Source organism: Microbacterium sp. KRD172 (assembly GCF_017168295.1).
Taxonomy (GTDB): Bacteria; Actinomycetota; Actinomycetes; order Actinomycetales; family Microbacteriaceae; genus Microbacterium; species Microbacterium profundi.
The window spans coordinates 1,962,789-2,020,459 of sequence record NZ_JABFAS010000002.1; the positions used below are offsets into that span (position 1 = coordinate 1,962,789).

51 protein-coding genes (1 of these 51 only partly in view) are annotated in these 57,671 nt (G+C 66.8%); 15 read left to right on the forward strand and 36 right to left on the reverse strand.

What is annotated here, in order from left to right:
• The 3 genes from J1M43_RS09905 to J1M43_RS09915 all read right to left on the reverse strand — a co-directional run.
• Window positions 1-1,005: the 5' portion of an aldo/keto reductase gene (locus J1M43_RS09905; protein ID WP_206476584.1), read on the reverse strand. It extends 24 nt beyond the left edge of the window; the window shows 1,005 of its 1,029 coding nt (coding positions 1-1,005); the start codon lies at window positions 1,003-1,005; its stop codon lies beyond the left edge, outside the window.
• 211 nt (window positions 1,006-1,216) lie between these two features.
• Window positions 1,217-3,505: a polyribonucleotide nucleotidyltransferase gene (locus J1M43_RS09910; protein WP_033104608.1), complete on the reverse strand. Its 2,289-nt coding sequence runs from the start codon at window positions 3,503-3,505 to the stop codon at window positions 1,217-1,219.
• 147 nt (window positions 3,506-3,652) lie between these two features.
• Window positions 3,653-5,578, reverse strand: coding sequence for a GDSL-type esterase/lipase family protein (locus J1M43_RS09915; RefSeq protein ID WP_234000164.1), 1,926 nt, complete (start codon window positions 5,576-5,578; stop codon window positions 3,653-3,655).
• Window positions 5,579-5,732: 154 nt separating this feature from the next.
• Between J1M43_RS09915 and J1M43_RS09920 the strand changes: the two genes are divergently transcribed.
• Together J1M43_RS09920 and J1M43_RS09925 are read left to right on the forward strand one after the other, a co-directional pair.
• Window positions 5,733-6,353, forward strand: coding sequence for a DedA family protein (locus J1M43_RS09920; RefSeq protein ID WP_052166645.1), 621 nt, complete (start codon window positions 5,733-5,735; stop codon window positions 6,351-6,353).
• A gap of 9 nt (window positions 6,354-6,362) precedes the next feature.
• Complete coding sequence (locus J1M43_RS09925; protein WP_033104610.1) at window positions 6,363-6,542, forward strand: DUF5302 domain-containing protein; 180 nt, start codon at window positions 6,363-6,365, stop codon at window positions 6,540-6,542.
• 58 nt (window positions 6,543-6,600) lie between these two features.
• Here the strand turns inward: J1M43_RS09925 and J1M43_RS09930 are convergent, their stop codons facing one another.
• On the reverse strand, window positions 6,601-8,037 hold the full coding sequence (locus J1M43_RS09930) for a cation:dicarboxylate symporter family transporter (protein ID WP_206476585.1): 1,437 nt from the start codon (window positions 8,035-8,037) through the stop codon (window positions 6,601-6,603).
• Between the two features lie 153 nt (window positions 8,038-8,190).
• On the opposite strand from J1M43_RS09930, the gene J1M43_RS09935 reads away from it, so the two are divergent.
• Both J1M43_RS09935 and J1M43_RS09940 read left to right on the forward strand, forming a co-directional pair.
• Complete coding sequence (locus tag J1M43_RS09935) at window positions 8,191-9,492, forward strand: ATP-binding protein (RefSeq protein ID WP_206476586.1); 1,302 nt, start codon at window positions 8,191-8,193, stop codon at window positions 9,490-9,492.
• Window positions 9,489-10,169, forward strand: coding sequence for a response regulator (locus tag J1M43_RS09940; RefSeq protein ID WP_206476587.1), 681 nt, complete (start codon window positions 9,489-9,491; stop codon window positions 10,167-10,169). The genes J1M43_RS09935 and J1M43_RS09940 overlap by 4 nt, the downstream gene beginning before the upstream one ends.
• A 5-nt stretch (window positions 10,170-10,174) precedes the next feature.
• On the opposite strand, the gene J1M43_RS09945 is transcribed toward J1M43_RS09940, so the two are convergent.
• Together J1M43_RS09945 and J1M43_RS09950 are read right to left on the reverse strand one after the other, a co-directional pair.
• On the reverse strand, window positions 10,175-10,819 hold the full coding sequence (locus tag J1M43_RS09945; protein ID WP_033106123.1) for an FMN reductase: 645 nt from the start codon (window positions 10,817-10,819) through the stop codon (window positions 10,175-10,177).
• 2 nt (window positions 10,820-10,821) lie between these two features.
• On the reverse strand, window positions 10,822-12,048 hold the full coding sequence (locus J1M43_RS09950; RefSeq protein WP_033104614.1) for an LLM class flavin-dependent oxidoreductase: 1,227 nt from the start codon (window positions 12,046-12,048) through the stop codon (window positions 10,822-10,824).
• Window positions 12,049-12,178: 130 nt separating this feature from the next.
• Between J1M43_RS09950 and J1M43_RS09955 the strand changes: the two genes are divergently transcribed.
• Window positions 12,179-13,318, forward strand: a complete 1,140-nt coding sequence (locus tag J1M43_RS09955) for an acyltransferase family protein (RefSeq protein ID WP_206476588.1) — start codon at window positions 12,179-12,181, stop codon at window positions 13,316-13,318.
• Between the two features lie 132 nt (window positions 13,319-13,450).
• A complete protein-coding gene (locus tag J1M43_RS09960; RefSeq protein ID WP_033104615.1) occupies window positions 13,451-14,455 on the forward strand; it encodes an isopenicillin N synthase family oxygenase in 1,005 nt (334 codons plus the stop codon).
• Window positions 14,456-14,517: 62 nt separating this feature from the next.
• On the opposite strand, the gene J1M43_RS09965 is transcribed toward J1M43_RS09960, so the two are convergent.
• The 3 genes from J1M43_RS09965 to rpsO form a co-directional block, all read right to left on the reverse strand.
• Complete coding sequence (locus tag J1M43_RS09965; protein ID WP_206476589.1) at window positions 14,518-14,874, reverse strand: transcriptional regulator; 357 nt, start codon at window positions 14,872-14,874, stop codon at window positions 14,518-14,520.
• Window positions 14,867-15,295, reverse strand: a complete 429-nt coding sequence (locus J1M43_RS09970; protein WP_206476590.1) for a hypothetical protein — start codon at window positions 15,293-15,295, stop codon at window positions 14,867-14,869. The genes J1M43_RS09965 and J1M43_RS09970 overlap by 8 nt, the downstream gene beginning before the upstream one ends.
• 165 nt (window positions 15,296-15,460) lie before the next feature.
• Window positions 15,461-15,730: a 30S ribosomal protein S15 gene (gene rpsO / locus J1M43_RS09975; RefSeq protein ID WP_033104617.1), complete on the reverse strand. Its 270-nt coding sequence runs from the start codon at window positions 15,728-15,730 to the stop codon at window positions 15,461-15,463.
• 228 nt (window positions 15,731-15,958) lie between these two features.
• On the opposite strand from rpsO, the gene J1M43_RS09980 reads away from it, so the two are divergent.
• Complete coding sequence (locus J1M43_RS09980) at window positions 15,959-17,254, forward strand: MFS transporter (protein ID WP_268746238.1); 1,296 nt, start codon at window positions 15,959-15,961, stop codon at window positions 17,252-17,254.
• A 26-nt stretch (window positions 17,255-17,280) separates the two neighbouring features.
• On the opposite strand, the gene J1M43_RS09985 is transcribed toward J1M43_RS09980, so the two are convergent.
• From J1M43_RS09985 to J1M43_RS09995, 3 genes are all read right to left on the reverse strand, one after another.
• Window positions 17,281-17,835 (reverse strand): YceI family protein, encoded by a 555-nt coding sequence (locus tag J1M43_RS09985; RefSeq protein WP_033104618.1) that lies wholly within the window; start codon window positions 17,833-17,835, stop codon window positions 17,281-17,283.
• Between the two features lie 147 nt (window positions 17,836-17,982).
• A complete protein-coding gene (locus J1M43_RS09990; RefSeq protein WP_033104619.1) occupies window positions 17,983-18,351 on the reverse strand; it encodes an FKBP-type peptidyl-prolyl cis-trans isomerase in 369 nt (122 codons plus the stop codon).
• A 193-nt stretch (window positions 18,352-18,544) separates the two neighbouring features.
• Window positions 18,545-19,837, reverse strand: coding sequence for a PrsW family intramembrane metalloprotease (locus J1M43_RS09995; RefSeq protein WP_241245214.1), 1,293 nt, complete (start codon window positions 19,835-19,837; stop codon window positions 18,545-18,547).
• A 61-nt stretch (window positions 19,838-19,898) separates the two neighbouring features.
• Here J1M43_RS09995 and J1M43_RS10000 point away from each other — a divergent pair, with 61 nt between their 5' ends.
• A complete protein-coding gene (locus tag J1M43_RS10000) occupies window positions 19,899-20,768 on the forward strand; it encodes a fumarylacetoacetate hydrolase family protein (RefSeq protein WP_033104620.1) in 870 nt (289 codons plus the stop codon).
• Window positions 20,769-20,840: 72 nt separating this feature from the next.
• On the opposite strand, the gene J1M43_RS10005 is transcribed toward J1M43_RS10000, so the two are convergent.
• From J1M43_RS10005 to J1M43_RS10015, 3 genes are all read right to left on the reverse strand, one after another.
• Complete coding sequence (locus tag J1M43_RS10005) at window positions 20,841-22,301, reverse strand: aspartate ammonia-lyase (protein WP_206476591.1); 1,461 nt, start codon at window positions 22,299-22,301, stop codon at window positions 20,841-20,843.
• A gap of 101 nt (window positions 22,302-22,402) precedes the next feature.
• On the reverse strand, window positions 22,403-22,738 hold the full coding sequence (locus J1M43_RS10010; protein WP_033104622.1) for a hypothetical protein: 336 nt from the start codon (window positions 22,736-22,738) through the stop codon (window positions 22,403-22,405).
• The gene (locus tag J1M43_RS10015; protein ID WP_206476592.1) at window positions 22,735-24,024 is read right to left on the reverse strand and encodes an inorganic phosphate transporter; all 1,290 of its coding nucleotides are present in this window, start codon (window positions 24,022-24,024) and stop codon (window positions 22,735-22,737) included. The genes J1M43_RS10010 and J1M43_RS10015 overlap by 4 nt, the downstream gene beginning before the upstream one ends.
• A gap of 156 nt (window positions 24,025-24,180) precedes the next feature.
• Here J1M43_RS10015 and J1M43_RS10020 point away from each other — a divergent pair, with 156 nt between their 5' ends.
• Window positions 24,181-26,292 carry a S9 family peptidase gene (locus J1M43_RS10020; protein WP_206476593.1) on the forward strand — a complete coding sequence of 704 codons (2,112 nt, stop codon included), beginning with the start codon at window positions 24,181-24,183 and terminating at the stop codon, window positions 26,290-26,292.
• A gap of 39 nt (window positions 26,293-26,331) precedes the next feature.
• A complete protein-coding gene (locus tag J1M43_RS10025) occupies window positions 26,332-27,444 on the forward strand; it encodes an acyltransferase (RefSeq protein WP_033104623.1) in 1,113 nt (370 codons plus the stop codon).
• Here J1M43_RS10025 and J1M43_RS10030 read toward each other — a convergent pair whose 3' ends face one another.
• The 7 genes from J1M43_RS10030 to truB all read right to left on the reverse strand — a co-directional run bounded on the left by J1M43_RS10030 (window position 27,445) and on the right by truB (window position 35,285).
• On the reverse strand, window positions 27,445-28,938 hold the full coding sequence (locus J1M43_RS10030) for a glycosyltransferase (RefSeq protein WP_206476594.1): 1,494 nt from the start codon (window positions 28,936-28,938) through the stop codon (window positions 27,445-27,447).
• Between the two features lie 74 nt (window positions 28,939-29,012).
• Complete coding sequence (locus J1M43_RS10035) at window positions 29,013-30,041, reverse strand: 6-phosphofructokinase (protein ID WP_033104625.1); 1,029 nt, start codon at window positions 30,039-30,041, stop codon at window positions 29,013-29,015.
• 222 nt (window positions 30,042-30,263) lie between these two features.
• Window positions 30,264-32,399, reverse strand: a complete 2,136-nt coding sequence (locus tag J1M43_RS10040; RefSeq protein WP_206476595.1) for a DEAD/DEAH box helicase — start codon at window positions 32,397-32,399, stop codon at window positions 30,264-30,266.
• A gap of 192 nt (window positions 32,400-32,591) precedes the next feature.
• Entirely contained in the window at window positions 32,592-33,548 is a 957-nt protein-coding gene (locus J1M43_RS10045) for a bifunctional riboflavin kinase/FAD synthetase (protein ID WP_206476596.1), read from the reverse strand.
• Entirely contained in the window at window positions 33,545-33,982 is a 438-nt protein-coding gene (locus tag J1M43_RS10050) for a hypothetical protein (protein WP_374058522.1), read from the reverse strand. Before J1M43_RS10050 ends, J1M43_RS10045 begins: the two co-directional genes overlap by 4 nt.
• Window positions 33,983-34,029: 47 nt before the next feature.
• Window positions 34,030-34,398 (reverse strand): hypothetical protein, encoded by a 369-nt coding sequence (locus J1M43_RS10055; protein ID WP_206476597.1) that lies wholly within the window; start codon window positions 34,396-34,398, stop codon window positions 34,030-34,032.
• Window positions 34,395-35,285, reverse strand: a complete 891-nt coding sequence (truB, locus tag J1M43_RS10060; RefSeq protein WP_033104630.1) for a tRNA pseudouridine(55) synthase TruB — start codon at window positions 35,283-35,285, stop codon at window positions 34,395-34,397. The genes J1M43_RS10055 and truB overlap by 4 nt, the downstream gene beginning before the upstream one ends.
• A gap of 98 nt (window positions 35,286-35,383) precedes the next feature.
• Here truB and J1M43_RS10065 point away from each other — a divergent pair, with 98 nt between their 5' ends.
• Window positions 35,384-36,283, forward strand: coding sequence for an A/G-specific adenine glycosylase (locus J1M43_RS10065; RefSeq protein ID WP_307823386.1), 900 nt, complete (start codon window positions 35,384-35,386; stop codon window positions 36,281-36,283).
• A gap of 12 nt (window positions 36,284-36,295) precedes the next feature.
• Here the strand turns inward: J1M43_RS10065 and rbfA are convergent, their stop codons facing one another.
• From rbfA to J1M43_RS10100, 7 genes are all read right to left on the reverse strand, one after another.
• Complete coding sequence (gene rbfA / locus J1M43_RS10070) at window positions 36,296-36,727, reverse strand: 30S ribosome-binding factor RbfA (protein WP_033104631.1); 432 nt, start codon at window positions 36,725-36,727, stop codon at window positions 36,296-36,298.
• A 62-nt stretch (window positions 36,728-36,789) separates the two neighbouring features.
• Window positions 36,790-39,582 (reverse strand): translation initiation factor IF-2, encoded by a 2,793-nt coding sequence (gene infB / locus J1M43_RS10075; RefSeq protein ID WP_206476598.1) that lies wholly within the window; start codon window positions 39,580-39,582, stop codon window positions 36,790-36,792.
• A gap of 59 nt (window positions 39,583-39,641) precedes the next feature.
• On the reverse strand, window positions 39,642-39,914 hold the full coding sequence (locus J1M43_RS10080) for a YlxR family protein (RefSeq protein ID WP_052166648.1): 273 nt from the start codon (window positions 39,912-39,914) through the stop codon (window positions 39,642-39,644).
• Between the two features lie 41 nt (window positions 39,915-39,955).
• Complete coding sequence (gene nusA / locus J1M43_RS10085) at window positions 39,956-40,939, reverse strand: transcription termination factor NusA (protein ID WP_033104633.1); 984 nt, start codon at window positions 40,937-40,939, stop codon at window positions 39,956-39,958.
• An 83-nt stretch (window positions 40,940-41,022) separates the two neighbouring features.
• On the reverse strand, window positions 41,023-42,063 hold the full coding sequence (locus J1M43_RS10090) for a TIGR00730 family Rossman fold protein (RefSeq protein WP_033104634.1): 1,041 nt from the start codon (window positions 42,061-42,063) through the stop codon (window positions 41,023-41,025).
• 1 nt (window position 42,064) lies between these two features.
• Complete coding sequence (locus tag J1M43_RS10095) at window positions 42,065-43,822, reverse strand: proline--tRNA ligase (protein ID WP_033104635.1); 1,758 nt, start codon at window positions 43,820-43,822, stop codon at window positions 42,065-42,067.
• Window positions 43,823-43,878: 56 nt separating this feature from the next.
• Window positions 43,879-44,649, reverse strand: coding sequence for an isocitrate lyase/phosphoenolpyruvate mutase family protein (locus tag J1M43_RS10100; protein ID WP_033104636.1), 771 nt, complete (start codon window positions 44,647-44,649; stop codon window positions 43,879-43,881).
• A 52-nt stretch (window positions 44,650-44,701) separates the two neighbouring features.
• Here J1M43_RS10100 and J1M43_RS10105 point away from each other — a divergent pair, with 52 nt between their 5' ends.
• Window positions 44,702-46,141 (forward strand): RNB domain-containing ribonuclease, encoded by a 1,440-nt coding sequence (locus J1M43_RS10105; protein WP_033104637.1) that lies wholly within the window; start codon window positions 44,702-44,704, stop codon window positions 46,139-46,141.
• A 60-nt stretch (window positions 46,142-46,201) separates the two neighbouring features.
• On the opposite strand, the gene J1M43_RS10110 is transcribed toward J1M43_RS10105, so the two are convergent.
• Both J1M43_RS10110 and ispG read right to left on the reverse strand, forming a co-directional pair.
• Entirely contained in the window at window positions 46,202-47,098 is an 897-nt protein-coding gene (locus tag J1M43_RS10110; protein WP_234000149.1) for a hypothetical protein, read from the reverse strand.
• Between the two features lie 25 nt (window positions 47,099-47,123).
• Entirely contained in the window at window positions 47,124-48,275 is a 1,152-nt protein-coding gene (gene ispG / locus J1M43_RS10115; RefSeq protein ID WP_188436842.1) for a flavodoxin-dependent (E)-4-hydroxy-3-methylbut-2-enyl-diphosphate synthase, read from the reverse strand.
• Window positions 48,276-48,510: 235 nt separating this feature from the next.
• Between ispG and J1M43_RS10120 the strand changes: the two genes are divergently transcribed.
• Window positions 48,511-50,421, forward strand: a complete 1,911-nt coding sequence (locus J1M43_RS10120) for an anthranilate synthase family protein (protein ID WP_206476599.1) — start codon at window positions 48,511-48,513, stop codon at window positions 50,419-50,421.
• 57 nt (window positions 50,422-50,478) lie between these two features.
• On the opposite strand, the gene J1M43_RS10125 is transcribed toward J1M43_RS10120, so the two are convergent.
• The gene (locus J1M43_RS10125) at window positions 50,479-50,709 is read right to left on the reverse strand and encodes a hypothetical protein (RefSeq protein WP_206475544.1); all 231 of its coding nucleotides are present in this window, start codon (window positions 50,707-50,709) and stop codon (window positions 50,479-50,481) included.
• Between the two features lie 110 nt (window positions 50,710-50,819).
• Window positions 50,820-52,130 carry an RIP metalloprotease gene (locus J1M43_RS10130; protein ID WP_206476600.1) on the reverse strand — a complete coding sequence of 437 codons (1,311 nt, stop codon included), beginning with the start codon at window positions 52,128-52,130 and terminating at the stop codon, window positions 50,820-50,822.
• 286 nt (window positions 52,131-52,416) lie between these two features.
• Here J1M43_RS10130 and J1M43_RS10135 point away from each other — a divergent pair, with 286 nt between their 5' ends.
• Window positions 52,417-54,033, forward strand: a complete 1,617-nt coding sequence (locus tag J1M43_RS10135; RefSeq protein WP_206476601.1) for a Mur ligase family protein — start codon at window positions 52,417-52,419, stop codon at window positions 54,031-54,033.
• A gap of 29 nt (window positions 54,034-54,062) precedes the next feature.
• Here the strand turns inward: J1M43_RS10135 and dxr are convergent, their stop codons facing one another.
• Both dxr and J1M43_RS10145 read right to left on the reverse strand, forming a co-directional pair.
• Entirely contained in the window at window positions 54,063-55,145 is a 1,083-nt protein-coding gene (dxr, locus tag J1M43_RS10140; protein ID WP_033104644.1) for a 1-deoxy-D-xylulose-5-phosphate reductoisomerase, read from the reverse strand.
• A gap of 80 nt (window positions 55,146-55,225) precedes the next feature.
• Window positions 55,226-56,173, reverse strand: a complete 948-nt coding sequence (locus J1M43_RS10145; RefSeq protein WP_033104645.1) for an FKBP-type peptidyl-prolyl cis-trans isomerase — start codon at window positions 56,171-56,173, stop codon at window positions 55,226-55,228.
• A gap of 145 nt (window positions 56,174-56,318) precedes the next feature.
• Here J1M43_RS10145 and J1M43_RS10150 point away from each other — a divergent pair, with 145 nt between their 5' ends.
• Window positions 56,319-57,122 carry a 1-acyl-sn-glycerol-3-phosphate acyltransferase gene (locus J1M43_RS10150; RefSeq protein WP_033104646.1) on the forward strand — a complete coding sequence of 268 codons (804 nt, stop codon included), beginning with the start codon at window positions 56,319-56,321 and terminating at the stop codon, window positions 57,120-57,122.
• 39 nt (window positions 57,123-57,161) lie between these two features.
• On the opposite strand, the gene J1M43_RS10155 is transcribed toward J1M43_RS10150, so the two are convergent.
• Window positions 57,162-57,635 (reverse strand): OsmC family protein, encoded by a 474-nt coding sequence (locus tag J1M43_RS10155; RefSeq protein ID WP_033104647.1) that lies wholly within the window; start codon window positions 57,633-57,635, stop codon window positions 57,162-57,164.
• Between the last annotated feature and the right edge of the window lie 36 nt (window positions 57,636-57,671).

Below are 57,671 nucleotides of genomic sequence, written 5' to 3' on the forward strand. Positions count from 1 at the left end.
GGCGATCTGCGTGCGCGACAGGGTGATGCCGGCGCCCTGCATGAGCTCCTCGACGTGCTGCGTCGCGAACGTGTTGACGATGGGAGCGGCGATCGTGCGCTGCGCGAGCAGCCAGGCGATCGAGACGGCAGCCACTGGGGCCGAGATCTCGGTCGCCACCTGGTCGAGCGCGCGGAGGATCCGGATGCCGCGACGGTTCAGGTGTCCGCGCAGCTGCTCCCCACGCACGCCCTGCGACATCAGCGCCTTGCTGCGGTGCCTGCCGGAGAGGAAACCGTGCTCCAGCGCGTGAGAGGGAGTCACGGCCAGGCTCTGCGCGCCGGCCACCAGTCGGAGGTCGCCCTCGAATGTCTGTCGCCGGATCAGGTTGTAGGGCTCGTCGAGCACTTCGATGCGCGGATATCCCGCGGCTGCGAGGATGCGTGCCTCGACCAGTCGCTCAGGCGCGAAGCCGAAGGCGCCGACCGCGCTGATCTTGCCCGCGTCGCGCAACCACTCGACCGTGGCCAGCGTGTCTTCCAGATTCGTCTGCTGATCGAGAGTCGCATCGAGGTGCAGCACATCGATCTGCTCCGCCCCGAGTCTGGTGAGCGAACCTTCGACCGCACGCACGAGGTTCACCGAGCCGAGGCCCGGGTTGTCCGCGTGCGAGCCGATACGCACGCTCAGCAGCGTGCGCTCCCGATGCCCGCGCGAACGCAGCCACTGCCCGATGATGTGCTCGCTGCGACCGCCGGAGAAGCCGTCTGCCGTGTGGATCGCGTTGCCACCGAACTCCACGTAGCGATCGAGGATCGCATGGCTCGTCTCGAGGTCGACGTTCCAACCGAACTCGGCCGCTCCCAGCATGAGCGGGAACGTCTCCAGGCCTGTCTCGCCGAGCGGTACGCGGATGCCCTCGCCGACCCCTGGACCGACCACGGGGATCGGGGCGGACGGATGCACGAGCGAATGCTCCTGCAGGCTCGCCTGCTGATCAGCAGCGTCTGCGCTGAACAATCGCATCCTCATCACCCCCGCACATGTCCTGTAGCTACGAACTGCGTGATCTGTGTGCACCCCCCGGTGCGTATCTCGAGAGTAAGCGACGCCGGAGACGACTCCGACCATTGGCGGTAACGCTCGGCAAACTTTGCATAACGTTTCGATCACATCAGATACGAAGAAGGCCCGGATCCCGCTCACGTGGAGCGGAATCCGGGCCTTTCCGTGTGGCTTACGCCTCGGCGGTCTCCGCCTCGGGCGCGGCTTCGGCGACCGGTGCCTCAGCGGCTGCGTCGTCGAGGACGGGCTCGAGCGACAGCTTGCCGCGGTCGTCGATCTTCGTGATCTTCACGAGGATCTTCTGGCCGACCGAGAGCACGTCGTCGACGTTCTCGACGCGCTTGCCACCGGCGAGCTTGCGCACCTCGGTGACGTGGAGCAGTCCGTCCTTGCCGGGCAGCAGCGAGATGAAGGCACCGAACGATGCGATCTTCACGACAGTTCCGAGGAACTGCTCGCCGATCTCCGGGTTGGTGGGGTTGGCGATCGCGTTGACCTGGGCACGAGCAGCCTCGGCCGAGGGACCGTCGGTTGCGCCGATGTAGACGGTGCCGTCCTCCTCGATGGAGATCTGCGCACCGGTCTCGTCCTGGATCGCGTTGATCGTCTTGCCCTTCGGGCCGATCAGCTCGCCGATCTTGTCGACGGGGATCTGCACGCTGATGACGCGCGGCGCGGTGGGCGCCATCTCGTCAGGAGCGTCGATCGCGGCGTTCAGAACACCGAGGATCGTCAGACGCGCGTCCTTCGCCTGCGTCAGCGCACCGGTGAGCACGTCGGACGGGAGTCCGTCGAGCTTGGTGTCGAGCTGGATGGCAGTGATGAACTCGCTGGTACCCGCGACCTTGAAGTCCATGTCGCCCAGTGCGTCTTCCGCGCCGAGGATGTCGGTCAGGGCGGCGTAGCGCGTCTGGCCGTCGACCTCGTCGGAGACGAGGCCCATCGCGATGCCGGCGACGGCTGCGCGCAGCGGCACACCCGCGTTCAGCAGCGACAGGGTCGAGGCGCAGACAGAGCCCATCGACGTCGAGCCGTTGGAGCCGAGCGCCTCGGACACCTGACGGATCGCGTACGGGAACTCCTCGCGGCTGGGCAGCACAGGCGCGATCGCACGCTCGGCCAGGAAGCCGTGCCCGATCTCGCGACGCTTCGGCGACCCGACTCGGCCGGTCTCACCGGTCGAGTAGGGCGGGAAGTTGTAGTGGTGCATGTAGCGCTTGGAAGTCGTCGGGGACAGCGAGTCGATCTGCTGCTCCATCTTGAGCATGTTCAGCGTGGTGACACCCATGATCTGGGTTTCGCCGCGCTGGAAGATCGCGGAACCGTGCACCCGCGGGATGACCTGCACCTCTGCGTCCAGCGGGCGGATGTCGGCAAGTCCACGGCCGTCCATGCGGACACCCTCGGACAGCACGCGACCGCGCACGATCTTCTTCGTCAGCGACTTGTATGCGCCCGAGACCTCACCGGCGGCGGAAGCAGGAAGGGTTCCGGCCTCGACGGCGGTGGCGACCTCGGCCTTGACGCGGTCCTTGACCTGGTCATCGGCGCTCTGACGCTCGATCTTGTCGGCGATCAGGTAGACCTTCTCGAGATCAGCCGTCGCGGATGCGGCGATGAAGTCGTAGGTTGCCTGCTCGTACGCCGGGAAGACCGGGTAGACGCCAGGAGCCTTCGAGGAGTGCGAAGCCATCTCGGCCTGCGCCTCGACGAGCTGCTTGAGGAACGGCTTGGCGGCTTCGAGGCCACCGGCGACGACCTCCTCGTTCGGCTTGACCGCGCCGCCCTTGATGAGGTTCCAGCTGTTCTCGGTGGCTTCGGCCTCGACCATCATGATCGCGACGTCTTCTGAGCCGTCCGACTTCTTGACGACCCGACCGGCGACCATCAGGTCGAACACGGCCTCTTCGACCTGAGCCTGGTTCGGGAACGCGACCCACTGGTCGGCGTTCTCGCCCTGGCCGGGGATGAGCGCGAGGCGCACACCGGCGATGGGGCCGGAGAACGGCAGACCCGAGATCTGGGTCGACGCGGAAGCCGCGTTGATCGCCAGAGCGTCGTAGTACTCACCGGGAGCGATCGACAGCACAGTGATGACGACCTGGACCTCGTTGCGGAGGCCGTCGACGAACGACGGACGAAGCGGACGGTCGATCAGACGGCAGACCAGGATGGCCTCGGTCGAGGGACGGCCCTCGCGGCGGAAGAACGAGCCGGGGATCTTGCCTGCTGCATACGAACGCTCTTCGACGTCGACGGTCAGCGGGAAGAAGTCGAATCCTTCGCGAGGGTGCTTGCCCGCGCTGGTGGCGGAGAGGATCATCGTCTCCCCGTCGAGGTAGGCCGCAACCGAACCCTGCGCCTGCTGAGCGAGGCGGCCGGTTTCGAAGCGGATGGTGCGGGTGCCGAAGCGGCCGTTGTCAAGAACGGCCTCGGCGGCAGTGATTTCAGGACCTTCCAAGAGGTCTCTCCTTCTTTGTTTAGACTCGTCCGTCCGTGTGACGGGCGAGATCATACGTCAGCGCGCACAACACGGCGCGCGAACTGCACACAGCAGTCCGGTCCCAGCCTACCAGCGCATGCAGAATTCGCGGATGACCTGGGCGCCTCAATGGACTTCGACGCTCCGCATCGACGACGAACGGCCGATGTAGACATAGTCGTCGTGCTTGGCCACACGTCCGTCGCCGGCCACCCGACCACGCAGACGCCGCCATACCCAGGGCAGGGCGTGGTGCTGCCACCACGCGGCTCGGGTCGTGGCATCGATGTCGTGCAGCACCTGATCCAGCGCGCCGAGGGTGTCTGCGTGCGGCACACCGAGCATCTCTCCTGCCTGATAGGCGAGGAAACGGTGTCCGCGGCTGCTGAGATGCACCAGGTCCTCGCCCCAGTTCGGCCTGGACGAGAGCTCCGGGTGCAGATCGGTGTCGATGAGCATCGCTCCCGTGCGCTCCGCGACACCGGCCAGCCGACTGGCGAAGTCGGCGAATCTGCGGGTGAACAGCCGCGCGGCCCTCCGGTCGGGCAGGAACGGTGTCACGAGCAGCACGTCCGCCCCGTCGTCGCGGAGTGTCTGCACCACTTGCTCGACCTGTGCGGCGAGCGCAGGGACGTCGGCGTGGGATTTCACGAGATCGTTGGCACCGATCAGGATCGACACGAGGTCGGGCCGCAGCTCGCGCGCCTTGGTGAGCTGCTCCCCGGACACATCGCGCACCCTCCGGGATCGCACGGCGAGATTCGCATAGTGCAGGCCGCCGCGGGCAGCCAGCAGGAGCGCCATGCGATCTGCCCACCCGCGCAGCGCGCCGTCGGGCGCTGGGTCGCAGAGTCCCTCGGTCAACGAGTCGCCGAGCGCGACGTAGCGCTGCCAGCGTCGCCCCGCCGTCGGCGGCGCGGGCTCCGGCCTGCGGACGCGCGCGCTGCGCAGTTGCCGATCGAGACCGTGCAGCCCGCGGGCCTCTTCGAAGTGCCCGAGCAGCTGGCCGCACACCGCCTGCCAGCTGCGTCCCTCGACGGCGGCCCGGCCGGCGACCCCGAATGCACGGCGCTTGCGACCGTCGCCAGCGAGATCGGCCACCCGCATGCGAAGGTCATCCAGGTCCCCCGGCCGGTACAGCCATCCGTCGATGCCCATCCGCACCAGATCGAGTGGGCCGCCCCGCCCCGTCGCGACGATCGGCACGCCACTCGCGTGGGCTTCCTGCAGAGTCTGCCCGAACGTCTCGCTCTCCCCCGGGTGCACGAAGATGTCGAACGACGCGATCGCCTGTGCGAGGGCATCGCCGTCGAGATGGCCGAGGAACACGGCATCCGGCATCTCCGCCTGAAGGCGCGCCCTCGACGGCCCGTCTCCGACGATGACGAGGCGCACGCCGGGCACCTGCTGCAACACGGCGAGGTCTTCGACCTGCTTCTCTGCCGCCAGCCGTCCGACGTAGCCGACGATGACCTCTTTCGTCATGCACCGCTGCCAACTCTCGTCGCGACGCGAAGGGTGGAAGCGTTCAGCGTCCACTCCTCGCCCCCAGCGGCGGATGCGGTCGACGCCGAGCCCGGTCAGCTGATGCTCGGATTCGGTCGAGGGGACGAGCGTGAGGGTCGCCCGGCGGTGCAGGCGGACGATGTGGTTGCGCGCGAACGTCGTGGTCGCGGGGAGCCGGTAGCGCTCCGTGTAGGCGGCGATGTCGGTCTGATACGCGGCGACAGCGGGTATGCCGCGACTGGATGCGGCGAGCGCACCACGCCATCCCAGCGCGAACGGTGACGCGAGGTGCACCACATCGGGGCGGAATCGTTCCAGTGACGCCGCGACGCGCCGAGTGGTCGCGGCGCCGATCCTGACGTTGCGATAGCCGGGCAGTGCCAGGCTCGCCACCGGCTCGATCGGGGCGCCGTGCACCCGGGAGGGGATGCCGACAGCGTCAGGCGCGATCACGTGGGCCTCGTGGCCGTTGCGCTCGAGGTGGCGCAGGATCTGCAGCACAGACCCTGTCACGCCGTTCATGTGCGGCAGGAAGGATTCGGTCACGATTGCGACTCTCACGATCTCAGGATGACGCCACGGGTCACACGCATCCGACAACGGCGGGCCCTGTACCCGAGTGTTCACCTGTTGCATGACTGACCTTCACCGGCTGTCCCCGATTCCGTTTCCGTTCACCTTCGGCGCGCAGAGTTGACGCGTGATTCCGGAAGCGCTCGCTGATGCGGTGACCGGCCCATGGTCCCTCGTGGTGATGGGCCTGCTGGTCTTCGGCGATGCGTTCTTCGTGATCGTGCCCGGCGAGATAGCGGTCACCGCGCTGGGTGCGCTCTCGACCTCCACCGGGACGCCGCCGCTGTGGACGGTGATCCTGTGCGCAGCCGTCGCCGCTGCCTGCGGGGATCTGCTCTGCTACGGGATCGGCCGATGGGTGGGGCTCGACAGGTGGCGATGGATGCGCACCGAGCGTCTGCAGCGCGCGCAGCGGTGGGCGCGGGGCCGACTGGAGGCGGGAACGGCGGTCGTGCTGTTCACCGCGAGGTTCATCCCCTTCGCGCGACTCGCGATCAACCTCGTCGCCGGCGCGACCCGGATCCCGTTCCCCCGCTATCTGGGATTGGTCGCGCTCGCGGCCACGGGGTGGGCGACGTACCAGGCCGCGATCGGCGCCCTGTTCGCTGCGATCCTCCCTGACGCGCCGATCGTGTCGGTGCTGATATCCGTGGTCGTCGCCATCGGACTCGGCGCGCTGATCGATCTGCTCATCCGCAGGCGTGCGCGCCGACGAAATCCTGTCGCGACTCGTCTGCCGTCCGGCTAGGCTGGCGTCATGAGCACCGAAGAAGGCGCAACCTCCTCGTCCGAGGAGATGAAGCGCAAGTTCAAGGAAGCGCTCGAGAAGAAGAACGCACATCACCGCAACGGTGAATCGCATCTGGACGGCGACTCCGCCGTCCACGCGGCGAATGCCCCGCAGACGCGACGTGAGTTCCGACGCAAGAGCGGATGACCACCAAGAGGGCCACCCCCGATCGGGATGGCCCTCTTCCTCTTGCGGACGCTCGGGTTCAGCGTTGCGCGCGCGCCTTGGCCCTGGTCTCCTTCGCCGCCAGTTCTGCAACGGCCGCTTCTTCCAGGCCCTGAGTGCCGACAGCATCCGTCGCGGTGGACATCCCGTCGTGGGACGAACCGTCCAGCATCGACTCGTCGAACGGCTCGCCCCCGCCGAGCACGCGCCGCGCTCGCGCCGGATCGATCTGCTTGGTCCAGGTTCCGATGAGCAGAGTGGCCACGGCGTTGCCGGTGAAGTTGGTGAGAGCGCGGCCCTCGGACATGAAGCGGTCGATGCCCACGATCACGCCGACCCCGTCGACGAGGTCGGGGCGGTACGCCTGCAGACCCCCGGCGAGAGTGGCGAGGCCCGCACCGGTGACGCCTGCGGCCCCCTTGCTCGCGATGATCATGAACAGCAGCAGTCCGATCTGCTCGCCGATCGACATGGGCTGCCCCATGCCCGCCGCGATGAACAGGGACGCCATCGTCAGATAGATCGCCGTGCCGTCGAGGTTGAACGAGTACCCGGTCGGCACCGTGATCCCCACGACCGGCTTGGACACCCCGACATGCTCCATCTTCGCGATGAGCCGCGGGAGCGCCGACTCCGACGACGACGTGCCGACGATGAGCAGGTACTCGCGGCCCAGGTACTTGATGAGCTGGAAGATGTTCAGTCGCGTCACCGCGTACAGCAGCGTGCCGAGCACACCGATGATGAACACGATGCAGGTGATGTAGAACGCGACCATCAGCAGGCCCAGTCCCCAGATCGCCGCGATGCCGGTCTTGCCGACGACAGCGGCGATCGCACCGAACGCACCGATCGGCGCGAGCCACAGGATCATGCCGAGGATGCGGAACACCAGCACCTGAAGGTGCTTCACCGCGGCCATGATCGGCGCGCCCTTCTCGCCGAGTCCCTGCACGGTGAATCCGACGAGCAGCGCGATGAAGAGCACCTGCAGCACGCTCTCACCCGTGAAGGCCGAGAAGAACGTGGTGGGGATGATGCCGAGGATGAAGTCCTGCGTGGACTTCGCCTCCGTGGTGGTCGCGTCATAGGACGCACCGGCCATGTCCAGACCGGTGCCCGGGTGGATGATGTTCCCCACGACCAGACCGATCGCCAGGGCGAACGTCGACATCAGCATGAAGTACACCAGCGCAAGCCCGCCGATCTTCCCCACTGTCGCCGCCTTGGCGATGGATCCGACCCCGACGACGATCGTGCAGAAGATGATCGGCGCGATCATCATCTTGATCAGCGACACGAATCCCTTGCCGAGCGGTTCGAGGCTCTGCGCGAACTCCGGCCAGATCAGTCCCACTGCGGCGCCCAGCACGACGGCGATGAGGACGGACACGTACAACCACGTGTGCTTGTCCCAAGCGCGTTTGCCTTTTCGCCAGTTGTATCCGGGGAGTGAGAAGCTCGTGGTGATGGCCATGGGTTACCTCCGTGATCATGAACTGCGTCGTCACATGACGTCCGGCGAAGCGCCGGGTGAACGGAACTCACCCTCCCTGGGTTCTCAGACGCTGACCATTTGTGGTCGTGTTGGTCGTGGCCCACCGGGCCGAGTAAGCAGAGGGAGATCGCGATGGTGCGTTCGGAGCGCAGCCGCAGTGCGGCATCACACGTGTTCGTCGTCCTCCTCGTGGCCGCGGTCCTCGTCGGAGCGATCGCGGCAGCCATCCTCGCACTTCAGACTCAGCGCTCATCCCGAGCCGAGGCCGAGCAGCTCACACGCGCGCTCGCTCAGTCCCTCGCCGACTCGCCGAGCGTGATCGAGGCGCTCGACGGTGCAGACGCGGATGCCGCCTCCGCAGCGCTGCAGCCCTACGCCACCGCGGTCGTCGAGCACTCCGCGCTCGACTTCATCACCGTGATGACGTCGACGGGAGTGCGCGTGACCCATCCCGACCCCGCCCGGCTCGGCGAGCAGTACCTCGGCACGATCCCCGCCACGCCCACGACGCTCACCGAGGAGTTCACCGGCACGCTCGGCGCCTCGATCCGCACGATAACGCCGGTCGCGAACGCGGCTGGTGAGAGCGTCGGGTGGGTCGCGGCAGGCGTCACGGTCGAGTCCGTCGCCGAATCGTTCCTCGGGCGGCTGCCATCTGCGGTCGCGATCGCGGCACTCATCATCGCCGCCGGCTCTCTGGGTGCCTTCCTCGCGCGCCGCTATACGCGCCGCATAGCGGGCGATCTGCCGGCCGGCCGGGTGAGGGACGCGGTCGCGTCGTACGAGTCGGTGCGCACCCTCGGCGAGGCGCTGCGCGCACAGACGCACGAGCACGGCAATCGCATGCACACGGCGATCGCGCTGCTGGAGCTCGGCCGCACCCGTGAGGCCATCGACATCCTTGCGGAGACGTCGCAGCAGAGCCAGTCGCTCGTGGATCAGGTCACCGCACGGCGGGACGGCGATCCGACCGTCGGAGCGCTGCTGCTCGGCAAGGCCTCTCAGGCGAAGGAGCGCGGTGTCGAGTGGTCAGCGGACATCGCCCCCGACGCACCCCGCTCCGTCCTCGCGCCGATGGACAGCATCGCGGTGCTCGGCAATCTCATCGACAATGCTCTGGATGCCGCCGCAGCCGCCCCCGTGCGCTGGCTGCGTGTCGTGCTCCGCTCCGCATCGAACGGCGGCGGGCTCGTGCTGGAGGTCTCCGACAGCGGCGCAGGAGTTCCGGCAGCCGTGCGCGAGCAGATCTTCCAGCACGGATTCTCGACGAAGCCCGCCGGCGCAGAGGGCAGAGGAGTGGGACTCGCACTGGTGCGATCGATCGTGAACGAGGCAGGAGGGACAGTGGAGATCCTCGACGAGCCGACGACGTTCCGTGTGACGCTGCCCGGTGCACGTGCATCCCGCGCGGAGACGAAGGGACCGTTGCCATGATCCACACGCTCCTCGTCGACGACGACGCGCTGACTCTGGAACTGCATCGGGATTACATCGAGCGGATCGACGGCTATGCGGTGGTCGGAGAATGCAGCGGCGCCCGTGCGGCCCTCACCGCGCTGATCGAGAGCCCTCCGAAGGAGGGAATCGATCTGGTCCTGCTCGACATGACGATGCCGGACGGCTCGGGGCTCGACGTCCTCCGTCATCTGCGCGCACGATCGATAGTCGTCGATGTGATCGCGATCACGGCTGTGCGCGATGCCGAGACCGTGCGTCAGATGGCCGCCCTCGGCGTCATGCAGTACCTCGTCAAGCCCTTCACCTTCGCCACGTTCAGGGAACGGCTCGAGCAGCACCGCGCCTACAGCGCACAGGCCGTCGCGGCGGCCGGGCAGGCGAGCCAGGCCGAGATCGATGCGCTCCTGGGCGCATCGCGGCCCACCGGCAGCATCAGGGTGCCGAAGGGGCTGTCCGTCGCCTCACTGGCACGTGTGACCGCCGCGGCTCGCGATGCCGGGGTGCTGTCGGCGAGCGAGGCGGCAGAACAGCTCGGGATGTCGCGTGTGGCCGTGCGCCGCTACCTCGAGCACCTCGCCGACGAGGGCAGGCTCGAGCGCGCCGCCCGGTACCGCGGCCGCGGTCGCCCTGAGACCGAGTACCGGTGGCGCTGAAGTCGCTACTCCCCCGCGAGCCCGCCGAGCAGGTGGCCGAAGGACCGCCCCTCGCCCAGGTAGTTCGCCGGGTCGAACGGGTCGCTCGATGTCGCGGCATCCTTGCGGGCGATGGCGTCCGCGAGCTCGCGAGCCCCCTTCTCCACCCGCTTGGCCAGTGGTGCCACATCGTCGCCGGCTCCGCCCCAATCGCTGGATGCCGCGAACACTCCGGTGGAGACGGTCTCGGCATGCAGGTAGGCGAACAGCGGACGGATCGCGTAGTCGATCGCCAGCGAGTGCCTCGGCGTTCCCGCGTTCGCACCGATCAGCACCGGCTTGCCGGTGAGCGCGTCAGGATCGAGCACGTCGATGAACGACTTGAACAGTCCCGAATAGCTCGTGGAGAAGATCGGCGTCACCGCGATCACGGCATCCGCCGAGTACACCGAGTTGAGCGCCGATTCGAGCGCCGCCGGCGCGAACCCGGTCAGCAGGTTGTTCATGATGTCGTGCGCGAGGTCGCGCAACTCGATCACATCGACGGTGACCTCGATGTCGCGCTCGGCGAGTTGCTTCACGGTCTCCGCAGCCATGCGGTCGGCCAGCATGCGCGTGGAGGACGGGTTGGACAGACCCGCCGAGATGACGGCGATGCGACGATCAGTCATGATCACGCTTCCTTCCGGCCGACGCCGAACGCGGCTCCGGCGGGTGCCGGCGTGTCCTGATACGGGGAGCCGGCTGTCAGGTTGTCTCCGCGGTTCGCACCGGGGCGCGCCTCGCGCGCGGGTCCGTCGCCGAACACCGCCTTGACGCGCGACGCGTGGGTCGGAGCATCCGGAACGCTCGTCGGACGGTTCTTCGCGAGCTCCCTGCGCAGCGCAGGCACGACCTCGCCGCCGAGGATGTCGAGCTGCTCGAGCACGATCTTCAGCGGGAGACCGGCGTGGTCGATGAGGAAGAGCTGACGCTGGTAATCGCCGAACGTGTCGCGCATCGCGGCGTAGCGGTCGATGACCTGCTGCGGCGATCCCACCGTGAGCGGAGTCATCTCGGTGAAGTCCTCCATGCTCGGGCCGTGGCCGTACACCGGCGCGTTGTCGAAGTACGGACGGAACTCGTTCACAGCATCCTGAGAGTTCGCGCGCATGAACACCTGTCCGCCGATGCCGACGATGGCCTGCTCAGGCGTGCCGTGTCCGTAGTGCGAGTAGCGCTGGCGGTACAGCTCGATCAGGCGCTGGTAGTGCTCCTTGGGCCAGAAGATGTTGTTCGCGAAGAAGCCGTCGCCGTAGTACGCGGCCTGCTCTGCGATCTCCGGGGTGCGGATCGACCCGTGCCAGACGAAGGGAGCTACGCCGTCGAGCGGGCGAGGAGTCGAGGTGAAGCCCTGCAGCGGCGTGCGGAACTTGCCCTCCCAGTCCACGACGTCCTCATCCCAGAGCTTGCGCAGCAGCGCGTAGTTCTCGATCGCCAGCGGCAGCCCCTGGCGGATGTCCTTGCCGAACCACGGGTACACGGGGCCGGTGTTGCCTCGGCCGAGCATGAGATCGGTGCGCCCGTCGGAGATGTGCTGGAGCATGGCGAAGTCCTCGGCTATCTTCACCGGGTCGTTCGTCGTGATCAGTGTCGTGGAGGTGGAGAGGATGATGCGCTCGGTCTGCGCGGCGATCGCGGCGAGGGTGGTGGTGGGCGACGAGGACCAGAACGGCGGGTTGTGGTGCTCGCCCACGGCGAAGACATCGAGGCCGACTTCTTCGGCGTGCTTCGCGATCGTGATCGCGTCCTTGATCTTCTGCCGTTCGCTAGGCGTCTCGCCCGTCACGGGGTTCTGGGTGATGTCGCTGACGGTGAAGAGGCCGAACTGGATGCCTGAGGTGTCGGCGTGCTCGCTCATGTGGTGCTCCCGGGTTCTCGAGGCGGATGCTGCTGGCATGACGCTTCTATTCAAATGCATGTATATGTCACAACGCAACCCGCGCCACATTATTCCCTGCCCGCCAAGGAGAGGCCGGTAGCCTCGGAGGATGAGCACCGCCGCACAGATTCCGACTGGCCCGATCACCGGGGCGATCGCGCGGCCTCGTCGACGCGTGCCGTTCTGGGACAACGCGCGCTATGCCTGCATCGTGCTCGTCGTGCTCGGCCATGCCATCCAGCGCCTCACCTACGACTCCAGCATCGCGATGGCACTCTACCTGGCCATCTACGCGTTCCACATGCCGGCCTTCGCGATCGTCGCCGGCTACTTCTCGAAGTCCGCCCCGCCCACGCGCAAGCAGATGGCGCGGGTCATCACCGACATCCTGGTGCCGTACGTGATCTTCGAGCTGCTCTGGACCCTCACGAAATGGCTGGTCGAAGGGCAAGAGGTCCAGCCGAACCTGACGACGCCGTCATGGACGTTGTGGTTCCTGCTCGCCCTCGGCATCTTCCGACTGGTGCTGCCGTACCTCGCACTGCTGCGCTGGCCGCTGGTGTGGAGCGTGCTGATCTCGGTGGGCGCCGGCTACCTCAGCAACGTCGACAGCACATTCTCGCTCTCGCGCACCCTCGGCTTCCTGCCGTTCTTCGTGCTGGGGTGGTGGCTGCGGGAGCACGACCTGGTCAACCGCTTCCGCCTGATCGACTTCCGGCCCTGGTGGCTCCGCGCGATCGCGGTGCTCATCTTCGCCGTGGGGGCGTTCGCCGCATGGAACTGGGTCGAGCTGTGGGAGAGCATCAATCTCAACAAGTGGTTCTTCTACAACGACACGTACGTGGATCTCGGCGGTGATGCGTGGTGGTCAGGCGGTATCCGCCTGCTGCTCATCGCGATCGGTCTGGTGCTGAGCGCCGCGTTCTTCGTCCTGATCCCTCGAGGCAGGTATTGGTGGACCAAGTTCGGCCAGTACACGATGTACGTCTATCTGCTGCACTCGTTCGTGCTGTACCCGTTCCGCGAGTCAGGCATCCTGCGTGATGCGGAACCGACGTGGGTCTGGCTGCCCGCTCTGATCCTGCTGTCGGTGCTCATCGCGCTCCTCCTCGCGACGCGGCCGGTACGGTGGCTGGTCCGACCGTTGGTGGAGCCACGTGCACGCTGGTTGTTCTCCGATGCACGGCTGTCGGCGGATGTGTCCCGTCGGAACGATCCGACGGGGTCTCGGCGCTCGCGCGAGGGCTGATCATCCCGGATGTGCGCTGATCGCTCGCTGAGTTCGGAGTCGACCCGCCATCTGAACGATGTACCCGCTATCAGGTGGTAACCGTCTGAAACACATGACTCCGACCGTGCGAACTGGTCGTACGCTCGTGTTATGGCTGAACTGAACCTCCCCGTCCTCGACCTCTCCCAGCTGGACGACGGCCCGGACGCCGCCGCGAAGTTCCGAAGCGAGCTGGCCGCCGCCGCCCATGACGTCGGATTCTTCTATCTGATCGGCACAGGCATCGCCCCCGAGATCTTCCGTGGGCTGCAGCAGGCCGCCCGCGACTTCTTCGCCCTGCCCGAGGAGCAGAAGCTCGCGATCGAGAACGTGCACAGCGCGCAATTCCGGGGCTACACCCGCATCGGAGGCGAACTCACCCAGGGCAAAGTCGACTGGCGCGAGCAGATCGACATCGGACCGGAACGGGAGCCCGTCTCGGACGGCCCGGCCTTCAACCGCCTCATCGGCCCGAACCTCTGGCCGGCGGCGCAGCCCGAGCTGCGCGAGGTCGCAGAGACATGGCGCGAGCACCTCACCGGCATCTCCCGCAGGCTTCTTCGCAGTTGGGCAGAAGCGCTCGGCGCCGAGCCGACGCACTTCGACGCTGACTTCGGCGATCCGGCGAGCCTGATGAAGATCGTGCGCTACCCCGGCACGGATGCGCCGGAGCCCCAGCAGGGCGTCGGCGCGCACAAGGACTCCGGCGTGCTGACGCTGCTCTGGGTGGAGCCCGGCAAGGGCGGTCTGCAGGTCGAACGCGACGGGGCGTGGGTCGATGCTCCGCCCGTCGACGACGCGTTCATCGTGAACATCGGCGAGATGCTCGAGTACGCCACCGGTGGCTACCTCAAGGCCACCAATCACCGGGTGATCTCCCCCAAGGCTCCCGCCGACCGCATCTCGGTGCCGTTCTTCTTCAGCCCTGCCCTCGACGCGAAGCTCCCTCTCATCGAGCTGCCGGCGGAGCTGGCCGCCGAGGCGCAGGGAGTGACTGAGGATCCCCGCAATCCGATCCACAGCCTGTACGGCGAGAACGCCCTGAAGTCACGGCTCCGTGCGCATCCTGACGTCGCCGCGATCCACCACTCCGACCTCGCGGGGGCATCCGCCTGACGTCACGGGCGACGTAGACCACGACCAGGCGGTCGGATCCCGTCGCCGCTGCTCACCGTCGCTCACTCGAATCGGACGGTCGAGGCGTTCATCGATACGTTGTGGGCTGGCGCACGACCGCCGAACTCGACGATCTCCTGCAGAGCGTGCAGATGCGCGGCGAAGGCGCGTTCGCCTTTCGCCGTCGATCGCACCCAGGTTCGGGGCCGGCTTCCCACGTCCCCTCTGCGCGTCGCGACATAACCGGTCACGTGCAGGTGCGAGATGGATTTGCTCAACGCCGAGTCGCCCACCTGCAGGATCCGGGCGAGAGTGGCGAAGTCGAGCTCGTTCCCGTCGAGGAGCGCAGCCATGAGCGAGAAGCGGATCGGGCTGGCGAAGTTGTCGTCCAGACGCAGGCGCGGGTGCTTGTCAGCCATCGCGCCCGTCCAGGAACGCACTGCCGGCATACAGGCAGAAGACGACGGCCGCGCCGATCGGGCCGTACCCGAGAATGCTGCGCAGCGCCGGGGCTCCCAGCACGACGAGCGCCAGCGCCCCCGGTATCAGCCTCACGAAGAACGGCATCTCCACGCCGAGGATGCCCGCGATGAAGAAGACGGCAAGCGCGACCAGCAGGACGACACCGAGCACGATCGCGATGACCCACCGCGGCGAGATGACGGTGATGTACACGGCGAGCGTGATCGCATTCACCAGTCCGATCCACGCCGCACCGCGACGGTCGACACCTGCCTCCCGCCGTTCACGCACGGCCCTCACCTGGTCGAGGTACGCCTGGGCGATATCGGAGTTCGGCACCGGCAACGGCGCGGCTCCCTCGATCGGTCGCTGATCCATTGCACCTCCGCGTCAGCTTTCCACCTGGAAACTGGAATCCCGAAGGAGACTACGCGCTTTCCATCAGGAAAGCCATCCTTCTCTCGAGGTTCTGGAGACGACGAAGGCCGCCCCACACCTGGGACGGCCTTCGAAAGAAGTGCGATTTTACGCTGGTGCGCTGCCTTAGCGGCGAAGACCAAGCTTCTCGATCAGCGTGCGGTAACGCGCGATGTCGATGTCCTGGAGATAGCCGAGCAGACGACGGCGCTGACCCACCATGAGGAACAAGCCACGACGCGAGTGGTGGTCGTGCTTGTGATCCTTGAGGTGTTCGGTGAGGTCCTTGATGCGCTGCGTCAGCATCGCGACCTGCACCTCGGGGGATCCGGTGTCACCGGGGTGCGTCGCGTACTCTTCCATGATCGCCTTCTTGGCGTCAGACTCGAGTGGCATAGATGGGATCCCCTTTCAGTTCGTTGCGCGGCGCCCAACACCTGATGTGTGGGCTCTCTTTATCCGCGGCCGATCAAACGGCAACCTGTAGAGTCTACCAGCCCCGACGGCCGATCCAGGCCTCGCTATGAGCCGTCGAGCTTCGATGAGCCGATAGCCTCGAAACGTGCAGTGCAAGATGCGGGATGATCCCGCAACCGACCGGAGATCGCCGGTCGAGGTCGACGCGTGAGCGGCGGTGCCCGCGGGGCACTCATCGACCTTCGTCCGTTCCGCGCCAGCGGTGCGTTCACGAGGATGTGGATCGGGTCGACGCTGGCCGGACTCGGCGGTCAACTCACCATCGTCACTGTGATGCTGCATGTGTTCGAGCTCACTGAGAGCACGTTCGCGGTCTCGATGGTCGCCGTCGCCGGGCTCATCCCGATGATCCTCGCAGGCCTCTACGGCGGGATGCTCGCCGACGCCTTCGACCGCCGCATGGTCGCGATCGTCGCGGCGATCGTCACCTTCGTCTCGACCCTTCTGCTCGCCGTCCTCACGTGGGGTCAGCTCGAGACCATCTGGTGGCTGTATGCGCTGAGCATGATCAATTCAGCCGCGAACTCGGTCGGCATGGCAACGCGCACGGCGATCGTTCCGCGCCTCATCCCTCGCGAGCTCCTCGCAGCGGCATCCGCTCTGAACGGCATCACGATCGGAGTGATGGTCATGGTCGGCCCGGCACTCGCCGGCATCCTCGTCGCCCTCACCGGCTACGGCTGGACCTACACCATCGACGTCGTCCTCATGCTCGCGATGTTCCTCGGGCTCTGGACCCTGCCTGTCCTGCGGCCGGAGGGCGAGATCGTGCGCCCAGGACTGGAGTCGCTGGTCGACGGCTGGCGGTTCCTCAAGCGTGCGGCCAACATCCGGATGCAGTATCTGGTCGACATCGTCGCGATGACGTTCGGGCAGCCGCTGGCGCTGTTCCCCGCGCTGGGCGCGGTGCTTCTCGGCGGAGGCGCCGTGACCACGGGTGCGCTCACGGCAGCGGTCGCGGCCGGTACGTTCCTGTCCAGCCTGTTCTCCGGCCGGATCGTGCGCTACCGCTGGCACGGACGAGGAATCGCACGTGCAGTTCAGGCTTACGGTGCGGCGATACTGCTCTTCGGGGTGGTTCTCCTGATCGCGACGTGGGCGCCGGGGGCCGACGAGACCCATGCGAACATCGCACTCATCGTCGCGGCCTCCGCGGCCCTGGCTCTCTCAGGAGCTGCCGACAACATCAGCTCGATCTACCGCAACACGATGATGCAGGCGTCGGTGCCGGACGCCATTCGCGGAAGACTGCAGGGCATCTTCATCATCGTCGTCGCCGGAGGACCTCGCCTCGGCGCACTCTATGCGGGCGCGCTCGCCACTTTCACAGTGCTCTGGTTCCCCCCGCTTCTGGGCGGACTGCTCGTCATCGCGCTGGTCGGTGTGCTGGTGCGCCTCACGCCGAGCTTCCGCGCATATGACGCAGAGGACCCCGTGCCCTGACGGCACGGGGTCCTCGATGACGAAGATCAGTCCTGCTGCAGAGCGCCCTGCAGGTCGAGGTTGATCGTGATGTCCTTGCCGACCAGGACGCCGCCGGTCTCGAGTGCGGCGTTCCAGGTGAGGCCGAAGTCTTCACGGTTGATGGTGGTCGTCGCCGACGCGCCGGCCTTGTAGTTGCCGTAGGGGTCGGTGCCGAATCCCCCGAAGTCGAACGCGAAGCTCACCGGCTTGGTGATGCCGCGGATGGTCAGGTCGCCGTCGATGAAGAAGTCATCTGACGCGACACGTGCGCCGGTGGAGACGAACTGCATCGTCGGGAAGTTCTCGATGTCGAAGAAGTCCGCTGAGCGCAGGTGTCCGTCGCGACCGTCGTCGTTGGTGTCGAGGGACGTCACGTCTACGGTCGCCTCGACCTTCGCGTCGAGCGGGTTCTCCGGGGCGACCAGCGTCGCGCTCTTCATGCCGAACGAGCCGCGCACCTTCGAGATCATCATGTGGCGGACGCTGAAGGTGACCTCGCTGTGGGCGGGGTCGAGGATCCAGGTGCCTGCACGGTAGCCGGGGATGTCGATCGTGGTCATGCGGGTTCTCTCCTTGAAGTGTGGGGTCTCATTGCGTTCACAAGGAGACAACTCGTATGCGAGCGCATGTATTCCGAGTCTGTCGACAAAAAACGGAGGGCCTCCGATCCGATGTGGAACAGAGGCCCTCCGCAGTTGTGAGTCCGATCAGCCGACGGCGACCAGGTCGATGATGAAGATGAGGGTCTTACCGGAGAGGAAGTGTCCTGAACCCGCGGGGCCGTACGCGAGGTGCGGAGGAACGATCAGCTCACGACGTCCACCGATCTTCATGCCGGGGATGCCGTCCTGCCAGCCCTGGATCAATCCGCGAAGCGGGAACTGGATGGTCTCGCCACGCCCCCAGGAGGAATCGAATTCCTCGCCGGAGTCGTACTCGACACCGGCATAGTGCACGGTCACGGTGTCGCCGGGCTTCGCGGCTGCGCCGTCGCCCTCGATGATGTCTCGGGTGACGAGCTCTGCAGGAGCGGGAGCTGTGGGGGCGTCGAACTCGGGCTTTGTGCGATCAGTCATGACTCCATACAACCGGAGCGCTCGGACGTGGTCAATGCGAGGGCGCCTGCTCAGAGCGAACAGCCCCGGCCCATATCAAGACTCAGCGCCCGGTGCTGCGGCGATGCCTGCATGTCTACCGGGCGCTGAGTTGATCTGTACTCAGATTGCACCCCTACTCCACGGGTGTCAAGAGTCAACGCGATGCCGCTCGTCAATACGCCAGGAGGGCCGCTCTCGTCGCTTGGGTGCGCGTGAGCAATGCCCGCTCGTCATCCGCGGCAAGGGGGTCGCGGCCGACGATAGCCCGCTGGCGCACTGCGGCGAGGGCTGCGGCATCCTTGATGAAGCTCTTCATCAAGGACCTGCGGTCACCGCGCAGGCTCGCGGCCCATCTGAGTCCGACTTTGCGCCCGGCGGGAGTCGCGAGCATCGTGATCTCCTCCGGCGTGAACCATCCGGCTGCCGCGTAGTCGCCCAGCCTTTCCCTCGTCACGCGGGCCTCTTCCTTGCGCAACGCCACGATGGCCAGGATGAACCCGATGAACAGCGGCACCTGAAGCGTGATGTAGAGAGCGAAGAAGTCGGCGAACGTGGCCGAGCCGTTCCAGAATCCGTGCAGGATGATGGCGCCCAGCAGCCCGAGCAGTCCAGCACCGAGCACCGCGCCCTTCGACGCACTGCGCCTGGCTGCAAGCCCCATCGCGAAGCCGGTGAGAGCGGTGAACATCGCGTGCGCGAACGGCGAGAGCAGACCGCGCATCACGAACGTGGCCGTGAGCTGTTCACCGCCGCCCTCGATCAGGCTGATCGCGAAGTACTGGATGTTCTCGGTGAAGGAGAATCCCCCGCCGATCAGCGCCCCGTAGACGATCCCGTCGATCGGGCCGTCGAAAGCACGTCTGCCGATGAGGAAGATGATGAAGATCCCGAGACCCTTCGCTAGTTCCTCCACGATCGGCGCCTGGATCACCGCACTGAGCACCTCCGAGCGCATGCCGACTGCGAGCGTGATGCCGAGGTCCACCAGCAGTGTCAGTCCGACTGCTGCGATGCCGCCCCATGCGATCGCGAACACGATCAGCAGCTTCGGCTCCGGTTCCCAGCGGTCGATGATGTGGACGCCGAGGAAGACGATCGCGAGCGGGATGAGCGCGAGGACGAGTCCCATGCCGGATGCGAAGACTCCGAGCGCCCACACGAAGTAGCCGATCAGCGCCACGAGCGCGAAGCCGAGCACGCCGAAGAGCCAGATCGACACCGTCCTGCCCTTCTTCGAAGGAACCGGCAGCATGGGCAGCGCTCCGGCAGGAGCGGGCGCGGCAGGAGCGGGCGGCGAATAGTTGGTCGGCTGTGCGAGCGCGGACGCATACACCGGCTGCTGGTTGAACTGAGCCGGCGTGTACGGCGACTGCGCGTACTGCTGCTGCGAATTCGGCTGCTGCGAATGCTGGGGCTGGGCCGGGGGCGGCGAGTGCTGCGGCTCCGAGGGTCCTCCGAATGACATAGCCAAAGCCTAGAGGTACCCTCCACTCTGCTCCGGGCGACAGGACGGTAGCGTAGGGGACATGCGTTTCGCCCATCTGCGTCGACCGGACTCCCCTGATGCCCAGCTCGCGGTGATCCAGGATGCCGAGGCAATTCTGGTCTCGGATCTGATCGACCCCGCACCATCGACCCTCCAGCAGCTCATCGAAGCAGGTGACGACGGCCTCGACGCACTGCGCACCGCACTCGACGAGCGCACCGCGCCGCGGCATCCGCTCGCCGGCTTCGACTTCGCATCGGCTGTTCTCGATCCGCCTGTGATCCTCGCGATCGGCCTGAACTACGCCGCCCACTCCAGCGAACTGGGCTTGAAGACCGACACCGCACCGACCGTCTTCACTCTCTGGCCGAACTCACTGACGTCGCATGAGGCGACGACGGGGTGGCCTCGCACTCTGAGCGAGTCCGTCGACTACGAGGCCGAACTCGGCGTCCTGATCGGGCGACCGGCGAAGAACGTGGCCGAGGCAGACGCGCTCGACAGCGTATGGGGCTACACGGTCGTCAACGACATCACCGCTCGCGACATCCAGTTCTCCGAGGCGCAGTGGTCGCGCTGCAAGTCGTTCGACGGCTTCACCCCGACCGGCCCGTTCGTCGTCACGGCGGATGAGATCCCGGACCCGCAGGATCTGCACATCTGGACCGTCGTGGACGGCCACACCGTGCAGGACGCCTCGACCGGTCAGATGGTCCGCTCGGTCGCGACGCTCATCGCGCATCTGTCGCAGTCGATCACCCTGCAGCCAGGCACGCTGATCTCCACGGGCAGCCCCGGTGGTGCCGGCTACTCGCGCGAGCCGCAGATCTTCCTGCGGGACCGCTCGACGGTGACCGTCGGCATCGACGGCATCGGCGAGCTCACGACGCACTGCCGCATTCACGACTGAGCGCCGTGCGCGAGTGAGGCCCGCGCCCGTCCTTGAATCCGAGATCCGGGCGCGGGCCGCACTCGTGGGACGTCAGATCTGGATCAGGCCCTCCGGCGGGATCACGGAGATCGCAGCGGTGACCGCCTCGAGCCCCGAAAGACGCGCCGGCGACAGCTGCTTCGTGACCTCTTCGCGTGACATCAGTCCCGCCTCGACGACAAGGTCGGCCACGTTGCGGTTCGTGAGCAGCGCGGTCTTCGCGAGAGCGGCCGCAGCGGCGTAGCCGATGAACGGGGTCAGCGCAGTGATGACGCCGACCGAGGCGCCCACCATCGCTCCGAGGCGATCGGTGTTCGCTGTGATGCCGTCGACGCAGTTGACGCGCAGAGTCCACATGGCCTGACGCATCCAGGTGATCGACTGGAAGATCGAGTGCGCGATCACAGGTTCGAAGGCGTTCAGCTGCAACTGCCCCGCCTCGACAGCCATCGTGACGGTCATGTCCGCGCCGACCACGGCGAACGCGACCTGATTCACGACCTCGGGGATCACCGGGTTGACCTTGCCCGGCATGATGCTCGAGCCCGCCTGCTTGGCCGGGAGGTTGATCTCGCCGAAACCGGCCTGCGGCCCGGAGGAGAGCAGTCGCAGATCGTTGCAGATCTTGGAGAGCTTGATCGCGTTGCGCTTGAGCGACGACGAGAACGACATGAACGCGCCGGTGTCACTGGTGGATTCGACCAGGTCGGTCGCCGTCTCGAGATCGAGGGCGGTGATCTCGCGCAGGTGGTCGAGTACGGCTTGTGCGTAGTCGACGTGAGTGGTGATGCCGGTGCCGATCGCGGTCGCACCCATGTTGATCTCGAACATCAGCGACGCGTTCTCGGTGAGACGACTGTGGTCCTCGCCGAGAGTCGTGGCGAAGCCGTGGAACTCCTGCCCGAGCGTCATCGGCACGGCATCTTGCAGCTGGGTGCGCCCCACCTTGAGGATGTCGTGGAAATCGACGGCCTTGGCCAGGAACGAGCGGCGCAGCAGGTCGAGCTCATCGAGCAGGGAACGGAGATTGAGGGAGAGGCCGATCTTGACAGCCGTCGGATACACGTCGTTCGTGGACTGGCTGCGGTTGGTGTGGTCGATCGGAGAGAGGAAATCGTAATCGCCCTTCTCCCGTCCGGCGATCTCCAACGCGATGTTGGTGATCACCTCGTTCGCGTTCATGTTCGTCGAGGTCCCGGCGCCGCCTTGGATCACTCCGACCGTGAACTGATCGTGGAACTCGCCGTCGATGACCCGCTGCGCTGCTTCATCGATGAGATCGGCCCGCATGGCGTCGAGTGCGCCGATGTCCTTGTTCGCCCTTGCACTGGCCTGCTTCACCATCGCGAGGGCCCGGATGAGATCGGGATACACCGAGATCGGTCGCTTCGTGATCGGGAAGTTCGCGTCGGCGCGGGCGGTGTGGATGCCCCAGTACGCGTCGGCGGGGACCTCCATGCTCCCGAGGGAATCGGTCTCGGTACGGGTGGGGGCAGGCGCGGCAGAAGCCATGTCACATCCTTGTGGGTCGTGGCGGATCAGGGAACGAGGGATGTCTCCAGTCTATGCCGCGCGTACACCGCGAGAAGCGTCGCAGGCACCGCGTCTGAGCTTCAGCGGCCCACGACGATCAGCAGGATGCCGCTTGCCACGGCCAAGGCGCAGAGGGCGAAGCATCCGTACGCACCGATCAGCGCGATGCGCTTCTGAACGTCGGTGAGCGGGCTCTTCCTGGCCGCCTTCGCCGCCTGCTTCGCAGCGCGGCGGGCCTCCTTCTCGGTGATCACCGTGATGGCATCGGTGAACTCGGCAGGGCTCACGACCGGTGCACGCCCCGAGCGCACGAGCAGCCGCAGGCCGAGTGCGTAGAAGGTCACGATGGCGGCTGCGCCGATCAGCGCCGCCGCGAAGACCTGCACGAATGCGAGCCAGTCGATCACGACGCTCATTGCTCTGACCCCTTCTTCGCTGCCTTCGCCTGCGCCTTGTGCTCGACCTTCGCCTTGTGCTCGGCCTTCGCCTTCGCACGGGCCTGCTCGATCCTCAGCCGACGCCGCGTCGGCGGCGGCATGTCGGGCAGTTCGACCGCGAGGCCGGACTCGGCGACATCGCTCATCGCGTTCTCTGCGGTGACCGCGTTGCGCCGGGAACGCAGGAACAGACCGACGATGATCACCAGCGCGAGTATCGCATCGATCGCCACGCCCCAGTTGCCCCACCACACGACGAGGAGCGCTGCGAGGGCACCGACCGCCGCGGCGGCGGGAAGTGTGAGCAGCCAGCCGATGCCGATTCGTCCTGCAGTCCTCCAGCGCACCGTCGACCCGCGCCGTCCGAGGCCGGAGCCGATCACCGATCCGGAGGCGACCTGAGTGGTCGAGAGCGCGAAGCCGAGCGCACTCGAGGCGAGGATCGTCGCCGCCGTCGAGCTCTCCGCAGCGAAACCCTGAGCGGGCTTGACATCAGTGAGTCCCTTGCCGAGCGTGCGGATGATGCGCCACCCGCCCAGATACGTGCCGAGGGCGATCGTGAACGCGCACGCGAAGATGACCCAGAAGTACGGGTCCGACTGCTCGGAGTTCTGCCAGCCCACCGTGATGAGCGCGAGCGTGATGACGCCCATCGTCTTCTGCGCGTCGTTCGTGCCGTGGGCGAGAGCGACCAGGGACGACGTGAAGATCTGACCCCAGCGGAATCCGTCGCGGCCGTCCGGCTTGCCGTCGTAGCGACGGGTGATCGAGTAGGCGATCTTCGTGGCGGCGAACGCGATGAGGCCGGCTGTGATCGGGGCGATGAGCGCAGGGAGCACGATCTTCGAGAGCACCATTCCGAAGTCGATGCCGCCGAGCCCGACGCCCACGATCGTGGCCCCGATGAGGCCTCCGAACAGGGCGTGGGACGAGCTCGAGGGCAGTCCGAGCAGCCACGTGAGCATGTTCCAGGTGATGGCGCCGATCAGGCCGGCGAAGATCACGGACAAGAACAGCTCGGCGCCCGCGTCCCGGATGGCGTCCTCGTTGATGATGCCGTGCGACACGGTCTTGGAGACCTCAGTCGATAAGAAGGCGCCGACGAGATTGAGTCCGGCCGCCAGGAGCACTGCGGTCTTCGGCTTGAGGGCACCCGTCGCGATGGGCGTCGCCATCGCGTTCGCGGTGTCGTGAAAGCCGTTCGTGAAGTCGAAGAAGAGGGCTAGCACGATGACCAGCACGACGATGAGGGCTGCGGTTTCCACCGTTCGCTTTCGGTTGTGTGAAAGGAAGAGAGCTGCCGACGTGATCGGCGTGACGAACGAAGAGTTCACCGTGGGTTTGACTTCCGTTAACCGGCCCCGACAAATCCTTGCACCCTGCTCGACTCCGGTCAACTCGACCTGGGTTAGCGTGGTGTGGTGACCAACGCCCCCATCGCAGCTCGCCGTTCCCACATCCGCACTCACCACGCAGACACGTTCGACGATCCGTACGAGTGGCTGCGGGAGAAGGATTCGGCAGAGGTCATCGCGCACCTCGAGGCAGAGAACGCGCACACCGACAGCGCGACGGCACATCTCGAGGAACTGCGCGAGACGCTGTTCCAGGAGATCAAGGGCCGCGTGCAGGAGACGGACCTGTCCGTCCCCACTCGCAAGGGCGACTGGTGGTACTACAGCCGCAGCGAGGAGGGCTCGCAGTACGGCATCCAGTGCCGCGCCGCAGCCGGAGCGGACGATTGGACTCCCCCGGTGCTCGAACCAGGCGTGCCTGTTCCCGGCGAGCAGATCCTTCTGGACGGCAACGTCGAAGCGGAAGGCCACGAGTTCTTCTCGCTCGGCGCCTTCGACACCTCGGATGACGGGACCAGGATGCTGTGGGCGCCCGACTACGAGGGCGATGAGTTGTACACGATCAAGGTGCGCGATCTGGTGAGCGGCGACACGCTCTCCGATGAGATCCCCAAGACCGGCGGCGGGTTCTTCACGCCTGACGGCACCGGCATCATCTACACGACCCGCGACGAGGCGTGGCGCCCGGACACGCTGTGGATGCACCTGCTCGGCACTCCCGTCGAAGACGACGTGAAGCTGTTCCACGAGGGCGATGAGCGCTTCTGGCTGGGTGCCGGCATCACCCGAAGCAGGCGATACCTCGTGATCGGGGTCGGATCCAGCATCACGAGCGAGGAGTACCTCGTCGATCTCCGCGGTGACATCACCGCGGAACCGCGACTCGTCTGGCCGCGCACGGAGGGCGTCGAGTACTCGCTCGAGCACGCCGTGATCGACGGCGACGATCGGCTGCTGATCCTGCACAATCAGGATGCCGTCGACTTCGAACTCGTCTCGGTCGCCGCAGATGACCCGCAGGGCGCCCGCCACGTCGTGATGGCGCACGAGGCAGGGCGACGCATCCTCGGCGTCGACTGCTTCCGCGACTTCGCCGTCGTCGGCTACCGCAGCGAGGGCCTCGAGCGCATCGGCATGCTGGAGTACGCCGACGACAGCGTGGAAGAGCTCCGCTTCGACGAGCCGCTGTTCTCCGCTTGGCCGTCGGGCAATCCGGAATGGCACTCGCCGTTCCTGCGCCTGGGGTACACCTCGTTCGTCACCCCGAGCACGGTCTACGACCTGGATCTGTCGACGCGGGAACTCGTGCTGCGCAAGCGCCAGCCGGTGCTCGGGGGTTACGACGCCGCCGAGTACGACCAGGAGCGCGCCTGGGCGGCTGCCCCGGACGGTACTCAGGTTCCGATCTCATTGGTGTGGAAGAAGGCGTTCGGCGCGCCTGGAGACGACATCCGGCCCGTGCACCTCTATGGCTACGGGTCGTACGAGCACTCGATCGACCCCGGCTTCTCCGTCGCCCGCCTGTCGGAACTCGACAGGGGTGTGATCTTCGCCGTCGCACACGTGCGCGGCGGCGGCGAGATGGGTCGCGGCTGGTACGACGACGGCAAGATGCTCAACAAGCGCAACTCGTTCACGGACTTCGTCGCCTGTGCGGAGCACCTCATCGCCGAAGGCATCACCACCGCGGAGCGCATGGTCGCGGAGGGCGGCAGCGCCGGCGGTCTGCTGATGGGAGCCGTCGCGAACATCGCCCCTTCGCGGTTCGCCGGCATCCTGGCATCCGTTCCGTTCGTCGACGCTCTCACCAGCATCCTCGATCCCTCACTCCCCCTCACCGTCATCGAGTGGGACGAATGGGGCGACCCGCTGCACGACGCAGACGTCTACGCCTACATGAAGTCGTACACGCCGTACGAGAACGTGCAGGACGGCGTCGCCTACCCGCGCATCCTCGCGATGACATCGCTCAACGACACTCGGGTGCTCTACGTGGAGCCCGCGAAATGGGTCGCGCGTCTTCGCGAGGCCGGGGCGGACGACGTTCTGCTCAAGTGCGAGATGGCGGCCGGGCACGGCGGTGTGAGCGGCAGGTACAACGCCTGGAAGGAGCGTGCATTCGAGCTCGCCTGGATGCTCGACGCCCTCGGTCTCGCTGAGAAGACGCCCACCGACTGATCAGGGCGCTCGCAGATCGGGCGTCTAGCATGGCGCGGGATGTCCGACACCTCCGCCAGAATCACAGGTCTCGATGGGCTCAGAGGATTCGCGTCTCTCGCCGTCGTGCTCTATCACCTCACCCTCATCGCCAGACCCGAGCTGAGCGAGACGACGTGGGCGTGGCTGACGCAGAGTCCGCTCAAGATCTTGTTTCCCGGCACGGAGTCGGTGCTGGTGTTCTTCGCCCTGTCCGGTCTGGTCGTCGCGTTGCCCGCACTGCGCTCCGACTTCACGTGGACGCGCTACTACCCGTCGCGCCTGCTGCGGCTGTACCTGCCGGTCTTCGGCGCACTGATCCTCGCGGCCGTCCTGATCATCGCGATTCCCCGCGATCCGGCGACGATGCCGACCGGGACATGGCTGCGAGATGCACAGGCGACCACGGTCACTCCGGTTTCCCTTCTGACGGAGGCGTCGCTCCTGCGGGAGTCCTACGACATCGACAACGTGCTGTGGTCGTTGCGCTGGGAGCTGTTCTTCTCCCTGCTGCTGCCGGTGTTCGTGTGGATCGCGATCCGATTCCGGCGGGCCAGTCCCTATCTCGCGGCCCTCGCCGCCGGTGCCACCGTCGCGGGCAGGATGCTTGAGATGGATGCACTGGTGTACTTCCCCGTGTTCCTCCTCGGCACGATCATCGCGATCAATCTCGATGGCATCCGCGCCTTCGCACAGCGTGTGCACACGCGGATGCTGTGGCCGGCTCTGGCCGTGCTCGCGGGAGTGCTGCTCATCGCCAGCTGGCTTGCACGGCCCTTCGTCGAAAACGACTCCGGCATCGCCGATGTGCTGTGGGGGCTCGCCGGTGTGGGAGCCGCCCTCATAGTGCTGCTTGTGATCGTGTGGCCGAGGCTGCGCCGCGGATGCGAACGACCGACCGCGCTCTGGCTGGGAAAGGTCTCCTTCAGCCTGTACCTGGTGCACGCGCCGATCCTCGGCACCCTCGGCTATCTGCTCGGACGCGAGCAGTGGTGGCTGGTATGCCTGATCGGCGTGCCGGTCTCGCTCGCCGTCGCCGCCGCGTTCTACCGGTGGGCCGAGCGTCCATCGCACCGTATCGCGCGACGGGTCGGAGGGTACGTCGCTCAACGACTGGAGCCGCGCACCGCCTGATCAGCGTCCTGTCATCCACTGGATCCGTCGCCGCAGAACCCCTGCACGTCGGCGCAGTCGCACCCGCACCGGCAGCTCCCGCGCGGATTCGATCCGCTTCGCGTCGAATGCCGAGCGCAGCTCACGCGCCCACTGACGAGTCACCGCCACGTCTGAGAACTCGGCGGCCCTGGCCATCGCACGTCTGCGCATCGCCTCGATCCTGGCCGCAGGCATCGACTGCAGCTCCACGATCCGCTGCGCCATCTTCTCGATGTCCCGTTCCGGAACGACGAAGCCGTCGACACCGTCGCGGATCATGTCGGCCGGTCCGTACCGGATGTCGTATGCGATCGGGATGCAGCCCGCCGCCATGCTCTCGATCAGCACCAGCGGGAGCCCCTCGGACGTGGATGTCAGCAGGCTGAATCCGGCCACCTGGAACACGCCGCGTGCTTCGGGGTCGAAGCCGCGCAGACGAACGTGCTCCTCGACACCGAGCGTCCTGACACGTCTGCGGATGTCACTCTCGCGAGGGCCGTCGCCGAAGACGTCGAACTCGATCCGCTGATCGAGTTCCCTCGCCCTGGCGACGGCATCCACTGCGTGCTCGAGTCGCTTGCGGGTCTCGAGCGACGCGACGACGACGCCGTACGTGTTCGAACGCGGTCGTCCGGAATGCGGCAGGAACTCCGCCTCGTTCGGGATGGCACGGACCCTGGCCGTGACATCGAATGCCCGGAGATCGTCGACCAGGTCGTCGCGCTGCCTCTCGGTGAGCACCACGATGTCGTCGTAGTCCCCCGCGCGACGCAGCACTGAGGCACGCGACGATCGCAGCGTCTCTGCTCGTCCACCGAGCCGGTGCGATGCATGCACGATGTGCACGGTCGTCACGTTCTCTCTCCGGTATCCGGCGACGCAGCGCGCAGCGGTCTTCGAGTCCACCAGCATGTAGCTCGTCTTGCCGGCGGTCAGACGGTCGAACCACCAGCGGTAGAGAGTCCAGCTCGTTTTCCATGCACGGACGGGAGTGCCGTCCTCCGCGTACAACACGATGCGGCGCGACGGGGTGTCTGCTCGCTCGGTGGCGAGAAGGGTTCCGTCCGACCGGAACCGATCGACTGCTGTCGGCGCGCCGTCGGCCCTGGAGCGCCGTCTCGACAGCACCACGCCGTCGCGCTCGTGGACGACGTCATCGTCGGCCGGTACGAGCAGCGCCACCGGGTCGATGTCAGTGCCCTTCGCGGGCGGCGTGCGCCGGCGCAGCTCATCCCAGATGTTGCGGATCCTGAGCCCGTCGATCAGCTCCCCCGCAGCGCGGAGGCGCTCATCGAGCTCGGCATAGTCCGGACGATCGTCGAGCGTGAGGATGTCCACATCGACCCCGCCGATCCGCCTGAACGATCGCGAGCGACGAAGCATGGCGTTCGTCATGCCGCCGTAGTGGTCGCGGATCCCCCACGTGAGGGCGAAGTGCCTGCCGTGCGGAAGACGTGAATCGGCGCGCATCATCGAACCGACGATAGGTGGTGAGCTTTCGTCGCTCCTGTGGGCCGCCTGTGCGCAGCCTGAGTGCTTCGCGGCTGTCAGCCGAACAGCGCGGCAGCCTCGTCGTAGCGGTAGCGCGGAACGGTGTTGAGCTCGCCGAGCGCCTCTTCGAACGGCACTCGCACGATGTCGGTCCCCTTCATCGCGACCATCTTGCCCCAGGCGCCCTCCACGATCGCGTCAGCCGCATGCAGGCCGAGACGAGTCGCGAGCACCCGGTCGAAGCCGGACGGCGAACCGCCGCGCTGGATGTGCCCGAGGATCGTCGCACGGGTCTCGATGCCGGTGATGCGCTCGATCGCGGGGGCGAGCTGATCGCCGATCCCGCCGAGGCGCGGACGGTTGAACGCGTCCATGCCCTTGTCGCTGAACGCCTCGTCCATGCCCTCGAGCTTGAAGCCTTCCGACACGACGACGAGCGGCGCCCGGCCGCGGTCGTGTGCGCTGGTGACGAGTTCGGCGATCTCGTCGATCGACATCGGCACCTCGGGGATGCAGATCACGTGTGCACCGGCCGCCATACCGGCGTGCAGCGCGATCCAGCCGACGTGGCGGCCCATGACCTCGGCCACCATGCAGCGCTGGTGCGAATCGCCGGTGGTGCGCAGGCGATCCATCGCATCCGTCGCGATGTTCACAGCGGTGTCGAAGCCGAATGAGTAGTCCGTCGCGCGCAGGTCGTTGTCGATCGTCTTGGGCACGCCGAGCACGTTCAGCCCGTCTTTGGCCAGCCGGTCCGCCGCAGCCAGAGTGCCCTCGCCGCCGATCGCGACGATCCCGTCGATCTTGTGGCCGTAGAGCGTCTTGGCGATGTTCTCCGCGCCGCCGCGCTCGCCCTCATAGGGGTTGGTGCGGCTGGTTCCGAGGATCGTCCCGCCCACCTTGGAGAGCCCTTTGACCTCGTGACGCGTGAGAGGCATGAAATCGCCCTCGACGACGCCGCGCCACCCATCGCGGATTCCGACGAACTCCAGGTCGTACGAAGTCGTGCCTTTGAGCACGATGCCGCGGATGACCGCGTTGAGTCCGGGGCAGTCGCCGCCGCTGGTGAGGATGCCGATCTTCATGCTGGTGCCTTCAGACGTTTTCGGGAGGGGGACGGGCGACGCTGCCTGCTCTCGACCCTAGTGGGCATCACCGGCGGATGCCATTCCAGGGGTCGCGAAAACAGATGATCTTGCAGCGCCGGAAGCGCGAGCATGCCGATCTTCTGCGAACGTCGCTGATTCACCCGGAAACGACGCTCAAGAACCGTGTTTCTTAACCCTCCGCCGCGACGCTTCCGCGCGTCAGTCGCCGAGCGCCTGCCGAAGCAGGTGCATGAGTGCCGCCAGCTGCACGGACTCGCTCGGGGTCTCGAGCACCGCTTCGCCGTCCAGCGCCCTGGCCGCGAGGCCCTGCTTCTGATCGATGAGCTCGGCGATCTTGGTGTCGATCGTGTGCGCGGCGATGATCCGCCATGCCGTGACCGGCTCGTCCTGCCCGATGCGGTGCACGCGGTCGATCGCCTGCGTCTGCTCTGCGGCGGTCCAGCTCAGCTCTGCGAGGACGACGTTGGACGCCGCCTGCAGATTGAGACCGACGCCGGCGGCGGTGAGCGAGCACACCGCGATGCCGACGCTCTCGTCTGCGTTGAAGTCGTCGATCGCCTGCTGTCGTGCCGGTGTCGTCTGATCGCCGCGGATCGAGACGTAGCGGATGCCGGATGCCCTGAAGTGCGCCTCGGCCTGGTCCATGACGTCGATGTGCTTGGCGAAGAAGACGACCTTGCCGACCGACCGCTGAAGCTGGGCGGCGTAATCCGCCGCGAGCTGGGCCTTGGCCTGACCGATCTTGCGGACCATCGTGAAGACGTTGTCTCCGCCGGTTCCCGCGGCCTTCGACTCCTCGAGCTCATTGTGCGCCACGAGACGGACGATGTCCTCGTCGATCCCACCGGGCTCCAGCCCTCGATCGCCACGGGCCTGCAGGATGCGACGATACTTCGCGGCCAGCCGCTCCCCCAGTTCGCGCTCGGCCTGTCGGATGCCGCGGCCGAACTCGTCGTCCAGCTGCACGGGCAGGTCTGCGATCAGTTTGTCCGGAAGGTCGGCGGCGACGTCCTTCTTCTTGCGTCGGACGATACCCATCGAGATGACGGCATCGCGCGCCTCGGCGTAGAAGGACTTGTCTGCGGGTGTGAGTCCGGTGGCATCGAGCTTCTCCATCAGCTCCACGCCTGGCTTGTCGCCTGTGGTCCAGCCGAGGAAACGCCAGATCGCGTCGAAGTCCTCGACGTCGTTGATCAGCGGCGTACCGGTGAGCGCCATCATGAGCGGGTCGTGGGAGCGCTCACGGATGCGCGAAGCCAGCGCGAGCACGTTCTGCGAACGCTGCGAGGAGAGGTTCTTGATGAAGTGCGCCTCATCCACGACCATGCCCTTGAGCCCGATCGAACTGAGCCACGACAGGTGACGGTCGAGGATCTCGTAGTTCACGATGAAGACGTCGGCGAACGCGTCGATATCGGCACCGTCGCCCTGGATCACGGTGGCCTTGCGCTGCGGGGTCCAGCGTTCGACCTCGCGAGCCCAGTTCATCTTCACCACGTTCGGCACGACGACGAGGAGGGGGTATGCATCGGCGATGGATGCGGCGAGAACCGACTGCGCGGTCTTGCCGAGGCCCGGCTCGTCCGCCAGGAGGAAGCTGCGGTGACCTGCACGCACGGATTCGAGGAATCGCGACTGGTGCACCATGACCTCGAGGCCCCTGGGCGAGATGTGGTCGTACTCAGGTGTCGGCGGGAGCTCCATGGTCGCTGCCGACCCGCCTGCACCTGTCTCGAACGCCTTGTACAGAGGGCCCATCAGCTCCCAGTCGTCGAGCCTGCGCCGCGGGGCCGTCTGGCGCCGAGGCGTGAGGTCGGGTGCCAGGAAAGGGTTCGCGAGCTGTCGTGATTCCACCGCGGCCGGGATCACCTGGCGTTCGGCCAGTGCCGCCGGTACCACGGGGGCCTGCACCGGCGCGATGTCGGTGATGATGAGCTCTTCCGGTGCGAGCTCGGCGCCGGACTCCAGCAACCAGTCGCGACGCATGCGCTTGGCCACCGGGCTGGTGGCCGAGTCCGCCTCGAGCAACTGGATGAGAGAGGTGTCGCGCGCGGCGGTCTTGGCGAGGATCGTCGCGACGCCGTCGAGCCGCTTGAGCAGTTCGGCGCGTGTCGAGTCCACGAACGCGGCATCCGTCTTCACTCTGGCGCGCTCCTCGCGCACCAGGAAGGCGATCACCTGAAACTTCACCCGGTTCGTCGGCCCGAGCTTTCCGCGCTGAGCCTTGGCCTCGATCTCGCGCACCTTGCGGGCGAGGATCGGGATCAGCGGGGCGTCGTCATCACGACGTGACGTCTTCTTGCGCCGCGTGGCGGCGGTTGCCGTAGTCGGCATGCTCCTCCTGAGCGTGAATACCGAACCGCCGTGAAGGTCGGTTCGTGCCGTACGAGTCGTCCGCGTGTGGCGCCAGCCAGGACCGTGCGAACGTTGTGCGGTCGTTCTCCTGGTGCCGGTGTGGCGCGCTCTGAAAACGACTCTGCGAGAAGTTTACGTCATTCTCGCGGCAAATCATCGCTCGGCGGACGACTATGCCCGCACGTCACCCGTCAGAAGGGCGCGAGCTGCCACCACATCGGCCGCCATCTGCGCCATGAGCGCATCGATGCCCTCGAATGCGACCATGCCGCGAAGGCGCTCGGTGAACTCCACAGTGACGTCGTGCCCGTAGAGGTCGAGGGAGTCCTCATCGAGCACATGCGCCTCGACCTGACGCACCAGGACATCGTCGAAGGTCGGGTTCGTCCCGACCGAAACTGCCGCCGGGTACCGCACGGCCGTGTCGTGATCGATGAGCCATCCCGCGTACACGCCGTCCGCCGGCACGAGCGAATCGACGCTCGCCGACAGGTTCGCCGTGGGGAAGCCCAACTCACGCCCGCGCTTGAGTCCGTGCACGACCTCGCCGCGCACGTCGACCGAGCGCCCGAGGACCGCCTCGGCCTTGTTCACATCACCCTCGGCGAGCAGTTCGCGTATCCAACTGGATGAGACGCGGCGCTCGGAGCCCTCGACGTACACGTCCTCGACCACGTCGACCGTGAAGCCGTACTGCGGCCCGAGCTCGCGCAGGAGGTCGGGGGTGCCCGCTCCCTTGTGCCCGAACCGGAAGTCGCGTCCCACGAGCACGGTGGACACGTGCAGCGCGTCGACCAGGATCATCTCCACGAATTCGACCGGCGTGCGCGAGGCCAGTTCGCGATCGAACGTCAGCAGCAGCGTCGCCTCGAGTCCGAGTTCGCCGAGCAGCTCGAGCTTTCGCTCCACCGAGACCACGTTCTCCGGGCAGATCTCCGGTCGCAGCAGCGCGAGCGGGTTCCGGTCGAACGTGACCGCGACGGCGCGGGCCCCGGATGCCGCGGCATCCGCCATGAGACGCTCGATCACCGCACGGTGTCCGGCGTGCACGCCGTCGAACTTGCCGATCGCGACGACTGAGGGACCGAAATCGGCCGGCACCTCGCTCGGGTCGCGGAAGACGATCACGCCATCACCTCCGCGGTGCGTGCCGCATCGACAGGGCGATGCGTGCGCAGCCACCAGATGCCGAACATCGGCAGAACCAGCGGGATGAACAGGTAGCCGCGGCCGAACACCGACCAGACCGAGTCGTGCTGGAACAGCTCTGGAACTGCAAGACTCAGCACCCCGACCACGAGCACGCCCACCAGCTCGAAGACGATCGCGACCCAGGCCACCGTGTACCAGCCGCGTCGGCCGGCGAGCACCAGTGCCAGCGTCGCGAGGATGTACACGACGGCGGCGATCGCCGAGAGCGAGTGCGCCAATGGCGCCTCGTCGAACTTCCGCACGATCTGCACAAAGCTGCGGCCGGTGGCAGCCAGCGCCATCACGGCGTAGACGATGACGAGGACGCGGCCTATGCCGGTCATCTGATTGCGGGTTGCAGTGGTGCTCATAGCATCCTCCATTCTAAGCGCGCGAGGAATGCTCGATGGCCGCACGCTCAGCCGACCTGCACGGTCCAGATCACCTGCATCCGCCAGAGCATGATGGCGACGGCGAGGGCGATGACGCCGAGGATGACGGTGCTCCAGCGGCTGCGCTCGAGCAGCGCCCAGATCACACCGCCGATCGGCAGCAATGCGGCCGACACGAGATAGACCCAGAACTCCAGCGGATCGCCCGATGGCGGGTTTCCGGCGAACGGCGCGACGATCGCCATGACGATCTGCCCGATCAGCAGGACCTCGACGAGCGCGAGCGCGCCGACGGAGAAGTCGCTCGGACGCCGGCCCGCGAGGCCGGCAATCGCGCAGAACGCGCCGGTTGCCACGGCGACCACGATCTGCAACGTGGTGAACCAGATGATCATCGCGCCTCCGGCATGTTCATGACGCTCTTGAGGTCGCCGCCGCGCTTCTGCACGATCCCGACGAGTCCGCCTTCGGGATCGATCGCCGCGGCAAGAGCACCTTCGAGTCTGACGGCCTGATCTCCCAGTCGCTTTCCGTGCCGCAGGTCTCGTGCATCGTCTGCAGAGACCTCGAGCGGCTGCATGATGGTCGACGCCGCTGCCGCGGGCGTCAGCGTCTCCGCCTCGGCAAGGGAATCGATGTCGACGGCGCCCGCGACCTCGAAAGGTCCGATCCGCGTACGGCGGAGAGCGGTGAGGTGTCCGCCGATGCCGAGCGCATCCCCCAGGTCGCGGGCGAGTGCACGGATGTATGTGCCCGATGAGCAGTCCACCACCACGTCGAGATCGATGAGACCGTCACCGCGACGCTCATCCATGACGTCGAATCTCGAGACCGTGACCACCCTCGCCTTGAGCTCCACCTGTTCGCCGGCGCGAACGAGGTCATAGGCCCGACGACCATCGACCTTGATCGCAGACACAGCGCTGGGCACCTGGGAGATCTCGCCGGTGAGCGCGGCGATCCCGGCGCGGATCTGCTCGCCCGCCACTGCATCGACGTCGGCGGCGTCTGCTGCGCGGGTGATCTCGCCTTCTGCGTCGTCCGTGCCCGTCGCCTGCCCGAGCCGGATCGTCGCCACGTAGGTCTTGTCGGCGCCGACGACGTACGTGAGGAGCCGGGTGGCGCCTTCGATGCCGAGCACCAGCAGACCGGTCGCCATCGGATCGAGGGTGCCTGCGTGCCCGATCTTGCGTGTGCCGAACGCCTTACGCGTACGCGCGACCACATCGTGGCTGGTGAGCCCACCGGGCTTGTCGACGAGGAGGATGCCGGGTGCGACCATCCCCCCAGCCTACCGAGACTGCGGCAGTCGTCTGATCGCCGTGTCGGTCCCGCGACCGATGAAGATCGCCGCCGTGTCCGTCGACATAGGCTGGTGAGGTGCAAGCCATCTCGACACCTCCCCCGCACCTGTCTCCGGTGCTCGCGGACTGGTATCGCTCGGGTGCCAGGGATCTCCCGTGGCGCCGGCCCGAGTTCCATGTGCAATTCGGTGCATGGGGAACGCTGGTCAGCGAGTTCATGCTGCAGCAGACACCGGTGAACCGGGTGATCCCTCATCTCGAGGCCTGGCTCGGGCGGTGGCCGACACCGACCGCGATGTCGACTGCGACGCCGGCAGAGGTCGTGATGCAGTGGGCGAATCTGGGTTACCCCCGCCGCGCACTCTGGTTGCACCGCGCCGCGATCGAGATCTCCGAGCGTCACGGTGGGGACGTCCCACGGGACGTCGACGCTCTGCTCGCGCTGTCGGGCATCGGCGACTACACGGCTCGGGCGGTCGCAGCGTTCGCTTTCGGCGACCGGCATCCGGTCGTCGACACCAACACGCGTCGCGTCATCGCACGCGCCGTGGACGGTAGGTCTCAACCGGGGCCGGCCGCGCGCCGTGATCTCGTGGCTATGGATGCGCTGCTGCCGCACGCCGACGACGAGTCGGCGGTCTTCAACGCCGCGATGATGGAACTCGGTGCGACGGTGTGCACTGCGCACGCGCCGAAGTGCGAGGTGTGCCCACTGGCGACGCAGTGCACGTGGCTCTCATCCGGACGCCCGGACACCGGCGACGGACGCCGGCGGCAGGCGCGATACGAAGGCTCGGATCGGCAGGCCCGTGGCGCGGTGCTGAAGGCGCTGCGCCACTCGGATGCCGGTGAGATGCCGCTCGATGAGGTCATTCACGACTGGCGGGACGGCGCACAGCGCGACCGCGCGATCGATTCCCTGATCGCAGACGGACTCGCCGAGGCGTCGGAGCAGTCGCTCCGGCTGCCGCATTGACCGGCGGGCGGACTACTGCTGGTCGTCCTCATCGGCGCGCACATACGGGTCGGCGTCGCCGGCGTGCGTGGCTGATGATGCGAGCTTGGCCACCTCGGCGTCTCGCATCTGCGCCTGGTGAAGCAGCGCAGTGATGTTGTCGGCGTTCTCCGGAAGCGCATCGGGGATGAACTCCAGGGTCGGCACCAGACGAGTGCTCAGCTGCTTTCCGACTTCGCTGCGCAGCATGCCGGTCGCAGAGGCGAGTGCCGCAGCACTGGATGCTCTCTCCTCGTCGGTGCCGAGCACGGTGTAGAACGCCGATGCGTGCTGCAGGTCACCGGAGACGCGGACGTCGGTGATGGTCACGAAGCCGAGCCGCGGGTCGCGCAGGCCCTTCTCGAGACGCTCCGCCAGGATGACGCGAATCCGATCCGCCAGGCGTGCCTGTCGTTCTCCAGCCATTTCCTTCTTCTTCCGTGTGACGAATGAGGGGCGCCCGTGGGCGCCCCTCATATTTGATCAGATCAGCCGCGAGGCTTCTCGACCAGTTCGGTGGTCTCGATCTCGTCGCCGATCTGGATGTCGTTGAACTTGCCGAGGCCGATACCGGCCTCGTAGTCCGTGCGCACCTCGGTGACGTCATCCTTGAATCGGCGCAGCGACTCGATGGCGAGGCCATCGGCGAGCACGACCCCGTCGCGGATGATGCGAGCCTTGGCGTTTCGCGTGATCGTTCCCGATCGCACGATGACACCGGCGATGTTGCCGAACTTCGAGGAGCGGAACACCTCGCGGATCTCGGCGACACCGGACTGGATCTCTTCGAACTCCGGCTTGAGCATGCCCTTGAGTGAACTCTCGATCTCATCGATCGCGGAGTAGATGACCGAGTAGAACCGGACATCCACGCCCTCACGAGCCGCAGCCTCACGGGCCTTGGGGTCGGGGCGGACGTTGAAGCCCACGATGATCGCGTTGTCGATCGTCGCCAGGTTCACATCCGACTCGGTGACAGCACCCACACCGCGGTGGATGATGCGCAGCTGCACAGTGTCGTCGACCTCGATCTTGAGCAGCGACTCCTCCAGCGCCTCGACGGCACCGGAGACGTCACCCTTGATGATGAGGTTGAGCGTCTCGACCTTGCCCTCTTCGAGAGCACGGGTGAAGTCCTCGAGCGAGATGCGCTTGCGAGCCTTGGCCAGCAGGGCGTTGCGCTCGACGGCCTCACGCTTCTCAGCGATCTGGCGAGCCATGCGGTCCTCTTCGGTGACGATGAAGACGTCACCGGCGCGCGGCACCGAGTTGAGACCCTGCACCTGCACCGGACGGGACGGGTATGCCTCGTCGACTGCTTCGCCGTTCTCGTCGAGCATCGCACGGACTCGGCCGTAGGCGGTGCCTGCGACGATCGAGTCACCGACGCGCAGCGTTCCGGACTGGATGAGCACTGTCGCGATCGAACCGCGTCCCTTGTCGAGCTTCGCCTCGATGGCGACTCCACGTGCGGACTTGTTCGGGTTCGCGGTGAGGTCCAGGCCCGCGTCGGCCGCGAGCAGAACAGCGTCCAGAAGCTCCTGGATGCCGGTGCCTGCACGCGCCGAGACGTCGACGAACATGACGTCTCCGCCATACTCCTCTGCGACGAGGCCGTACTCGGTCAGCTGCTGACGAACCTTCGCCGGGTTGGCGTCCGGCTTGTCGACCTTGTTCACCGCGACCACGATCGGGACGCCGGCGGCCTGGGCGTGGTTGAGCGCCTCGACCGTCTGCGGCATGATGCCGTCGTCGGCCGCGACCACCAGGATCGCGAGGTCGGTGACCTGCGCACCACGGGCACGCATGGCGGTGAACGCCTCGTGACCGGGGGTGTCGATGAAGGTGATGGCGCGCTCGTGGCCCTCGTGCTCGGTCCACACCTGGTAGGCACCGATGTGCTGGGTGATGCCTCCGGCCTCACCCTCGATGACGTTGGTCTGACGGATCGCGTCGAGGAGGCGCGTCTTACCGTGGTCGACGTGACCCATGACGGTGACGACCGGCGGACGGATCTCGAGGTCGTCCTCGCTCTCCTCTTCGAGCTCCTTGGCGAGATCGAGACCGAAGCCCTCGAGGAGCTCCTTGTCCTCGTCCTCGGGCGAGACCATCTGGATCTTGTAGCCGAGCTCCTCGCCGAGGACCTCGAAGGTCGCCTCGTCTAGCGACTCGGTGGCCGTGGCCATCTCGCCGAGGTTGAAGAGGATCGTGACAAGGGTTCCGGGCTGCACGGTGTAGCCGGTCAGCGTCTCGATCTTGTCGGCGAAGTCTGCGATCGATGCGCCGCGGCGCATGCGGATGATCTCTCCGTTGCCGCGGGTGACGTTGACGCCACCGACGACCGGAGCCGACCGCATTTCGAACTCCTGCCGCTTCGCCCTACGCGACTTGCGCTGCTTGGACTTGCCGCCTCCCTTACCGAAGGCGCCTGCGGTTCCACCGCCGGGTCCACGACCACGGCCACCGCCGCCGCCTGGACGACCAGCGAAGCCGCCGCCGGGACGAGCACCGGGACCGCCGCCTGGTGCGCCTGCACCGGCGCCTGGACGACCGGGGCCGCCTGAGCGCTGCTGGAACGGTGCACCACCGGGACGACCGGGACCGCCGGAGCGCGGAGCACCGGGACGCGGGGCCCCCGGACGCGGAGCGCCCGGGCGGGGTGCTCCTGGACGCGGAGCCTGCGGACGCGGGATGTTACCAGGCGTCGGGCGCTGGCCCATGCCCTGAGCGGATGCGAAGGGGTTGTTGCCCGGACGCGGGCCGGCCGGGCGCTGGCCCATGCCCTGCGCGGACGAGAACGGGTTGTTGCCGGGGCGGGGGGCTCCGGGCTTGGGGGCGCCGCCCTTGTCGTCGGAATCCGCAACGGGCTTCGCAGCTGCGGGAGCCTCGGCAGCAGCGGGTGCCTGAGCAGCGGATGCTTCTGCAGCCGGTGCTGGTGCTTCTGCAGCCGGCGCTTCTGCGGGTGCAGGCTCGGGCGCCGGCTTCGGGCCGGGCTTGGGGCCCGGCGTCGGGGACTTCGGCCCTGGCGTCGCAGCACCGGGCTTGGCCGCACCGGATTTCGCGGCTGCGGGCTTCGCCGCAGCGGCAGGCTTCTCTTCAGCCTTGGGCTTGGAAGCACTGTCGGCCTCGATGGCCGCACGGAGCTTGCGAGCCACTGGGGGCTCGATGGTCGACGAAGGGCTCTTGACGAACTCGCCGAGCTCCTTCAGCTTTGCGAGTGCGAACTTGCTGTCGACGCCGAGCTCAGCGGCAATCTCGTGTACGCGTGGTTTGGCAGCCACAATTCTCCTGTCTGGGTCGGTCTACCCAGGCAGGGCAGACCACTAGTTGCGGACGGGTCTCATTTCGAGCCGTTCACTTTGTTTCCATAGCCATTCAGCCGTTTCTCGATGGTCTGCGTGTCCAGTGGTTCGGACACACGGAGGGCTCGTGCGAAAGCGCGGCGCCGCAGTGCGGCAGCCATGCATTCCTGCGTCGGATGCAGCCAGGCGCCCCTCCCTGTCATCACGGCACGCTCATCGATGATGAGGACGCCGTCATGGGAAACCACTCTGAGAAGAGCGGATCGGGAAGCACGCACGCGACAACCGACGCACGTTCGTACAGGTTCCATCTTACACCGCGGCGGTGGGTGGCAACTCCAAGCCCCCGCCGTCAGTCCAAGATGCTGTCTGGCTGGATGTCGATCTTCGCGCCGGTCAGCTTGGCCGCGAGCCGGGCGTTCTGGCCCTCCTTGCCGATCGCGAGCGACAACTGGTAGTCGGGCACAAGAGCGCGCACGGCCTTGGTGTTCGCATCCAGTACGAACGAGCTCGTGACCTTGGCCGGCGAGAGCGCATGGGCGACGAAGGTGGCGAGATCGGGATCGTGGTCGACGATGTCGATCTTCTCCCCCGACAGCTCTTCCGTGACGGCCCGCACTCGACGACCGAGTTCTCCGATGCATGCGCCCTTCGCGTTGATGGAAGGATCGTCCGACCTGACGGCGATCTTGGTGCGGTGACCGGCTTCGCGGGCGAGCGAGACGATCTCGACGAGCCCGGCGGCGATCTCGGGCACCTCGAGCGCGAACAGCTTGCGCACGAGCCCCGGGTGGGTGCGCGAGACGGTGATCTGCGGTCCTTTGAGACCCTTCGCGACCGCGGTGACGTAGACGCGCAGGCGGGAGCCGTGGGCGTAGTCCTCGCCGGGCACCTGCTCCTCGGGCGGGAGAATGGCCTCGACGCTGCCGAGGTCGACGTGGATCATGCGCGGGTTCGGACCCTGCTGGATGACGCCGGCGACGATGTCGCCTTCTTTGCCCTTGAACTCGCCGAGCACGGCTTCATCGGCGATGTCGCGCAGACGCTGGCTGATGACCTGCTTGGCGGCGAAGGCTCCGATACGGCCGAAGTCGTCAGGGGTGGCGTCCTCTTCACCGATGATGGCGCCGTCGTCGTCCTTGACCGGCTGCAGCACGGCCACGTGACCGGTCTTGCGGTCGAGTTCGACGCGGACGCCCTCAGGGATGGTGCCCTCTTCCGAGACGTGCTTGCCGTATGCCGTCAGAACGGCCTGCTCGATGATCGCGACGAGTTCGTCGAAGGGAATCGCCTTCTCCTTCTCGATCCCGCGCAGCAGCCCCAATTCGATGTCCATAACGGCCTCCCTATTCAGCTCTCGCCGCAGCATCCTGCACGCGCGGCACCGTACTACGATACCCGCTCGAGCAGACGAGGGTGTCAGCCGTCGGAGCGTGCGGAGCCGAGTGCGTTGATCGCGTCGATGAGGCGGTAGAGGCCACCGACCTCCCGCTGGCGCAGACGCAGCGCGAGTCGAGGCAGGTCGACGCGGTCGTGGTCGGCCTGCTCGATCGGGAGTGCTCCTGTCGACTCGATCCGACCGCCGACCAGCAGCGACGCGAACTCATCGTTCAGCGTTTCGATCTCGGCATCCGTCGGCGTGTTCTTGAGCCGCAGCACCAGCACATCATCGGCCCACCGCAACGAGTCGTAGTTGCGCCAGAAACCGGTGATCTCGGCGACCGCCTCCTCGGCGGAGTCGGTCACGAGCACACGGTCGAAGTCGTCGGCCGAGATGACACGTGCCGGGATCAGGCTCTCGACGACGAATCGCTCGAGGCCCTTCCAGAAAGTGCCGCCCGGCTGGTCGAGCAGCACGATCGGCATGGGCTCCGCCTTGCCGGTCTGCTGCAGCGTCAGCAGCTCGAACATCTCGTCCAAGGTGCCGAAGCCGCCGGGGAGGCAGATGAAGCCGGTGGATTCCTTGACGAGCATGAGCTTGCGGGTGAAGAAGTACTTCATCTCGACGCGGTGCGTGTCATCGGCGACGACGGCATCCGGCTTCTCCTCGAACGGAAGACGGATCGACACGCCGAGCGCCATCTTCTCCCCCGCACCCTCGGCGGCCGCCTGCATGATGCCGGGCCCTGCGCCGGTGACGACCATCCAGCCGCGCTCCGCCAGCACGGATGCGACCGAACGCGCCTGCACATACAGCGGGTCGTCCTGTGTGGTGCGGGCCGAGCCGAACACCGTGACCTTCGGCACGTCGGCGTACGGCTGGAACAGGCGGAAGGCATCGCGCATCTCGACGAGCGCCGCCGAGGCGATCTTGAGATCGAGGCGGTCGGTGTCCTCCTGGCCGAGCAGGATGCCGGTGCTGAGCATCCGTCGGATCAGCGAACGGTTCCTCGTGATCCCGGCATCGGCCATGATCTCATCGACCGCCGCGGTGAGTTGGTCCGGCTGCGCGTCGCTCATGTCAGGAGGTCAATCTCCCGATAGCGTCGTCGAGCGAGAGCGTGTCGCGCTCCCCCGTGCGACGATCCCAGAATTCCACCTGGCCGTCAGCGGCGCCGCGTCCGATCACGAGCACGCGCGGGACGCCGACCAGCTCGGCGTCGCCGAACTTCACACCTGGCGACACCTTCGGACGATCGTCGTAGAGCACGTCGAGCCCGGCGGCCTCGAGATCAGCCGAGGCCTTCTCGGCGACGTCGTATGCGATCTGATCGCGACCGGCCGCCACGACGTGCACGTCGAACGGCGCGACCGACGCCGGCCAGATCAGGCCCTTGTCATCGTTGTGCAGCTCGGCGATGATCGCGAGGATGCGAGTGATGCCGATGCCGTACGATCCCATCGTGACGGTGACGAGCTTGCCGTTCTCGTTGAGGACCTTGAGCCCCAGCGCTTCGGCGTACTTGCGACCGAGCTGGAACACGTGCCCGATCTCCATGCCGCGCGCGAGGGAGACGGGGCCCGATCCATCGGGTGCAGGGTCTCCGTCACGGACGTTCGCGATCTCGACGATGCCGTCGGCTTCGAAGTCACGGCCGGCGATCACGGTGTGGGCATGCTTCTGATCGATGTTCGCGCCGGTGATCCAGCGGGTTCCCTCAGAGACGCGGGGGTCGACGAGGTAGCGGATACCGGTGGCCGACTCCTCACCCAACACGGCGCCGGTGGGCGACCAGGGCCCGATGTAGCCCTTCACGAGGAGCGGGTTGTTCTCGAAGTCGTCATCGGTTGCAGTGGTGACCTCAGCGGGAGAGAACGCGACCTCAGCGCGCTTCTCGTCGATCTCGCGGTCGCCCGGAAGGCCGACGATCACGAGTTCGCGAGTGCCGTCCAGGTGCGTCAGCGCCAGCACGACGTTCTTGAGAGTGTCGGCAGCGGTGTAGTCGCCATCGAGTACGGCGTTCGAATGCGCGACGAGCGTCTCGATCGTCGGGGTGTTCGGAGAGTCGAAGATCGTCGCGGCGGCGGCGTCGTCGTCGAACGGAACGGCGTCGGGGACCGCAGTGGTGAACGCCTCGACGTTGGCTGCGTAGCCGCCTTCGCTGCGGACGAAGGTGTCCTCGCCGACGGGAGTCGGGTGCAGGAATTCCTCGCTGCGCGAGCCGCCCATGGCGCCGGCATCCGCCTGCACGATCACGTACTCCAGGCCGAGGCGCTGGAAGATGCGCTCGTAGGCGTCGCGCTGCGCCATGTAACTGACGTCGAGTCCTTCGTCTGTGGCGTCGAACGAATACGCGTCCTTCATGGTGAACTCGCGTCCGCGCAGCAGACCCGCGCGAGGACGCGCCTCATCACGGTACTTGTCCTGGATCTGGTAGAGCGTCAGCGGCAGATCCTTGTACGACGAGTACAGGTCCTTCACCAGCAGGGTGAAGGCCTCCTCATGCGTGGGTGCGAGCAGATAATCGGCGTCCTTGCGGTCCTGCAGACGGAACAGCAGGTCGCCGTACTCATCCCAGCGTCCGGTGGCCTGATAGGGCTCACGAGGCATGAGGGCCGGGAAATGCACCTCTTGGGCGCCGGCGTTCGCCATCTCGTCACGGACGATCGTCTCGATCTTCGCCTTGACCTTCAGGCCCAGCGGGAGCCAGGCGAAGATGCCGGCGGCCTGGCGACGGATGTACCCGGCGCGCAGCAGCAGCTTGTGACCGATGACCTCCGCTTCAGCGGGGTCTTCACGGAGCGTGCGGAGGAAGAATTTCGAGAGACGAGTGACCACGCGTCAAGTCTAGTGACCGTGGTCACCCGTTCTCGGACTTCTGTTCAGCGCTGCGATCAGTTCAGCGCGCGGGTGCTGGCGGGGATGACGCCGTCTGCGTACAGGCTACTGGCCACGTCCTGCACGGCCGTGAGCGCGACGCGCTGAATCATCGGTCCGTACGAGATGCGTGCCACGCCGAGTGCTTCGTACTCGGCGGCGGTCAGGGCGCCTGGAAGGCCGATGACGCTGACCTTGCGCTCGCCGATGCCTTCGACCAGCTGGCGCGTGACGTCGGTGTCGAGGATGCCGGGAACGAAGACGCTGGTCGCGCCGACGTCGAGGAACGCGCGGCCGCGCTCGATGGCATCCGCAATGCTCGCCTCGATCGGGCGGTCGCCGCCGCGCACGAGGGCGTCGGTGCGGGCGTTGAGCGCGAACTGCACGCCCTCCGCTTCGCCGGCCTTGACGATCGCCGCCATGACGGCGACGGATTCTGCAAGCGGCTTCAGACGGTCTTCGACGTTCGCGCCGACGATGCCGGCGGCGATCGCGAGACGAGTGGTGTCGCCCGCGTCGTCGTAGCCGTCATCGAGGTCGGCGGAGACGGGCAGCTCGGTGGATGCCGCGATCCGGCCGACCATGTCGAGCATGAGTTCGCGCGGGATCTGACCGTCGGCATACCCGAAGGTTGCGGCGATGGAGTGCCCTGCGGTGGCGAGGGCTGTGGTCTGCGAAACGTCGGCGACAGCCTTCGCCGAGATCACATCCCACACGTTGACGACACGGAGGATCTCCGGTGCGTTGTAAAGGTCGACGAGCTTCTGAGCCTTGTCTGCAGTGGTCATGGCTCAACGCTAATACCGCGGACACGGGCGCGGGTCGGCTTAGGCTGAAGTCATGCCTCAGCGTCGATCACACATCGCTCCGTCCGCCGTCGAGAGCGAACTCGCTGCCGCGCTCGCCGCGCTCCGCGAGGACCTGGACACGCCCACCGAGTTCTCGCCGGAAGCCATGGCCGAATCCGAGGCCGCCACCGCACCGGAACCCGATCTCGATCTGCGCGACGTCCCGTTCGTCACACTCGATCCGCTGGGCGCGAAGGATCTCGATCAGGCGATGCATCTCGCCCGAAGCGGCTCGGGTTTCGAGGTGCGTTACGCGATCGCGGACGTTCCAGCCTTCATCACGCCCGGCGGGGCGGTGGATGCCGCGGCCCGTGAGCGCGGTCAGACCCTGTATGCGGCAGACGGGTCGATCCCGTTGCATCCGAGGGTTCTCAGCGAGGATCGCGCGTCCCTGCTGCCGGAGCAGGACCGGCCAGCCCTCGTGTGGACATTCGAGCTCGACGAGGCCGGCGTCGTGTCGGAGTTCCGGCTGGAACGCGCACTCATCCGATCGCGCGCGCAACTCGACTACGAGAGTGCGCAGCAAGCGCTCGACCGCGGCGACGAGTCTCCTCTTGCACTGCTTCCCGTGATCGGAGGACTGCGTCAGGAACTCGAGGCGCAGCGCGGAGGCGCCAGCCTGAACCTTCCCGATTCGGAGGTCGTGCAGCGCGATGACGGCACGTACGACATCGACCGTCGGCATCCGCTCCCCCTCGAAGACTGGAACGCGCAGCTGTCGCTCATGACCGGGATGGCCGCGGCATCGCTGATGATCGACGCCGAGGTGGGAGTACTGCGCACGATGCCGGAGCCGGACGAGAAGGCGTTCAGGGCATTCCGTCTGCAGACCGAGGCGCTGGGACGGCCGTGGAAGGACGGTGAGTACGGCGAGTACCTCCGTTCTCTCGATCGTGACGACCCGCTCACGCAGCCGGTTCTGGAGGCCGCGGCGTCGCTGTTCCGCGGTGCGGGCTATGTGACGTTCGACGGCTCGGTCCCCGCCGATATCGAGCAGGCGGCCATCGCGGCACCGTATGCGCATGCCACCGCTCCCCTGCGGCGACTGGTGGATCGCTGGGCGCTCGCGATCTGTCTCGCAGTGTCACGCGGCGAAGAGGTTCCCGCGTGGGTGCGCGAGTCGCTCGAGGAATTGCCGGCGCTGATGCAGGCATCGGGCCAGCGCGCCTCCAGGCTGAACGCCGACACCGTCAACCGCGTGGAGGCTGCTCTGCTGGCACCGCTGGTCGGTTCGACGATCGAGGCCACTGTGATCGAGGTTCGGGAGAATCGCGCCACGATTCAGATCGCGGATCCTGCCGTGACGGCATCCGCTCCTCTGCCTGCGGGTGCGAAGCCCGGTGACACGGTGTCGGTTCGCCTGGTGCGTTCGGACATCGGCAAGGGCGAGGTGGAGTTCGCCGGAGCGGATGCACCCGTGACGGGTCGTTGACGGCCGACTGGCGGGATGCCGGCGCGCGGCTGGTGACTGTACCCCGTAGCGGGAGGCGCTTCAGGCAACTGCGGAAGTGACCGACGTCTTCATCACGAGCAGCTGCGGGTCGCTGACGTCGAGCGAGACCGAAATGCTCGAGAACTCCGAAAGCGAAGCGACGTGAGTGCCGCCGCACAGGATCACGGCCTCGCCCTCTGGCAGTTCGCAGCGCCAGCGGCGACGATCGATGATGCTGGGTCCATCGACCTCGATCCGACTCGCACCACCTGACGCCACCCACTCCGCAAGCTTCGCGTTGATGGCATCCTCGCGTTCAGCAAGAGACCCGGCGAATGTCTCAGTGTCGAATCCTGCTTTGCGGAGGCTCTTGCCGAGGCGGTATTCGTCGACGCTGCCGTCCTCGTCGATGCGGCTGGTCTGATTCGCGCGCCTCTCGAAGTCAGGCGAGCCCAGCGCATCCGTGCCAGGATCCTTGCGCCACAGATCAGCAACCGCAAGGTCGAGCGCCAGCGAGGCGAGGTGGCACGCGGTGTGTCCCCGGCTCAGCCCCGCGCGGCGGCGGGCATCGACTTCAAGACGCACCTCAGTACCTTTTGCGAGCCAGTCCGGCGCTTCGCGGTCGAGGCGGTGGGCGACGAGCCACGTCCATCCCTCGACGCCGCGCTTCACCGGGATCCCCGCGCCCAGTGCGAACTCGCCCGCATCGCTGACGGCCGCCATCACTGCCTCGGTGACAGCGACGTGCTCATCGCCGGAGCTCAGCTCACCGGCATCCCCTGGCTGATCCGGCCAGGTGTGATCCACCGGATGGAAGGGCGTCTCATCGACTACGACCACGGCGCCGGACGGCATCCGCTCAACGCGTGTGATGATGCCTTCGCCGCTGACGGCACCGGATGCGAAGGTGACGTTCGTCGCCCCCATGCTCTGCACGGGTGCCGGAGTATCGGACAACTTCGTCTCCTTCGTGCTGTCCGGATCAGACCGTGACGACCTGCGCCGTGCCGGTCTTGGCATCCGGGCCCATCTCGGCGGCGATGCGGTTCGCCTCTTCGATCAGGGTCGCGACGATGTCGGCTTCCGGGACGGTCTTGATGACCTCGCCCTTGACGAAGATCTGGCCCTTGCCGTTGCCGGATGCCACGCCGAGGTCGGCTTCGCGGGCCTCGCCGGGACCGTTGACGACGCAGCCCATCACGGCGACGCGAAGCGGCACTGTCATGTCTTTCAGGCCCTCTGTCACGTTGTCCGCCAGTGTATAGACATCTACCTGAGCACGTCCGCACGACGGGCAGGAGACGATCTCGAGCTTGCGCTCGCGCAGGTTCAGCGACTGCAGGATCTGGTGCCCGACCTTGACCTCTTCCGCGGGCGGAGCCGACAGCGAGACGCGAATGGTGTCGCCGATGCCCTCGGACAGGAGGATACCGAACGCGGTCGCCGACTTGATCGTGCCCTGGAAAGCGGGCCCCGCCTCGGTGACACCGAGGTGCAGGGGCCAGTCGCCGCGCTCGGCGAGCAGGCGATATGCCTTGACCATCACGACCGGGTCGTTGTGCTTGACCGAGATCTTGAAGTCGTGGAAGTCGTGCTCCTCGAACAGCGATGCCTCCCATACGGCGCTCTCCACCAGTGCCTCCGCGGTGGCCTTGCCGTGCTTCTGCAGGATGCGCTTGTCGAGGGAGCCGGCGTTCACGCCGATGCGGAGCGAGACCCCGGCAGCCTTGGCCGCTTCGGCGATCTTGCCGACGTTGCCGTCGAACTCGCGGATGTTGCCCGGGTTCACGCGCACGGCGCCACAGCCGGCATCGATCGCGGTGTAGATGTAGCGCGGCTGGAAGTGGATGTCGGCGATCACGGGGATCTGGCTCTTCATCGCGATGATCTTCAGTGCATCCGCGTCGTCCTGGTGCGGCACGGCGACGCGCACGATCTCGCATCCGGAGGCGGTGAGCTCGGCGATCTGCTGGAGCGTCGCGTTGATGTCGGTCGTCTTCGTCGTCGTCATCGACTGAACGCTGACGGGAGCGTCACCGCCCACGAGCACCTTTCCGACACTGATCTGTCGGGACTTGCGTCGAGGACTCAGGACTTCGGGGACGCGCGGCATCCCAAGATTCACTGCAGGCACGTACCCAGGTTACGCCGCCGCGGCGACCGGAGGCTGGAACCCGGCTCCATGCGGCAGGTTTCGGATGCTGGGGCGTCTGAGCAGGCGGCCGCATTGTGATAGTTTCGGCCCATGCTCGCGAATTTCACCTGGTGGCCCGCCTCTTAGGCGGTGTGTTCGCGTTCCCACGAATCCAGACCGCCTCCGGGGCGGTCTTTTCGTTGAGCCGAGCCGGAGCCCTGCACAGGAGACCTCGATGACCGATACCGCAGCCCTGCTCGCCGCACTCGTGCAGGATCCAGACGCGTCCTTCGTGCTCATCGCACGGGACGGAGCTCAGAGCGTCGAGTTGCTCACGGGTGACATCGAAGACGTCGATCTGCTCGCTGACATCCCCCTCTCGCTCGAGGGCGTCTCCCGCGAGGTCTTCGCGATGGTGCCGTACCGTCAGGTGCGCGAGCGCGGCTTCGAGGCACAGGATGACGGTACTCCGCTGCGCTGCTTGGTCGTCGACCGTCACGAGCATCTTCCCCTTCCCGATGTCGTGAAGGCGCTGCCGCAGGATGCTGTGCCACTGAAGGACGCCGGCTTCGACATCAGCGATGAGGACTACGCACAGGTCGTGACCCGCGTGATAGCCGACGAGATCGGACGTGGGGAGGGAGCGAACTTCGTCATTCGCCGCGACTACACCGCCACTGTCGATCTCGGCTCCGATGACCCTGTGCATGCCGAACGTACCGCGGCGCTCACCTGGTTCCGCGCGCTGTTGACGCACGAGCGGGGTGCCTATTGGACATTCGCCGTCATCACGCCGGGTCACATCGCCGTCGGTGCGAGCCCTGAGGCGCACGTCGTCGCCCGTGACGGCATCGTCACCATGAATCCGATCTCCGGCACCTTCCGCCATCCGTCAGGAGGTGCGACCAAGGAGACGCTGATCGAGTTCCTCTCCTCGACCAAGGAGACCGAGGAGCTCTTCATGGTGGTGGACGAAGAGCTGAAGATGATGAGCGCCGTGTGCTCCGACGGCGGACGGATCACTGGGCCGCACCTGAAGCAGATGTCGCGGCTCACCCACACCGAGTACATGCTGCGCGGGCGCAGCAGGCTCGACCCGCGCGACATCCTTCGGGAGACCATGTTCGCCCCGACCGTGACCGGTTCGCCGATGCAGAACGCCTGTGCGGTCATCCGCCGTCACGAGACCAAGCCGCGCGGCTACTACTCGGGCGTCGCGGCGCTCTTCACCCCGAACGCCGAGGGCGGCCACGACGTCGACGCTCCGATCCTCATCCGCACGGTGTATCTGGAGGACGGACAGCTCCGCGTCCCCGTCGGAGCGACGCTCGTGCGGCACTCCGATCCGTATGGCGAGGTCAGCGAAACGCACGGCAAGGCGGCCGGAGTGCTCGGCGCCATCGGCGCGATCGCTCGAGACGTCGTCGCCGAGACCAGACTCGACCCGGATGCTCCTGCAGCAGAGACTTCCCTCGCCGACGATCCCGAGGTCGCCGAGTTGCTCGCCTCTCGCAATTCACGGCTGGCCGAGTTCTGGCTGAATCCCCAGGAGGACGGCTCCGCCGGACCGTTCGCAGGGCGCAGCGCGCTCGTGATCGATGCCGAGGACCGCTTCACGACGATGCTTGCCCACCAGCTTCGTCACCTCGGACTCGACGCGAAGATCATGCCCTGGCACGCCGTGACCGATGCGGATGTCGATGCCGCCCAGCTTGTCGTCGCCGGCCCCGGCCCGGGCGACCCTCGTGATGCAACGATCGCACGCATAGCGCGCATGCACGAGATCGTCACCCGCCGCCTGGGTCACAGTGCGCCGCTGCTCGCGGTCTGCCTCAGCCACCAGATCCTGGCCGACCAGCTCGGCATCGAACTCGCGCCGCTGGCTTCGCCGCACCAGGGCCTGCAGAAGGTCGTGCCGGTGTTCGGTGAGGACGCCTCGATCGGCTTCTACAACACCTTCACCGCTCGGGTCTCCCCCGGAACGACCGCTGCAGGCGCAGCGGAGGTGTCTGCTGACGCGGCGACCGGTGACGTCTATGCTCTGCGCGGGCCGTCGTTCGCATCGGTGCAGGGGCACCTCGAATCGATCCTGTCGCGCGACGGCATTCGAACGCTGGAGCGCCTGATCACGGACGCGTTCGCCTGAGAAAGGCGCTGATGCGGTCACGATTCTGCACCGTCTCGTCGTGTACACGAGACGCTGTCACGGGGTGTTCCATGTGGATTCGGGTTCGGTGTGGCGTTCGTGGTCGAGGGCTTCGTCGACGGCTTGGTAGTCGAGGTGGGGGGATCGCCATTTGGCGTAGGGGTCCCACCAGCCATCCAGAAGCTCGGCGTCATCAGCGACGCGAAGATCACCACCCGCACCAGAGGAGCCCATCGCATCGGCCAACAACCGATCGATGCCCTCCAACTCCTCCGCCAGTGATCTCATACCCCCATTCAACAAGGGGCCACCGACATTCAAACCCCAGATCAGACCACCTTCACGAACTGTGCACAACCACCCGAAACCCCACACCCGTGGAGGAAGAGTTGGAGCCCCTATCCGAGCAGATCCACCGGGTTCACGACATCCGCGATCATAAGCAGCGCACCCATCCCGATCAGCAGCACCGCCACGATCACGGTCAGCGGTACGAGCCGCGTCGCGTCGACTGGAGCAGGCTGCGGTCGACGGAACACCTTCGCCCACGCGCGCCGGATCCCGTCCCACAGCGCCACGACGACGTGACCGCCATCAAGCGGCAGCAGCGGGATCAGGTTGAAGACGAACAGCGCGACGTTGAGCGACCCGAGAAGGTTGAGCAGCACGACGAACCGGTTGAGGACCGGAGCATCCGTCGCGGCGACCTCTCCGGCGAGGCGACCGACGCCGACCACGCTGAGCGGACCGTCAGGATCGCGATCGGCGCCGGTGAACAGCGACACCCCGACATCCCACAGCTTCACCGGCAACGTCCCGATCAGGCCGACCACGCGTCCGACGTTCTCCCCGGCGAGCTCCGGGCCCACGCCGATCGGCTGCGGCACATACCCCATCTGCGAGAGCATGCCGACGTAGCCGACCTCGGCGACGATCTGCTCGCCGTCTTCGTCGAGCAGGGGCTGCCCCGACGCATCCGTGAGTTCCCGCTCCGCAGAGATGGGCGTGATCGTCAGATCCACATTCTCGCCGTCGCGCGAGACGACCATGTCCAAGCGCTGCCCTGGAGCCGCCTGCACGATGTCGCTCGCCTCAGCGAAGGTCGACACCGGCGTGCCGTCGACCGAGACCAGCACGTCACCCGGGAGCACGCCGGCCCCAGCAGCCGGCGTCGCCGGATCGCCGGGTTCGCACTCCGTCTGTGACGTGCCCGCAGGCAGCACGCACTCGTTGACTCCTGCGATCGTCGTCGTTCCCTGCTGGAGGCCGATGCCCGATGCGAGCACGGTGAAGATGATGACGGCGAGGATCAGGTTCATGACCGGACCGCCGAGCATGACCACGATCCGCTTCCACATCGGCAGCCTGTAGAAGACGCGTTCCTCGGCGCCTTCAGCGATCGTCTCATCGTTGGCGGATCGGGCGTCCTGCACGAGGGTGCGGAACAGCCCGCGCACTGGCCTGCCGTCGGATGCCGGATACATGCCGGACATCGATATGAATCCGCCGAGCGGCAGCACCTTGAACCCGTACTCGGTCTCGCCGATCTTCTTCGACCACAGCCGGGGCCCGAAACCGATCATGTACTGCCCCACGCGCACGCCAAAGAGCTTGGCGGGCACGAGGTGCCCGATCTCATGCAGACCGATCGACAGACCGAGCCCGACCAGCATGAACAGGATGCCGGTGACGTACAGCAGGATTTCCACGTCCCAACGCTACTGCGCGCGAACTAGGAATCCGCCGCATAGGCTGGATTCGGGGCCTCCAGGTCATGGCCCCGGCCCCGCTGACGCCGGCCGTCGCATGTCAGTGGCGGCCACCACCCGACGATCCGTCTCGGGATCCGCCGGCGCCGGTCGTGACGGTGGCCGCAAGCGACGAGAGCAAGGCGGATGCTGCGCACACGGAGCACTCGAATGCTCAGGAGGACGCTCAGCGAGGGACCCGCCTGAACGTGTCTCGGGCACCCGCTCATGAGATCATGGTGATGCCATGTCGACCACACAGCCCAGCCTTCCTCCCGTGCTCCGTCCAGACGCTCCGCCACAGCGGAACCTGACGGATCTCGCCACCCGCTTCGCCACCGCCACCCGCGGAGACACCGCAGGCGTCACCCTCACCGGCATCACCCTCGCGACCGCCGATCTCCGCGCCGGAGAGGCATTCGTCGCCATCCAGGGTGTGAATCAGCACGGAGCGGTGTTCTCACCCGCGGCCGCGGAGAAGGGTGCCGTAGCCATCATCACCGATGAGGCCGGCGCCGACATCGCAGGCAACATCGGTCTGCCGATCGTGATCGTCGACGATCCGCGCGGCGTGCTCGGAGCCCTCAGCGCCTGGGTCTACGGGACCGGCGCCGATGACGAGCTGCCTCTGCTGTTCGCGACCACCGGCACGAACGGCAAAACGAGCGTCTCGCATCTGCTCGAGGGAATCCTCGACCAGCTCGGCGTCGTGACCGGCCTCTCCTCCACCGCGGAACGGCACATCGCCGGTGAGGTCATCGTCTCCAGGCTCACGACACCCGAAGCATCCGAGATGCACGCCCTCCTCGCACTCATGCGCGAACGAGCGGTCGAAGCCGTCGCCGTCGAAGTCAGTGCTCAGGCGCTGTCGCGCAAGCGCGTCGACGGACTCGTGTTCGACGTCGCCGGCTTCACGAACCTCAGCCACGACCACCTCGACGACTACGCCGACATGGAGGAGTACTTCGCCGCGAAGCTCCCCCTGTTCAAGCCGGACCGCGCCAGGCGTGCGGTGATCTGCCTCGACTCGGCGTCCGGCGTCGACGTCGTCGCAGCCGCCGAGATCCCCGTCGTGACCGTCGGCACCCCCGCGATCGCCGCGGACGCATCCGTTGCCGGTGACGCCGACTGGGTGGTCACGATCGACGAGGAGCGTCAGCGCGGCACCCGCTTCACGATGACCGGCCCGCAGGGGCGCACCCTCACCGCGGTCGTGCCTGTGATCGGCCCGCACATGGCGGCGAACGCGGCCCTCGCGATCGTCATGCTGCTCGAGGGCGGATACGAGTGGGAGCGCATCACCGCGGCGCTCGAACGAGACGGACGCATCGATGCGTACCTGCCAGGGCGCACCGAGCTCGTCTCCGGCGAACAAGGCCCCGCGGTCTTCGTCGACTTCGGCCATTCACCCGACGCGTTCGAGAAGACCCTGGCTGCGATCCGCCGCGTGACGCCGGGGCGCACTCTCATGCTGTTCGGGGCCGACGGCGATCGCGACGCCACGAAGCGTCACGACATGGGCCGCACGGCCGTGCTCGGCAGTGACATCCTCGTGGTCACCGACCACCATCCCCGTTTCGAGGACCCGGAGTCGATCCGCGCCACGCTGATCGAGGGCGCAAGAATGGCCAGGCCGGATGCCGAGATCCACGAGTACTCCCCGCCGGAGAAGGCGATCATCGCAGCGGTGGGCCTTGTCGGCGACGGCGATGCGATCCTCTGGGCGGGCCCAGGACACCAGGACTACCGGGACATCCGCGGCGTCCGCACGCCGTACTCGGCTCGCGAGCTGGCCCGCCGCGCTCTGCGCGACGCCGGGTGGCGTGTGCCGGAGCCGCACTGGCCGGTGCCGTACTCCGACTGACCGTTCGACAGGCTCACCGACCGAGGCGTCTACTGCTGCGCGATCAGGCGGTCCGCGGTCTCGCGCGCCCAGGTCTCGGCCTGCGCGAGCGACTCGATCGTCAGCTGGTCGGGCGACTCATGGGCATCGACCACCCTCGCGATCGTGTCGACTATGCCGAGGAATGGAAGCCGACCCTCATGGAACGCTTCGACCGCCTGCTCATTGGCCGCGTTGAAGACCGCAGGGAAGGTCCGGCCCGCGCGTCCGACGCTCTTGGCCAGCGCGACGGCGGGGAACGCCGCATCGTCGAGCGGTTCGAAATCCCAGCTGCTCGCCTTCGTCCAGTCCAGCGGACGTCCGACCCCGCCGATACGATGCGGCCAGTCCAGCGCGAGCGAGATGGGCAGCCGCATGTCCGGCGGTGACGCCTGAGCGATGGTCGAGCCGTCGATGAACTCGACCATCGAGTGCACGATCGACTGCGGGTGCACGACCACCTGGATGTCCTCGTACTCGACATCGAACAGCAGATGCGCCTCGATGACCTCGAGCCCCTTGTTCACCATGGTGGCGGAGTTCGTCGTCACGACACGCCCCATCGCCCAGGTCGGATGCGCGAGTGCCTCGGCGGGGGTCACTTCCGCCATCTCGTCCCGCGTGCGTCCGCGGAACGGACCGCCGGATGCTGTGACGATGAGGCGCCTGATCTCATCATGCGTCCCGGAGCGCAGCGCCTGCGCGAGCGCGGAGTGCTCCGAGTCGACGGGCACGATCTGACCCTCGGCCGCTGCCGACTTCACCAGTTCGCCGCCGACGATGAGCGATTCCTTGTTGGCGAGCGCCAGGGTGCGACCGGCCTTGAGCGCCGCGAGCGTCGAACCGAGCCCGATCGATCCGGTGATCGCGTTGAGCACGACATCAGCCTCGACGTCGCGCACCAGCTGCTCCGACTCGTGCGCGCCCAATGCCGTGTCTTCGACCTGGAACTGCGCAGCCTGCTCGCCGAGCAGTTCGGCGTTGCCACCTGCCGAGAGCCCGACCAACTCGAAACGACGAGGATTGGCGCGGATCACATCCAGTGCCTGAGTGCCGATGGAACCGGTCGAGCCGAGGACGATGATACGACGCATACCGTCAGCCTAATGCGCGGGCGCGTCCTTCCCGGCGAAGCCGCCAAGGACGAAGCCGCGAAGTGCGAAGCCGTGAAGTGCTACGCCGCGGCAGGATGCATCGTGGCGAGGATGTCGATCACGAAGACGAGTGTCTGACCCTTGAGGTCTTCGTCGTTGATCTCGCCCTCTCCGTATCCCGCTGCCGGCGGGACGACGACGAGCACCTGAGAGCCGACCTTCTGTCCGGCGAGTGCCTGGACGAACCCGGGAACGTAGCCGTTGCCCTCACTCGTGATCGGGGCGCCCTTCGCCCACGACGAGTCGAAGGTCTCGCCGGTCTCCCAGCCGACGCCGTGGTACTGGAGAAGCGTCGTGTCCCCATCGCCCACCGCGATGCCATCGCCCTGCTTCAGTACCGAGATCTGCACTTCTGTGGGAGCCGCGGCATCCGGGATCTCGACCGTGGGGGCACCGTCATCGTCGAGCGTGACGACGGGCATGCCGGCGACCGGTGCCTGCTCCTCGCCCCATGCTGCGGTGGGGACCACGTCGAGGACGTCCAGCACGTAGTACTGCGCGGCCGCGTCCTCGGTCGTCGGGAAGACGATGGACAGGCGCGACCCGACACTCGCGCAGCCGATGAGCTGTCCGAGCGGCGCATCAGCGGTCAGCGCGGCAGGAAGCAGTTCTCCCTCGGTGTATCCCGCATCGCCGAGCCGCTCGCCCGTGTCGCCGTCGAATGCGCTCAAGGCGTAGCTGACGTAGTCGCCGTTGGCGGCCTTGTCACCGTCGCCCTCGCTGATGACCGTCCGCTGCGCCTCTTCAACCTTCTCGCCGAGCTGGAAGTTCGCCGTCGAAGCTGTGCCGAAGTCGCCTTCCACCTTCACTCCGTCAGAGGCATCACCCGGTTCGACGGTCGCCGAGCACAGGTCGGCGGCCGGAGCCTCGGTGTCGTCTGCGGTCGTGCCCTTCGTGCCAGAGCAGCCGGCCAGAATCATGGTCGCGACGGCGATGGTGGACAGAGCGATGAGCGGGCGATTGCGCAAAGTGAGACCTCGTGATCGTGGGGAGGGACACTCCATGATGTCTTATTCGCCTTTGCCCTCGCTGAGAAGCATCCGGCGTCGGGGCGCATCGCACCGCACGCGTCGCATTCCACGGATGGCATGAATCGCGGAGTAGCCTGATCTGATGACCTCTGAGCAGTCTGCCGTTCCCGAGCCGACCGAAGAATCGGATCAGGAGCAGACCAGGGAGGAAGCATCATCGCCGCGCAGAGCCGGCGCCGCATACGCGTTCGGACGAGCTGTGATCGGCTCGCTGGCACGGCTCGTCTACCGCCCGCGCGTCGAGGGACGCGACCGCGTCCCTCTCGACGGCCCGGTCATCTTCGCGAGCAACCATCTGTCGTTCATCGACTCGATCGCGATCCCGGTCGCGGCGCCACGTCCGGTGCACTTCCTCGCCAAATCGGCGTACTTCGAGGGCCCAGGGTTCAAGGGCGCCGTGTCGCGGACCTTCTTCCAGTCGATCGGTGCGATACCGGTGCGCCGCGGCGCCGGACAGGCCGCGCTCGATGCGCTGGATCAGCAGCGTCTGCTGCTCGAGCAGGGACTGGCCGTCGCGCTCTACCCCGAAGGCACTCGCTCCACGGACGGCCGGCTCTACAAAGGGCGAACCGGGGTGGCGTTCCTCGCGCTGCAGACCGGTGCACCCGTGGTTCCGGTCGGACTCGTCGGCACGGACATGGCAATGCCGAAAGGTGCGAAGATGCCTTCGCTCAGCGAGCGCATCACCGTCCGATTCGGGGATCCGATCGATGTGACGGTGCACGGCGCAGCCGGCAGCGGCAAGGCACGACGTCTCGCGACCGACGAGATCATGGCGGCGATCCACGCGCTCAGCGGCCAGGAACTCGCCGGCATGTACAACGAGCCCCCCGCTCAGGGCCCGATCGAGAAGATCAAACAGGCTCTTCCGCACGAGCGGCGCTGACCCTTCGACGGGCTCAGGGACCGGCCGGCCCGAGCGCCCTCAGCGAGACGTGACCGATGCCTCGTGGCGGACCGGGAAGTTCACCGAGTTCGCGATGAAGCACATCCGGTGCGCGTCCTTGTGGGCGCTCTCGGCTGCCTCGATCATCGACGCATCCGCGACGACGACTTCAGGACGCAGCAGAACCTCGGTGAAGGCGCCTCCGCCTCTGCCGTCCTCGCGCATCACTCCGCTGGCGCGGTCGATGTAGGACACGACGACCACGCCTGCACCGACGCATGCATGCAGATACGACAGCAGGTGGCACTCGGACAATGAGGCGATCAGCATGTCCTCAGGGTTCCAGCGCTCCGGATCACCGCGGAACGGCTTGTCGGCCGACGCGAGCATGACCGGCTTGCCTTCGACCTCGATCGTGACGTCTCTGGAGTAGTCGCGGTACCCGCTCGTTCCGGTGCCGCGGTTGCCCTGCCAGGTGGCGGTGAGTGCGTACCGGTGTTCGCCGAGAGTCATGAGGTCAGTCTGACACGGTGCGGCTCGGTGCGGCTC

Excerpts from the sequence above, each read along its gene's own strand:
- nusA (WP_033104633.1), bottom strand. The coding sequence starts at position 40,939 with ATGGACATCGAATTGGGGCTGCTGCGCGGGATCGAGAAGGAGAAGGCG.
- J1M43_RS10025 (WP_033104623.1), top strand. The coding sequence starts at position 26,332 with ATGTCCGACACCTCCGCCAGAATCACAGGTCTCGATGGGCTCAGAGGA.
- J1M43_RS09935 (WP_206476586.1), top strand. The coding sequence starts at position 8,191 with ATGGTGCGTTCGGAGCGCAGCCGCAGTGCGGCATCACACGTGTTCGTC.
- J1M43_RS10135 (WP_206476601.1), top strand. The coding sequence starts at position 52,417 with ATGTCGACCACACAGCCCAGCCTTCCTCCCGTGCTCCGTCCAGACGCT.
- J1M43_RS10000 (WP_033104620.1), top strand. The coding sequence starts at position 19,899 with ATGCGTTTCGCCCATCTGCGTCGACCGGACTCCCCTGATGCCCAGCTC.
- truB (WP_033104630.1), bottom strand. The coding sequence starts at position 35,285 with ATGGTCGCACCCGGCATCCTCCTCGTCGACAAGCCCGGTGGGCTCACC.
- J1M43_RS09930 (WP_206476585.1), bottom strand. The coding sequence starts at position 8,037 with ATGGCCATCACCACGAGCTTCTCACTCCCCGGATACAACTGGCGAAAA.
- J1M43_RS10155 (WP_033104647.1), bottom strand. The coding sequence starts at position 57,635 with ATGACTCTCGGCGAACACCGGTACGCACTCACCGCCACCTGGCAGGGC.
- J1M43_RS10005 (WP_206476591.1), bottom strand. The coding sequence starts at position 22,301 with ATGGCTTCTGCCGCGCCTGCCCCCACCCGTACCGAGACCGATTCCCTC.
- J1M43_RS09995 (WP_241245214.1), bottom strand. The coding sequence starts at position 19,837 with ATGTCATTCGGAGGACCCTCGGAGCCGCAGCACTCGCCGCCCCCGGCC.
- J1M43_RS09970 (WP_206476590.1), bottom strand. The coding sequence starts at position 15,295 with ATGGATCAGCGACCGATCGAGGGAGCCGCGCCGTTGCCGGTGCCGAAC.
- rbfA (WP_033104631.1), bottom strand. The coding sequence starts at position 36,727 with ATGGCTGGAGAACGACAGGCACGCCTGGCGGATCGGATTCGCGTCATC.
- J1M43_RS10150 (WP_033104646.1), top strand. The coding sequence starts at position 56,319 with ATGACCTCTGAGCAGTCTGCCGTTCCCGAGCCGACCGAAGAATCGGAT.
- J1M43_RS09960 (WP_033104615.1), top strand. The coding sequence starts at position 13,451 with ATGGCTGAACTGAACCTCCCCGTCCTCGACCTCTCCCAGCTGGACGAC.
- J1M43_RS09955 (WP_206476588.1), top strand. The coding sequence starts at position 12,179 with ATGAGCACCGCCGCACAGATTCCGACTGGCCCGATCACCGGGGCGATC.
- J1M43_RS10120 (WP_206476599.1), top strand. The coding sequence starts at position 48,511 with ATGACCGATACCGCAGCCCTGCTCGCCGCACTCGTGCAGGATCCAGAC.
- dxr (WP_033104644.1), bottom strand. The coding sequence starts at position 55,145 with ATGCGTCGTATCATCGTCCTCGGCTCGACCGGTTCCATCGGCACTCAG.
- J1M43_RS10105 (WP_033104637.1), top strand. The coding sequence starts at position 44,702 with ATGCCTCAGCGTCGATCACACATCGCTCCGTCCGCCGTCGAGAGCGAA.
- J1M43_RS10030 (WP_206476594.1), bottom strand. The coding sequence starts at position 28,938 with ATGATGCGCGCCGATTCACGTCTTCCGCACGGCAGGCACTTCGCCCTC.
- J1M43_RS10050 (WP_374058522.1), bottom strand. The coding sequence starts at position 33,982 with ATGAGCACCACTGCAACCCGCAATCAGATGACCGGCATAGGCCGCGTC.
- J1M43_RS09940 (WP_206476587.1), top strand. The coding sequence starts at position 9,489 with ATGATCCACACGCTCCTCGTCGACGACGACGCGCTGACTCTGGAACTG.
- J1M43_RS10100 (WP_033104636.1), bottom strand. The coding sequence starts at position 44,649 with ATGACCACTGCAGACAAGGCTCAGAAGCTCGTCGACCTTTACAACGCA.
- J1M43_RS10125 (WP_206475544.1), bottom strand. The coding sequence starts at position 50,709 with ATGAGATCACTGGCGGAGGAGTTGGAGGGCATCGATCGGTTGTTGGCC.
- J1M43_RS09985 (WP_033104618.1), bottom strand. The coding sequence starts at position 17,835 with ATGACCACGATCGACATCCCCGGCTACCGTGCAGGCACCTGGATCCTC.
- J1M43_RS10035 (WP_033104625.1), bottom strand. The coding sequence starts at position 30,041 with ATGAAGATCGGCATCCTCACCAGCGGCGGCGACTGCCCCGGACTCAAC.
- J1M43_RS10090 (WP_033104634.1), bottom strand. The coding sequence starts at position 42,063 with ATGAGCGACGCGCAGCCGGACCAACTCACCGCGGCGGTCGATGAGATC.
- J1M43_RS10010 (WP_033104622.1), bottom strand. The coding sequence starts at position 22,738 with ATGAGCGTCGTGATCGACTGGCTCGCATTCGTGCAGGTCTTCGCGGCG.
- J1M43_RS10080 (WP_052166648.1), bottom strand. The coding sequence starts at position 39,914 with ATGGAACCTGTACGAACGTGCGTCGGTTGTCGCGTGCGTGCTTCCCGA.
- J1M43_RS09945 (WP_033106123.1), bottom strand. The coding sequence starts at position 10,819 with ATGACTGATCGTCGCATCGCCGTCATCTCGGCGGGTCTGTCCAACCCG.
- J1M43_RS09990 (WP_033104619.1), bottom strand. The coding sequence starts at position 18,351 with ATGACTGATCGCACAAAGCCCGAGTTCGACGCCCCCACAGCTCCCGCT.
- J1M43_RS09950 (WP_033104614.1), bottom strand. The coding sequence starts at position 12,048 with ATGAGCGAGCACGCCGACACCTCAGGCATCCAGTTCGGCCTCTTCACC.
- J1M43_RS10040 (WP_206476595.1), bottom strand. The coding sequence starts at position 32,399 with ATGCCGACTACGGCAACCGCCGCCACGCGGCGCAAGAAGACGTCACGT.
- J1M43_RS09965 (WP_206476589.1), bottom strand. The coding sequence starts at position 14,874 with ATGGCTGACAAGCACCCGCGCCTGCGTCTGGACGACAACTTCGCCAGC.
- J1M43_RS09925 (WP_033104610.1), top strand. The coding sequence starts at position 6,363 with ATGAGCACCGAAGAAGGCGCAACCTCCTCGTCCGAGGAGATGAAGCGC.
- J1M43_RS10055 (WP_206476597.1), bottom strand. The coding sequence starts at position 34,398 with ATGATCATCTGGTTCACCACGTTGCAGATCGTGGTCGCCGTGGCAACC.
- rpsO (WP_033104617.1), bottom strand. The coding sequence starts at position 15,730 with ATGCCACTCGAGTCTGACGCCAAGAAGGCGATCATGGAAGAGTACGCG.